Origin of the sequence: Pedobacter psychroterrae (genome assembly GCF_004331695.1) — a bacterium.
Taxonomy (GTDB): domain Bacteria; phylum Bacteroidota; class Bacteroidia; order Sphingobacteriales; family Sphingobacteriaceae; genus Pedobacter; species Pedobacter psychroterrae.
In genome coordinates this window covers 1670861-1728531 of sequence record NZ_SJSL01000001.1, presented here as the reverse complement: position 1 = coordinate 1728531, position 57671 = coordinate 1670861, and the positions used below count along the sequence as shown (strand labels likewise).

General features: G+C 40.7%; 56 protein-coding genes, 5 tRNA genes and 1 pseudogene (2 of these 62 running past the window's edge). 18 read left to right on the top strand and 44 right to left on the bottom strand.

The window, feature by feature from the left end; translation table 11 throughout:
- The 18 genes from rpoC to EZ437_RS07585 form a co-directional block, all read right to left on the bottom strand.
- Nucleotides 1–196, bottom strand: partial view of a DNA-directed RNA polymerase subunit beta' gene (gene rpoC, locus EZ437_RS07670; RefSeq protein ID WP_131594789.1) — the 5' portion only. The gene continues 4091 nt to the left of window position 1, outside the view; only the first 196 of its 4287 coding nucleotides appear in the window; the start codon lies at nucleotides 194–196; the stop codon falls past the left edge of the window.
- A 15-nt stretch (nucleotides 197–211) separates the two neighbouring features.
- Entirely contained in the window at nucleotides 212–4015 is a 3804-nt protein-coding gene (rpoB, locus tag EZ437_RS07665; protein WP_131594787.1) for a DNA-directed RNA polymerase subunit beta, read from the bottom strand.
- Between the two features lie 154 nt (nucleotides 4016–4169).
- The gene (gene rplL / locus EZ437_RS07660) at nucleotides 4170–4544 is read right to left on the bottom strand and encodes a 50S ribosomal protein L7/L12 (RefSeq protein ID WP_131594785.1); all 375 of its coding nucleotides are present in this window, start codon (nucleotides 4542–4544) and stop codon (nucleotides 4170–4172) included.
- A 62-nt stretch (nucleotides 4545–4606) separates the two neighbouring features.
- On the bottom strand, nucleotides 4607–5134 hold the full coding sequence (rplJ, locus tag EZ437_RS07655; RefSeq protein WP_131594783.1) for a 50S ribosomal protein L10: 528 nt from the start codon (nucleotides 5132–5134) through the stop codon (nucleotides 4607–4609).
- A 2-nt stretch (nucleotides 5135–5136) separates the two neighbouring features.
- A complete protein-coding gene (rplA, locus tag EZ437_RS07650) occupies nucleotides 5137–5835 on the bottom strand; it encodes a 50S ribosomal protein L1 (protein WP_131594781.1) in 699 nt (232 codons plus the stop codon).
- 23 nt (nucleotides 5836–5858) lie between these two features.
- Complete coding sequence (rplK, locus tag EZ437_RS07645; RefSeq protein ID WP_073232496.1) at nucleotides 5859–6302, bottom strand: 50S ribosomal protein L11; 444 nt, start codon at nucleotides 6300–6302, stop codon at nucleotides 5859–5861.
- A 66-nt stretch (nucleotides 6303–6368) separates the two neighbouring features.
- Entirely contained in the window at nucleotides 6369–6911 is a 543-nt protein-coding gene (nusG, locus tag EZ437_RS07640) for a transcription termination/antitermination protein NusG (protein ID WP_131594779.1), read from the bottom strand.
- Nucleotides 6912–6921: 10 nt separating this feature from the next.
- Nucleotides 6922–7119: a preprotein translocase subunit SecE gene (secE, locus tag EZ437_RS07635; protein ID WP_131594777.1), complete on the bottom strand. Its 198-nt coding sequence runs from the start codon at nucleotides 7117–7119 to the stop codon at nucleotides 6922–6924.
- A gap of 13 nt (nucleotides 7120–7132) precedes the next feature.
- A tRNA-Trp gene (locus EZ437_RS07630) sits at nucleotides 7133–7203 on the bottom strand.
- 142 nt (nucleotides 7204–7345) lie between these two features.
- Nucleotides 7346–8533 carry an elongation factor Tu gene (gene tuf / locus EZ437_RS07625; RefSeq protein WP_131594775.1) on the bottom strand — a complete coding sequence of 396 codons (1188 nt, stop codon included), beginning with the start codon at nucleotides 8531–8533 and terminating at the stop codon, nucleotides 7346–7348.
- Between the two features lie 123 nt (nucleotides 8534–8656).
- Nucleotides 8657–8728, bottom strand: a tRNA-Thr gene (locus EZ437_RS07620).
- 96 nt (nucleotides 8729–8824) lie between these two features.
- Nucleotides 8825–8897, bottom strand: a tRNA-Gly gene (locus tag EZ437_RS07615).
- A gap of 11 nt (nucleotides 8898–8908) precedes the next feature.
- Nucleotides 8909–8991: transfer RNA gene (locus EZ437_RS07610), tRNA-Tyr, on the bottom strand.
- Nucleotides 8992–9000: 9 nt separating this feature from the next.
- Nucleotides 9001–9073, bottom strand: a tRNA-Thr gene (locus tag EZ437_RS07605).
- A gap of 206 nt (nucleotides 9074–9279) precedes the next feature.
- Nucleotides 9280–9627 carry a ribosome hibernation-promoting factor, HPF/YfiA family gene (hpf, locus tag EZ437_RS07600; RefSeq protein ID WP_131594773.1) on the bottom strand — a complete coding sequence of 116 codons (348 nt, stop codon included), beginning with the start codon at nucleotides 9625–9627 and terminating at the stop codon, nucleotides 9280–9282.
- A 16-nt stretch (nucleotides 9628–9643) separates the two neighbouring features.
- The gene (locus EZ437_RS07595; protein ID WP_131594771.1) at nucleotides 9644–10528 is read right to left on the bottom strand and encodes a tyrosine-type recombinase/integrase; all 885 of its coding nucleotides are present in this window, start codon (nucleotides 10526–10528) and stop codon (nucleotides 9644–9646) included.
- Nucleotides 10529–10655: 127 nt separating this feature from the next.
- Nucleotides 10656–10850 (bottom strand): 30S ribosomal protein S21, encoded by a 195-nt coding sequence (gene rpsU, locus EZ437_RS07590; RefSeq protein WP_008243148.1) that lies wholly within the window; start codon nucleotides 10848–10850, stop codon nucleotides 10656–10658.
- Between the two features lie 368 nt (nucleotides 10851–11218).
- Nucleotides 11219–12391, bottom strand: a complete 1173-nt coding sequence (locus EZ437_RS07585) for an acyl-CoA dehydrogenase family protein (RefSeq protein ID WP_131594769.1) — start codon at nucleotides 12389–12391, stop codon at nucleotides 11219–11221.
- Between the two features lie 196 nt (nucleotides 12392–12587).
- Here EZ437_RS07585 and EZ437_RS07580 point away from each other — a divergent pair, with 196 nt between their 5' ends.
- Nucleotides 12588–13628 (top strand): ATP-binding protein, encoded by a 1041-nt coding sequence (locus EZ437_RS07580; RefSeq protein WP_131594767.1) that lies wholly within the window; start codon nucleotides 12588–12590, stop codon nucleotides 13626–13628.
- A gap of 4 nt (nucleotides 13629–13632) precedes the next feature.
- Here the strand turns inward: EZ437_RS07580 and EZ437_RS07575 are convergent, their stop codons facing one another.
- The 3 genes from EZ437_RS07575 to EZ437_RS07565 all read right to left on the bottom strand — a co-directional run bounded on the left by EZ437_RS07575 (nucleotide 13633) and on the right by EZ437_RS07565 (nucleotide 15956).
- Entirely contained in the window at nucleotides 13633–14370 is a 738-nt protein-coding gene (locus EZ437_RS07575; RefSeq protein WP_131594765.1) for a response regulator transcription factor, read from the bottom strand.
- 153 nt (nucleotides 14371–14523) lie between these two features.
- Nucleotides 14524–15051 (bottom strand): adenine phosphoribosyltransferase, encoded by a 528-nt coding sequence (locus EZ437_RS07570; RefSeq protein ID WP_131594763.1) that lies wholly within the window; start codon nucleotides 15049–15051, stop codon nucleotides 14524–14526.
- Complete coding sequence (locus EZ437_RS07565; protein ID WP_131594761.1) at nucleotides 15051–15956, bottom strand: ComEA family DNA-binding protein; 906 nt, start codon at nucleotides 15954–15956, stop codon at nucleotides 15051–15053. The genes EZ437_RS07570 and EZ437_RS07565 overlap by 1 nt, the downstream gene beginning before the upstream one ends.
- A gap of 131 nt (nucleotides 15957–16087) precedes the next feature.
- Between EZ437_RS07565 and EZ437_RS07560 the strand changes: the two genes are divergently transcribed.
- Complete coding sequence (locus EZ437_RS07560; protein ID WP_131594759.1) at nucleotides 16088–17839, top strand: lysophospholipid acyltransferase family protein; 1752 nt, start codon at nucleotides 16088–16090, stop codon at nucleotides 17837–17839.
- 61 nt (nucleotides 17840–17900) lie between these two features.
- On the opposite strand, the gene EZ437_RS07555 is transcribed toward EZ437_RS07560, so the two are convergent.
- Nucleotides 17901–18773 carry an inositol oxygenase family protein gene (locus EZ437_RS07555; protein WP_131594757.1) on the bottom strand — a complete coding sequence of 291 codons (873 nt, stop codon included), beginning with the start codon at nucleotides 18771–18773 and terminating at the stop codon, nucleotides 17901–17903.
- A gap of 33 nt (nucleotides 18774–18806) precedes the next feature.
- Nucleotides 18807–20435 (bottom strand): sodium/sugar symporter, encoded by a 1629-nt coding sequence (locus tag EZ437_RS07550; protein ID WP_131594755.1) that lies wholly within the window; start codon nucleotides 20433–20435, stop codon nucleotides 18807–18809.
- Nucleotides 20436–20642: 207 nt separating this feature from the next.
- Between EZ437_RS07550 and EZ437_RS07545 the strand changes: the two genes are divergently transcribed.
- Nucleotides 20643–21653: a LacI family DNA-binding transcriptional regulator gene (locus EZ437_RS07545; protein ID WP_131594753.1), complete on the top strand. Its 1011-nt coding sequence runs from the start codon at nucleotides 20643–20645 to the stop codon at nucleotides 21651–21653.
- Nucleotides 21654–21727: 74 nt separating this feature from the next.
- Complete coding sequence (locus EZ437_RS07540) at nucleotides 21728–22579, top strand: UDP-2,3-diacylglucosamine diphosphatase (protein ID WP_131594751.1); 852 nt, start codon at nucleotides 21728–21730, stop codon at nucleotides 22577–22579.
- Here EZ437_RS07540 and EZ437_RS07535 read toward each other — a convergent pair.
- The 3 genes from EZ437_RS07535 to EZ437_RS07525 all read right to left on the bottom strand — a co-directional run bounded on the left by EZ437_RS07535 (nucleotide 22576) and on the right by EZ437_RS07525 (nucleotide 25264).
- Nucleotides 22576–23934, bottom strand: coding sequence for a GH1 family beta-glucosidase (locus EZ437_RS07535; RefSeq protein ID WP_131594750.1), 1359 nt, complete (start codon nucleotides 23932–23934; stop codon nucleotides 22576–22578). The two genes, EZ437_RS07540 and EZ437_RS07535, sit on opposite strands and share 4 nt — an antisense overlap.
- Before the next feature lie 179 nt (nucleotides 23935–24113).
- On the bottom strand, nucleotides 24114–24605 hold the full coding sequence (msrA, locus tag EZ437_RS07530; protein ID WP_131594748.1) for a peptide-methionine (S)-S-oxide reductase MsrA: 492 nt from the start codon (nucleotides 24603–24605) through the stop codon (nucleotides 24114–24116).
- 77 nt (nucleotides 24606–24682) lie between these two features.
- A complete protein-coding gene (locus EZ437_RS07525) occupies nucleotides 24683–25264 on the bottom strand; it encodes a PhnA domain-containing protein (RefSeq protein WP_131594746.1) in 582 nt (193 codons plus the stop codon).
- A 130-nt stretch (nucleotides 25265–25394) separates the two neighbouring features.
- On the opposite strand from EZ437_RS07525, the gene EZ437_RS07520 reads away from it, so the two are divergent.
- From EZ437_RS07520 to EZ437_RS07500, 5 genes are all read left to right on the top strand, one after another.
- Complete coding sequence (locus EZ437_RS07520; RefSeq protein WP_131594744.1) at nucleotides 25395–26564, top strand: glycosyltransferase; 1170 nt, start codon at nucleotides 25395–25397, stop codon at nucleotides 26562–26564.
- A 7-nt stretch (nucleotides 26565–26571) separates the two neighbouring features.
- The gene (locus EZ437_RS07515) at nucleotides 26572–27483 is read left to right on the top strand and encodes a lysylphosphatidylglycerol synthase domain-containing protein (RefSeq protein WP_131594742.1); all 912 of its coding nucleotides are present in this window, start codon (nucleotides 26572–26574) and stop codon (nucleotides 27481–27483) included.
- Nucleotide 27484: 1 nt separating this feature from the next.
- The gene (locus tag EZ437_RS07510; protein ID WP_131594740.1) at nucleotides 27485–28642 is read left to right on the top strand and encodes a glycosyltransferase family 4 protein; all 1158 of its coding nucleotides are present in this window, start codon (nucleotides 27485–27487) and stop codon (nucleotides 28640–28642) included.
- Nucleotides 28643–28728: 86 nt separating this feature from the next.
- On the top strand, nucleotides 28729–29106 hold the full coding sequence (locus EZ437_RS07505) for a hypothetical protein (protein ID WP_131594738.1): 378 nt from the start codon (nucleotides 28729–28731) through the stop codon (nucleotides 29104–29106).
- Nucleotides 29107–29348: 242 nt separating this feature from the next.
- Nucleotides 29349–30554: a hypothetical protein gene (locus tag EZ437_RS07500; protein WP_131594736.1), complete on the top strand. Its 1206-nt coding sequence runs from the start codon at nucleotides 29349–29351 to the stop codon at nucleotides 30552–30554.
- Nucleotides 30555–30574: 20 nt separating this feature from the next.
- On the opposite strand, the gene EZ437_RS07495 is transcribed toward EZ437_RS07500, so the two are convergent.
- From EZ437_RS07495 to EZ437_RS22040, 13 genes and pseudogenes are all read right to left on the bottom strand, one after another.
- Complete coding sequence (locus EZ437_RS07495; RefSeq protein ID WP_131594734.1) at nucleotides 30575–31114, bottom strand: hypothetical protein; 540 nt, start codon at nucleotides 31112–31114, stop codon at nucleotides 30575–30577.
- A 154-nt stretch (nucleotides 31115–31268) separates the two neighbouring features.
- Nucleotides 31269–32708, bottom strand: coding sequence for a hypothetical protein (locus EZ437_RS07490; protein ID WP_225869519.1), 1440 nt, complete (start codon nucleotides 32706–32708; stop codon nucleotides 31269–31271).
- Between the two features lie 134 nt (nucleotides 32709–32842).
- The gene (locus tag EZ437_RS07485) at nucleotides 32843–35641 is read right to left on the bottom strand and encodes a TonB-dependent receptor (protein ID WP_131594730.1); all 2799 of its coding nucleotides are present in this window, start codon (nucleotides 35639–35641) and stop codon (nucleotides 32843–32845) included.
- 112 nt (nucleotides 35642–35753) lie between these two features.
- Nucleotides 35754–36278, bottom strand: a complete 525-nt coding sequence (locus EZ437_RS07480) for an Mpo1 family 2-hydroxy fatty acid dioxygenase (protein WP_131594728.1) — start codon at nucleotides 36276–36278, stop codon at nucleotides 35754–35756.
- 119 nt (nucleotides 36279–36397) lie between these two features.
- The gene (gene rny / locus EZ437_RS07475) at nucleotides 36398–37960 is read right to left on the bottom strand and encodes a ribonuclease Y (protein WP_131594726.1); all 1563 of its coding nucleotides are present in this window, start codon (nucleotides 37958–37960) and stop codon (nucleotides 36398–36400) included.
- Nucleotides 37961–38258: 298 nt separating this feature from the next.
- Nucleotides 38259–38549: a cell division protein ZapA gene (locus tag EZ437_RS07470; RefSeq protein WP_131594724.1), complete on the bottom strand. Its 291-nt coding sequence runs from the start codon at nucleotides 38547–38549 to the stop codon at nucleotides 38259–38261.
- Between the two features lie 31 nt (nucleotides 38550–38580).
- Nucleotides 38581–38871 (bottom strand): hypothetical protein, encoded by a 291-nt coding sequence (locus EZ437_RS07465; RefSeq protein WP_131594722.1) that lies wholly within the window; start codon nucleotides 38869–38871, stop codon nucleotides 38581–38583.
- Nucleotides 38872–38904: 33 nt separating this feature from the next.
- Complete coding sequence (pheT, locus tag EZ437_RS07460; protein ID WP_131594720.1) at nucleotides 38905–41304, bottom strand: phenylalanine--tRNA ligase subunit beta; 2400 nt, start codon at nucleotides 41302–41304, stop codon at nucleotides 38905–38907.
- Between the two features lie 55 nt (nucleotides 41305–41359).
- Complete coding sequence (gene radC / locus EZ437_RS07455; RefSeq protein ID WP_131594718.1) at nucleotides 41360–42058, bottom strand: RadC family protein; 699 nt, start codon at nucleotides 42056–42058, stop codon at nucleotides 41360–41362.
- A gap of 81 nt (nucleotides 42059–42139) precedes the next feature.
- Nucleotides 42140–42394, bottom strand: a complete 255-nt coding sequence (rpsT, locus tag EZ437_RS07450; RefSeq protein WP_131594716.1) for a 30S ribosomal protein S20 — start codon at nucleotides 42392–42394, stop codon at nucleotides 42140–42142.
- 135 nt (nucleotides 42395–42529) lie between these two features.
- Nucleotides 42530–43396: a LamG-like jellyroll fold domain-containing protein gene (locus EZ437_RS07445; protein WP_131594714.1), complete on the bottom strand. Its 867-nt coding sequence runs from the start codon at nucleotides 43394–43396 to the stop codon at nucleotides 42530–42532.
- Nucleotides 43397–43732: 336 nt separating this feature from the next.
- Nucleotides 43733–44461: an MBL fold metallo-hydrolase gene (locus EZ437_RS07440; RefSeq protein ID WP_131594712.1), complete on the bottom strand. Its 729-nt coding sequence runs from the start codon at nucleotides 44459–44461 to the stop codon at nucleotides 43733–43735.
- Between the two features lie 11 nt (nucleotides 44462–44472).
- A pseudogene (locus EZ437_RS22040) lies at nucleotides 44473–44574 on the bottom strand (hypothetical protein); the annotation flags it as partial.
- Between the two features lie 113 nt (nucleotides 44575–44687).
- On the opposite strand from EZ437_RS22040, the gene map reads away from it, so the two are divergent.
- Complete coding sequence (gene map / locus EZ437_RS07435; RefSeq protein WP_131595229.1) at nucleotides 44688–45449, top strand: type I methionyl aminopeptidase; 762 nt, start codon at nucleotides 44688–44690, stop codon at nucleotides 45447–45449.
- 4 nt (nucleotides 45450–45453) lie between these two features.
- Here the strand turns inward: map and EZ437_RS07430 are convergent, their stop codons facing one another.
- A complete protein-coding gene (locus tag EZ437_RS07430; protein WP_131594710.1) occupies nucleotides 45454–46152 on the bottom strand; it encodes a DUF2490 domain-containing protein in 699 nt (232 codons plus the stop codon).
- A gap of 142 nt (nucleotides 46153–46294) precedes the next feature.
- On the opposite strand from EZ437_RS07430, the gene purN reads away from it, so the two are divergent.
- The 7 genes from purN (at nucleotide 46295) to rodA (ending at nucleotide 54194) form a co-directional block, all read left to right on the top strand.
- Entirely contained in the window at nucleotides 46295–46873 is a 579-nt protein-coding gene (gene purN, locus EZ437_RS07425) for a phosphoribosylglycinamide formyltransferase (protein ID WP_131594708.1), read from the top strand.
- A 30-nt stretch (nucleotides 46874–46903) separates the two neighbouring features.
- A complete protein-coding gene (gene purH, locus EZ437_RS07420) occupies nucleotides 46904–48430 on the top strand; it encodes a bifunctional phosphoribosylaminoimidazolecarboxamide formyltransferase/IMP cyclohydrolase (RefSeq protein ID WP_131594706.1) in 1527 nt (508 codons plus the stop codon).
- A gap of 87 nt (nucleotides 48431–48517) precedes the next feature.
- Entirely contained in the window at nucleotides 48518–49540 is a 1023-nt protein-coding gene (locus EZ437_RS07415) for a rod shape-determining protein (protein WP_131594704.1), read from the top strand.
- Between the two features lie 101 nt (nucleotides 49541–49641).
- Entirely contained in the window at nucleotides 49642–50481 is an 840-nt protein-coding gene (mreC, locus tag EZ437_RS07410; RefSeq protein WP_131594702.1) for a rod shape-determining protein MreC, read from the top strand.
- Complete coding sequence (locus EZ437_RS07405; protein ID WP_131594700.1) at nucleotides 50471–50983, top strand: rod shape-determining protein MreD; 513 nt, start codon at nucleotides 50471–50473, stop codon at nucleotides 50981–50983. The genes mreC and EZ437_RS07405 overlap by 11 nt, the downstream gene beginning before the upstream one ends.
- Nucleotides 50983–52929, top strand: a complete 1947-nt coding sequence (gene mrdA, locus EZ437_RS07400) for a penicillin-binding protein 2 (RefSeq protein ID WP_131594698.1) — start codon at nucleotides 50983–50985, stop codon at nucleotides 52927–52929. Before EZ437_RS07405 ends, mrdA begins: the two co-directional genes overlap by 1 nt.
- Nucleotides 52929–54194, top strand: a complete 1266-nt coding sequence (gene rodA, locus EZ437_RS07395; RefSeq protein WP_131594696.1) for a rod shape-determining protein RodA — start codon at nucleotides 52929–52931, stop codon at nucleotides 54192–54194. Before mrdA ends, rodA begins: the two co-directional genes overlap by 1 nt.
- On the opposite strand, the gene EZ437_RS07390 is transcribed toward rodA, so the two are convergent.
- A complete protein-coding gene (locus EZ437_RS07390) occupies nucleotides 54191–55072 on the bottom strand; it encodes a hypothetical protein (protein ID WP_131594694.1) in 882 nt (293 codons plus the stop codon). The genes rodA and EZ437_RS07390 overlap by 4 nt on opposite strands.
- Before the next feature lie 98 nt (nucleotides 55073–55170).
- Between EZ437_RS07390 and EZ437_RS07385 the strand changes: the two genes are divergently transcribed.
- The gene (locus EZ437_RS07385) at nucleotides 55171–55743 is read left to right on the top strand and encodes a thymidine kinase (protein WP_131594692.1); all 573 of its coding nucleotides are present in this window, start codon (nucleotides 55171–55173) and stop codon (nucleotides 55741–55743) included.
- Nucleotides 55744–55971: 228 nt separating this feature from the next.
- Here the strand turns inward: EZ437_RS07385 and EZ437_RS07380 are convergent, their stop codons facing one another.
- From EZ437_RS07380 to EZ437_RS07370, 3 genes are all read right to left on the bottom strand, one after another.
- Nucleotides 55972–56499, bottom strand: coding sequence for a ferritin (locus tag EZ437_RS07380; protein WP_131594690.1), 528 nt, complete (start codon nucleotides 56497–56499; stop codon nucleotides 55972–55974).
- A 100-nt stretch (nucleotides 56500–56599) separates the two neighbouring features.
- The gene (locus EZ437_RS07375) at nucleotides 56600–56965 is read right to left on the bottom strand and encodes a hypothetical protein (RefSeq protein WP_131594688.1); all 366 of its coding nucleotides are present in this window, start codon (nucleotides 56963–56965) and stop codon (nucleotides 56600–56602) included.
- A gap of 96 nt (nucleotides 56966–57061) precedes the next feature.
- Nucleotides 57062–57671: the 3' portion of a sensor histidine kinase gene (locus tag EZ437_RS07370; protein ID WP_131594686.1), read on the bottom strand. It continues 506 nt past the right edge of the window; 610 of the gene's 1116 nt are visible here — the last part of the coding sequence; the start codon falls outside the window, past its right edge; the stop codon is at nucleotides 57062–57064.

The following is a 57671-nucleotide window of genomic DNA, read 5'->3' as shown; positions in this document are numbered from 1 at the left end:
ATTCATAATCCTTTACCGGACCGAAAATACGCTCGCAAAATAAACCATCACGCTCAGGTTTATAAGTACGGTAATTAATCGTCTCAGGTTTCAACACCTCACCGCTGGAGCGCTCTAAAATAGCTTCAGGCGACGCCAAACTAATGGTGATCGAGGTGAAATTGCTTTTTAATTTATTATCCTTTTTGTAAGACATAGCTCTTTTTTTGGTTTAGTCTAACGTAATATCCAAACCTAATCCACGTAATTCATGAACCAGTACATTGAATGATTCTGGTACACCCGGGGTAGGAAGGTTCTCGCCTTTTACAATCGCTTCGTAAGTTTTAGCCCTGCCGATCACATCATCTGACTTAACAGTTAATATTTCCTGCAGAATATTGGCAGCACCAAATGCTTCCAATGCCCAAACCTCCATCTCACCAAAACGCTGACCACCAAACTGGGCTTTACCACCCAATGGCTGCTGTGTAATCAATGAGTATGGTCCGATAGAACGTGCGTGCATTTTATCATCAACCATGTGTCCAAGTTTCAGCATGTAAATAATACCTACTGTAGTCGGCTGGTCAAATTTCTCACCTGTTAAACCGTTATTTAAATAAGTTCTGCCAGAAGCAGGCAAACCAGCCTTAGCGATCCAGCCTTCAACCTCATCATGTTTTGCACCATCAAAGATCGGGGTAGCGAATTTCACTCCCAGCTCTTTACCGGCCCATGCCAATACAGTTTCGTAGATCTGACCAAGGTTCATACGTGATGGTACACCCAATGGGTTCAACACAATATCAACAGGCGTTCCGTCTTCAAGGAATGGCATATCTTCATCACGTACAATACGGGCTACAATACCCTTATTACCGTGACGTCCTGCCATTTTATCCCCAACTTTCAACTTGCGTTTCTTAGCCACATAAACTTTAGCCATCTGAACGATACCTGAAGGCAGCTCATCACCCACACTGATTGCAAACTTATCACGTTTATACGCACCCAGTTCTTCGTTTACACGAATACCATAGTTATGCAATAACAATTTGATCTGATCATTCTTGTCGTCATCAGTAGTCCATTTGTATGGATTGATGTGCGCATATTCCAAATCAGATAAACTTTTCTGTGTAAACTTGGCTCCCTTAGGGAACAACAATTCCTTGTATACGTTATACACACCTTGCGATGTCTTGCCGTTTACAATCTGGAACAATTTGTCCACCAATTCATTTTTCAGGTTCATCACCACCAAATCATATCTCTTGTCTAATTTCTCTATTGCTGATTTTTCTTCAGCTTTAGTAGTTTTTTTAGCTCTCGAGAACAATTTAGTATCAATTACCACACCTTTAATAGAAGGAGGAGTTTTCAAGGAAGCATCTTTTACATCACCCGCTTTATCTCCAAATATCGCACGTAGTAATTTTTCTTCCGGCGAAGGATCAGATTCACCTTTAGGGGTGATCTTTCCGATCAAAATATCGCCTTCTTTCACTTCAGCACCGATACGGATGATACCATTTTCGTCCAGGTCTTTAGTAGCCTCTTCAGAAACGTTAGGAATATCCGGTGTTAATTCCTCTTCTCCACGTTTTGTATCACGTACTTCCAGTTCAAACTCTTCAATATGAAGCGAGGTAAAGATATCTTCACGGACAATACGCTCGTTAATTACGATCGCATCCTCAAAGTTATAACCTTGCCAAGGCATGAAAGCAACTTTTAAGTTTCTTCCCAATGCCAGTTCACCATTTTCAGTAGCATAACCTTCACAAAGCACTTGTCCTTTCACAACTTTCTGGCCTTTTTTAACAATCGGCTTCAAATTGATACAAGTATTCTGGTTGGTTTTCTTGAACTTGATTAATTTATAAGTTTTGCTGTCACCTTCGAAAGAAACCAAACGATCGCCGTCGTTTCTAACATATTTAATAGTGATCTCATTTGCATCAACATATTCCACTACACCATCACCTTCCGCATTGATCAAAGTTCTCGAGTCACGGGCTACGCGACCTTCCAAACCTGTACCAACAATCGGAGCCTCAGGACGCAACAATGGTACGGCCTGACGTTGCATGTTAGATCCCATCAAAGCCCTGTTCGCATCATCATGCTCCAGGAACGGAATCAATGAAGCTGCAATCGAGGTAATCTGATTAGGCGCTACGTCCATTAAATCCAGTTTCTCCGGCTCAATGATCGGGAAGTCACCCTCATAACGTGCTTTTACACGTGGCGTATTGAAATTACCCTTATCATCATATTCAGCATTTGCCTGAGCAATGGTTTTACCATCCTCATCCTCAGCCGACAAATAGATAACCGGCTCGTCCATAGCGACAATACCATTCTCTACCTTTTTATAAGGAGTTTCAATAAAACCTAAGTTGTTGATCTTGGCATGAACACAAAGAGAAGAGATCAAACCAATGTTTGGTCCCTCCGGTGTTTCAATTGTACATAAACGACCGTAGTGTGTATAGTGAACGTCACGAACCTCAAAACCGGCACGCTCACGCGACAGACCACCCGGGCCTAAGGCAGACAAACGACGCTTGTGCGTAATCTCTGCCAGCGGATTAGTCTGGTCCATAAACTGCGATAACTGGTTGGTACCAAAGAACGAATTAATAACCGACGATAAAGTACGGGCATTAATCAGGTCAGTCGGTGTAAATACCTCGTTGTCACGAATGTTCATACGCTCACGTATAGTACGTGCCATACGTGCCAGACCAACACCAAACTGGGCGTATAATTGCTCACCTACAGTACGAACACGACGGTTCGACAAGTGATCAATATCATCCACCTCTTCTTTAGAGTTGATCAGTTTGATCAGGTATTTAACAATTGCAATGATGTCTGCTTTTGTCAATACCTTTACATGATCAGGAGTATCCATTTTCAACTTACGGTTGATACGGTACCTGCCCACATCACCTAAGTCATAACGCTTATCCGAGAAGAACAAACGTTCAATGATACCTCTAGCAGTTTCCTCATCAGGTGGTTCTGCGTTACGCAAAGCACGATAGATGTTTTCAACAGCCTCTTTCTCAGAGTTAGACGTATCCTTTTGTAAAGTATTATATATAATTGTATAATCTGCCTGACTTGCACCGTCATCTTTAGATAAGATAATGGTTTTAACGCCAGCATCAATGATCATATCAATATGGTCGTCTTCTAAAACAGTATCCCTGTCCAGGATCACTTCGTTACGGTCTATAGAAACTACCTCACCGGTATCTTCATCTACAAAATCCTCCACCCATTTTCTTAGTACCCTTGCAGCCAGTTTACGTCCGATATACTTCTTCAAACCAGACTTGCTAACCTTAACCTCATCAGCCAGATCAAACAGTTCAAGAATGTCTTTATCAGAATCATAACCTATTGCACGCAGTAGCGTGGTAACCGGGAATTTTTTCTTGCGATCAATGTATGCATACATGACATTGTTCACGTCAGTTGCAAACTCAATCCAGGACCCTTTAAAAGGAATTACACGGGCAGAGTATAACTTGGTACCATTGGTGTGACGGCTTTGACCGAAGAACACTCCTGGTGACCTGTGCAATTGTGATACAATTACACGCTCAGCACCGTTGATTACAAATGTACCTTTAGGGGTCATATATGGTATGGTCCCTAAATACACATCCTGAATGATGGTTTCAAAATCTTCATGTTCAGCATCATTACAGGAAAGCTTAAGCTTAGCCTTTAATGGAACACTATAAGTTAACCCACGGTCAATACACTCAGGTATATCATAACGCGGTGGGTCAATAAAATAATCAAGGAATTCTAAAACAAAGATGTTTCTTGAATCTGTGATTGGGAAATTTTCAGCAAATACTTTAAACAAACCTTCAGTATGACGGTTGTCAGAAGTAGTTTCTATCTGAAAAAATTCTCTGAATGATTGCAACTGCACATCTAGAAAATCTGGGTAATCTATGATATGCTTACTACGTGCAAAATTTACTCTTTGGTCGACTTTATTTGCCAATGGACTAAAGTTAATTTACTTTAAGAATAAACTATTTGTTTGGTTAGCCGTTAAACAATATCACCAACCAAACAAGATGAAATGTTTATAAACAGGTATAGACTCCGACTAAATAGTCGGAGTCTATGGTTAAAGTTTTATTAAAATTAAGTGACTACTTAACTTCAACTACAGCTCCAGCTTCCTCTAATTGAGTTTTCAAAGCATTAGCTTCGTCTTTAGTAACACCAGATTTCAATTCTTTTGGTGCACCGTCAACTAAGTCTTTAGCTTCTTTCAAACCTAAGCCAGTTAGATCTTTTACCAATTTAACAACTGCTAATTTAGAACCACCAGCTTCTTTCAATATTACATCAAAAGTTGTTTTTTCTTCAGCTACAGGAGCAGCATCACCAGCAGGACCTGCAACAGCAACTGCAGCAGCAGCTGGTTCGATACCATACTCGTCTTTTAAGATTTGAGCCAATTCATTAACTTCTTTAACTGTCAAGTTTACCAATTGCTCAGCAAACGCTTTTAAATCTGCCATTTTTATAGATTTTAAAATTTTTACGTAAAATAATTTATTAATATGAACTTATAAGGTGTTCCTTAACCTTCTCTCTCTTGAAGAGTTTTAACAATTCCTGCAATTTTGTTACCGCCAGACTGTAATGCCGAAATAACATTCTTAGCTGGTGACTGTAATAGACCAATGATGTCTCCAATAAGCTCTTCTCTTGATTTAAGGCTCACTAAAGTATCCAACTGGTTGTCACCAATAAATACTGTCGAATCGATATAAGCTGCTTTAAGCACCGGTTTATCAGCTCCTTTTCCTTTTCTCAAGGATTTGATCAGCTTAGCTGGACCATTACCTACTGTTGAGAATAACAATGCTGATTGACCTTTTAGCGCAACAAAGATCTCTGATGCATCGCCTTCCAATCCTTCAATCGCTTTTCTGATCAAGGTATTTTTAGCAACCTGCATTTCAATCCCGCTTTCGAAACATTTGCGGCGGATGTTGTTCACTTTCTCAACAGATAAGCTTGAAGTGTCAGCAATATAAAAATTGCCAAATTCCTGCATCTTCGCTTGAAGAGCTGAAACTAATTCGTGTTTTTCTTCTCTGTTCATAATTAGATCCCCGCTACTGATTTAGTTTCGATTGCAATTCCAGGACTCATAGTAGAAGACACGTGAATGCTCTTAAAATAAGTTCCTTTTGCAGCAGATGGTTTTAGCTTAGAAATTACCTGAAGTACTTCCAATGCATTTTCATATATTTTCTCTGCCGGGAATGATACCTTCCCTACTGAAGCGTGTATAATACCACTTTTGTCAACTTTAAAATCGATCTTCCCGCCTTTAACATCAGTAACCGCTTTACCAACTTCGTTGGTTACAGTTCCTGATTTAGGATTTGGCATTAGGTTACGTGGGCCCAAAACGCGGCCTAGTTTACCTACTTTTGCCATACAGGCAGGAGTTGTGATAATAATGTCAACATCAGTCCATCCACCTTCAATTTTCGACACATATTCGTCTAAACCTACAAAATCTGCTCCAGCTGCTTTAGCCTCTTCTTCCTTATCAGGGGTACAAAGAACTAATACACGTACAGTTTTACCTGTACCGTGTGGTAAAGTTGCTATACCACGTACCATTTGATTGGCTTTACGCGGATCTACACCTAAACTAACATCGATATCAACCGATGCATCAAATTTAGTAGTAGTAATCTCTTTTACCAAAGCAGCCGCATCCTTTAAAGAATACGATTTACCAGATTCTAGTTTAGCATGTGCCTTTTTTTGATTTTTTGTTAATTTAGCCACTGTTGTAAACTGTTTTTTGTTAATTAATTTGTCCAGGGTGCATCACCGCTAACGGTAATTCCCATACTGCGTGCTGTACCGGCAACCATACTCATTGCCGATTCGATAGTGAATGCATTTAAATCAGTCATTTTATCTTCAGCAATTGACTTAACCTGATCCCAAGTCACCGAACCAACTTTCTTACGGTTGGGCTCAGCAGAACCACTCGTTAATTTAGTCGCATCCTTTAACTGGATTGCCACCGGAGGGGTTTTGATGATAAATTCGAAAGACTTGTCAGCATAAACAGTAATTACAACTGGTAATACTTTACCGGGCTTATCTTGGGTACGAGCATTGAATTGCTTGCAAAACTCCATAATGTTCACCCCTTTAGCACCTAACGCAGGCCCTACCGGTGGTGATGGATTTGCAGCTCCACCCTTGATCTGTAATTTAACAAGTGCACTGACTTCTTTTGCCATTTTCTGTTTTTGTTAATTTGTAATACTCAATGTTAAAATGTTGGAAGCATGTAACATTTAAGGTCTTTATTCTTTCTCTACCTGCATATAGTTAAGCTCCAATGGAGTTTTTCTTCCGAAAATCTTAACCATAACTTTTAATTTTTTCTTTTCTTCATTAACCTCTTCGATAACGCCGGTAAATCCATTAAACGGACCATCCATCACTTTAACGTTCTCGCCTACATAGTAAGCAACATTCATGGTTTCGCTCTGTTGGCTCATCTCATCAACCTTGCCTAAAATACGGTTAACCTCTGCCTGACGCATCGGTACGGGATTTCCACCCTTATCTCCTAAAAAGCCAATCACACTATTAACATTCTTAATAATGTGTTCTAACTCTCCGTCTAAAATCGCTTCAATCAAAACATAGCCAGGATAAAAATTGCGTTCCTTAGCAATCTTTTTCCCGTCTTTCATCTGATAGTATTTCTCCATCGGAATCAATACCTGAGGCACTAAATGTGAAAATCCTAACCGGCTAATTTCAGAATCGATATACTGTTTTACTTTCTTCTCTTTCCCACTAACAGCCCTAACCACATACCATTTCAACTGATCGTTCATTTAAGCTATATTAATTAGAAAGTGATTGATAAAAAGCATCTAAAACAAATGTAGAACCCTTATCCATTGCAAAAATAACCAACGCAATGATTAGTGAAGCTACTAAAACCAGCATCGCAGAATTTTGTAAATCACCCCATGTAGGCCAGGTAACCTTCTGGGTCATTTCTTCATACGATTCCTTAATAAATTGAACTACTTTAGCCATAATTAATTTTTTGCACGGGAACAAGGATTCGAACCCTGATCAAAGGTTTTGGAGACCTCTATTCTACCATTGAACTATTCCCGTGTATACTTTATGCTCTTAAAGAGCCAAACTTATTCCCTAACAGAGAATACCGATTTCTTTTAGAAAACAAAGTACTCAAGCTATCAAAGCCCAAGTACTTTGTTTCTTATTTCAATCTATCTTTAAGCTAAGCCTAAAGAAACTATTTCAATATTTCAGTTACCTGACCAGCACCTACAGTTCTACCACCCTCACGGATAGCGAAACGAAGACCTTTTTCCATTGCGATTGCGTTGATCAATTTAACAGTGATCGTAACGTTATCACCTGGCATAACCATTTCAGTTCCTTCAGCCAGTGAAATCTCACCAGTAACGTCTGTAGTACGGAAATAGAATTGAGGACGGTATTTGTTAAAGAATGGAGTGTGACGTCCACCTTCTGCTTTTGACAATACATAGATCTCAGCTTTGAAATCAGTGTGAGGATTTACCGAACCTGGTTTACAGATAACCATACCACGACGGATATCAGTTTTCTCAATACCACGTAACAATAGACCTACGTTATCTCCTGCTTCACCATAATCAAGGATCTTACGGAACATCTCAACACCTGTTACAGTTGATTTAAGATTTTCAGCACCCATACCCAGGATCTCAACAGGATCACCAGAGTTGATTACACCACGCTCAATACGACCAGTTGCAACAGTACCACGACCAGTGATCGAGAATACATCTTCAACAGGCATCAAGAATGGAAGCTCAGTCAAACGTGGAGGAATTGGAATATAGCTATCTACAGCTTCCATTAGCTCAAGAATTTTACCAACCCATTTCGGATCTCCGTTCAAGCCACCAAGAGCTGAACCTTGAATAACAGGGATATCATCACCAGGGAATTCATAGAAAGATAATAGTTCACGAATTTCCATTTCTACCAATTCAAGTAGTTCAGGATCATCAACCATATCCACTTTATTCATGAATACTACTAATGTTGGAACACCTACCTGGCGAGCCAATAGAATGTGCTCACGTGTTTGTGGCATCGGACCATCTGTAGCAGCTACAACGATGATAGCTCCATCCATTTGCGCAGCACCAGTAACCATGTTCTTCACATAATCCGCGTGACCAGGACAGTCAACGTGTGCATAGTGACGGTTAGCAGTTGAATACTCAACGTGTGCTGTGTTAATAGTGATACCTCTTTCCTTTTCTTCAGGAGCCGAGTCAATCGAATCAAATGAACGCGCCTCAGAGAAACCAGCATCAGCTAACACCTTAGTGATTGCTGCTGTTAAGGTTGTTTTACCGTGGTCAACGTGACCGATTGTGCCGATGTTTAAGTGCGGCTTGCTGCGGTCAAACTTTTCTTTTGCCATGTTTTTATACTTATTAGTAGGTTAACTTTTTATTTTATTTATTGTTTTGATACAATTCAATACAAAAAACCTTGTTCTCCCTGCTTTTAGACAGATTTAACAAAGTATCCTTTATTCTTTTTGAGCCAAAGATGGGACTTGAACCCACGACCTCTTCCTTACCAAGGAAGTGCTCTACCGCTGAGCTACTTCGGCTATTAATCTCAGCTTGCAATCTTTAATCCAATGCTGCAATGCAGTATCGAATGATTTTTTCAAATCCTGCCGACTGCCCACCTTTTTCCATTTTTGAGCGGAAGACGAGGTTCGAACTCGCGACCTATAGCTTGGAAGGCTATCGCTCTACCAACTGAGCTACTTCCGCTTCTTTAATTGTGGGGGGAGAAGGATTCGAACCTTCGAAGTCTTGCGACAACAGAGTTACAGTCTGTCCCATTTGGCCACTCTGGTATCCCCCCAAAAAAAAGAGCCTCCTATCGGGATCGAACCAATGACCTACTGATTACAAGTCAGTTGCTCTACCAGCTGAGCTAAGGAGGCTTATATCACAAATCACTTCAATTGAAGCAACAAATTCTATAATATTAATCTTTCACAGAACATCCCACTTCTTTACCGGGCCAACGCCCTCTCTGAAATGGAATGCAAATCTACAAGAATTTAAGTACTACACAAAATTATTTTCAAAAAAAAATTGGCGGAAGTATTGCCGCCAATTTTTTATCAAAAACCTAGAAAATATCTGCTTAATAATCAGACACTTCATCAGCATTTAAAATTGCTTTGTGTTCACTAAGCTTTACTCTTGTCTTATCTTTATGTTTCGTAATTTGCTTTCTTAAGGATTCTATCGCCAAATCTGTAGCCTCTTCAAATGATTTGCACTGCTCTTTTGCAAACAATGTTCCACCTGGAACGATCAGTTTAATCTCACTGATCTTATTGGCTTCATCATCTACATTCTCCAATTTTAAATAAACTACCCCACTGATGATCTGGTCAAAAAACTGATCTAACTTATCTACTTTCTTCTGGACGAAATCTAACAACTTCTTGTCTGCATTGAAATGGATCGATTGAACTGTAATTTTCATATTTACCTCCTCTTTTTTATGCCTTTGGATGGGCTTGTTTATATATTGATTTTATTCTTTCTATTGAATTGTGTGTGTAAACCTGTGTCGCAGCCAAACTGGAATGTCCCAGCAGCTCCTTTATTGCATTTAAATCTGCTCCCCTGTTTAATAATGAAGTCGCATAGGAATGCCGCAGTACATGCGGGCTCCTCTTTTCCTGTGTTGAAATATAAGTCAAATAACGGTGCACTATTTTATAAATTAAGGTACGATAAGCCACAGCTCCTGTATTGGTAACGAATAACACCCCTGTTTTGTTATTAAAATTCTGCAATGATTTTAAGTCAATGTATGCTTTTATCTGACTCATAAGGGATTTGCTTACAGGCACCACTCTTTCTTTATTCCTTTTCCCCAGAATCCTGATACTTGTTTCATAAAAATCAATATCTGACTCCTTAATTGAAAGCAGTTCTGCCAGCCTGATCCCGGTTCCAAATAGCGTCTCAATCACCAGTTTGTCCCTCACTGAAGGAAAACTCTCGTCAAAAAATTCTTTCGAATCCAGCAACTGGTCCAGCTTCTGATCGTCAACAAATACCGGGAGGCGCTTAGGCACCTTTGGCGCCTTGGCAAAAGACATCGGGTTGACCCTTACAACTTGCTCCCTTATCAGATATTTATAAAAACTTCTCAGCGTTGAAAGCTTCCTTCCGACAGAATTTTCTGAATTTCCATGATCCATCAGCCAAACCATAAAATCCCTCACATGGATGTATGCAGCATCTTTGAGCTCAAGCTCAAATGTTGTCAGTAGAAAATCGCTAAATTGAAGCAAATCTATCCTGTAAGCTTGTATGGTATGCGGAGAATAGCGTTTCTCGTGCTGGAGATAGGTTAGAAAATGGTCAACAGTCATAGAAACTATTTGTATTGCTCGATAAGTGAATATACAAAACATTATCTAACAAATCCATTTTTATCTAAATAAAAAAGCGTCGTCAAAATTTGACGACGCTTCAATACTATATAATAGACTGCGAGGATTAAATAGTTCCTTCCAGTTGCATATTCTGTTTGTAAATTGCGTGCTTTACTAGCGTACGACGAGCTACAGATTTTTTCTCGTATGCCTGACGGCTACGTAGTTCTCTCAAAACTCCCGTTTTCTCAAATTTCTTCTTGAAACGTTTTAGGGCTTTATCTAGTGATTCGCCGTCTTTAATATTAATAATGATCATAACGTAAAAATACCTCCTCTCGCTGTTTTTAGGACTGCAAAGATACGCGTTTTATTTGATTACCAAAATATTAATCTAATTTTATTCACACTGCTGCCGTAAAAAATCCATCATATTCAAAAGTTTAGGGGTAGTAAGTCTTGGATAAGGGTTGGCATACCCCCTAGCCCTTCCAACCCTTACTCAATGCCCTCGTAAGGCTTAACCAAGCAACCGCTAAGCGAACGGATACAAAGCGGATGTAAAAGGCTATTGAGGCTAAGCAATACAAAAAAATCCGGCATTCATACGAATGCCGGATCCTGGTAATGTTTGGTTTAGAATAAATTTTTAAAAATTGATTAACCCCTTTATTATGAGATATAAATTTAACCTTTTAAAACTTCTCTTGCAATAACTATTTTCTGTATTTCGGAAGTTCCCTCTCCTATTGTACATAATTTGCTATCCCTGTAAAACTTCTCTACGGGAAAGTCCTTGGTATATCCATAACCTCCAAAAATCTGGACGGCTTCTGTCGCGCACCTTACCGCTACTTCCGAAGCGAAATACTTGGCCATCGCTGATTCCTTGGTCATAGGCAGTCCGCGGTTTTTCAAATCGGCGGCCTGTCTGATCAGCAGTTCAGCACCTTCAATCTCAGTAGCCATATCGGCCAGTTTAAAGCTAATGCCCTGAAAATTTGCTATAGGCTGTCCAAACTGATGTCTTTCTTTTGCATAGGCCAGCGCTGCTTCATAGGCTCCTTTAGCGATCCCCAATGACAATGCAGCAATTGAAATCCTGCCCCCGTCCAAAATTTTCATAGCCTGCTTAAATCCATCCCCAATATTTCCAAGAATATTTTCCTTCGGCACCCGGCAATTGTCAAAAACCATTTCCGTAGTTTCCGAAGCACGCATGCCCAGTTTATTCTCTTTTTTGCCAGCGGCAAACCCCGGGGTGCCTCTTTCTACCACAATTGCAGAGATCCCTCTTGAGCTTCCCTGTTCGCCTGTCCTCACCATCACCACCGCTACATCTCCGGTTTTTCCATGGGTAATCCAGTTCTTAGCCCCATTCAGCACATATTCATCCCCATCCAATACTGCCGTAGTCATCATTCTCAGGGCATCTGATCCGGTGTTGGCCTCCGTTAACCCCCATGCTCCTATCCATTCGGCCGTAGCCAGCTTAGGCAGCCATTTTTGCTTCTGTTCTTCATTTGCAAATGCCAGAATATGTCCGGTACATAGTGAATTATGTGCTGCCAGCGACAAGCCTATCGATCCGCAAACTCTGGACACACCTACTATTACGTCTACATATTCCTGGTAACCAAGACCTGAGCCGCCATATGTTTCCGGCACCAACACTCCCATCAATCCCAGTTCTCCCAGTTTTTTAAAAACTTCTACCGGAAAATATTGGGCTTCGTCCCATTCCATCACATTCGGACGGATATTTTTTTCAGTAAAATCCTTAACCATTTCCCTGATCATTAATTGGTTTTCTGAGATACTGAAGTTGTAGCCTACAGAATTATCCATTGTTTCTATCATATTTTTTTGATTGAATTCCAGCAATAATAATAAATTTAACCACAGCTCCCTAAGTTTAAAATTTGCAAATTAATAGAACGAAATGGTATTCAGTTCATTAACCTTACTTCTTCTTTTTAAGTTAAATTAAATACTCCATAAAAAAAATTATTTTTTTTAGCTTTAGCATCTAAATTATCTTAATTCTTCCGCACTCATGGGTTATATCAATAGACAGGCAATCATCGCGCAACTAAAAAAAGACCTGATCGGAAAAGATTCTTATCGTGGGGTCACGCTCACTTATTCCTGGTTAGCCAATCAGTTTGGTCATTTTTCACTGGGGTTCATTCCTACCATCATTATTTATAGTTTTCTCAAATCAAAACCAGGCATACAGCATCCGGAACTTTGGGCTGCATTTGGGGTATGGTCGGCATGGATCCTGTTTGAAACCTACAACTTTCTTGGGCCGCTGTTACTTAAAGTACCTACCAAGCGAACAGCACTCAATAAGGGCAATTATACGTTCAGTCCGGCATGGATGAACGTTGCTTTTGACACACTGACGGATCTTATTTATTTTGGCATGGGTGCTTTTGCTGCCAGCCTGGTATGCCATTACCATCCGGGCATGCTGGCCGCTTTGCTGATCTTGCTGCTTCTGGTTGCTTATCCTGCCTATTACTGGTATACTACAAAAATGTATGTGCAAAATGCAGAATATCCTTTTCAATTGCGCCTTAGCCAATGGAACCAGCAGATAGATGATAAAAATAAAGCAGCCATACAGGAATTTCTGGACAATAAAGAACAGGGCAAGCATATGCTGATCTTTGGATCCCGCGGAAGCGGAAAAACCACACTATCTATAGGAATTGCTACGGAAGCTTCTATTAAAAACAATTGTTGCAGCTATGTCACAGCGGTAAAACTATTAAGCCTGTTCTTTGAGAAAACGGCAAACCCCCGGCACCTGGACAAATTGTGGTACTGGCGCAACTGCAACCTTCTGGTAATTGACGACATCAATCCGGGCCAACCGGTGAAAGGTGACATCATTACTACCAGGCTATTCTATGATCTGCTGAACAATGTGGACTGCGGGCCGGACAACATCAGGCATATCAGGGATAAAAATATCATCTGGGTAATGGGCACAGATGACCCTACAAGCCTGCTGGAACAGAAATGGGAAACCCTGCTGCAGCAGATCGGGGTTCAAAAATCAAATATTGTAACTGTAAACCTGGATTAGGCCTTTAAGGAAGGATATTGTTATCATAAGCAAAACTGACCAGATGGGTCAGGCTTTTAAGATCAAACCTTTTATAGAGCGGCAAGATCCTTTTCTCAATAGCTGAATGTGAAACACTCAGTTCATGGGCTATTTCTTTAAATGAATATCCCTTTGCTACCAATGCCAGGGCTTCTTTTTCTTTGTTTGAAATAGCGAAATGATAAAACAGCGCTTTATTTAATTCTTCTTCAAACTTCTCTTTTTCGGGGCCGTATGCAGCATACCGCATTACCTTACCAAATATCAGGCTCCTGTTGACCTGGAACCTCCCGATGATAGAAGTTATCTTTCCTTCTTCTGAACTATACACGCCCACACGCGCCATAATAGGCACCTCATGACCTTCTTTATGGATTTTCTTTAGCTCTATTGTAAAGCTATATTTCTCCAGGTCTTTTGTTTTGCCATGGATAAATTTTAAGGCTTTGTCATTAAGATCATGCGAAAACGGCGCAAAGTCGGGCGCTGACATATTCACAATGGCCAGCATATTGATCTCATCGTCCCTATATCCCAATACCTCTTCCCATCCTGCGGCAAAGATCATTTTATTCAGTTTAAAAGAATAGATATACACGGCTTCTTCCGGAAATTTTGGAATGGTCTGTTTAAAATACAAGGCTTCCTCGCTTGCTGTATTTGCGGGAACATCACTGATGTGTGTCCGCGAGTAATCGCCAAAATTCTTCTTCGATATCATGATAATAACTTTGCCAGCATTCAAAAAACTCCGTGAGACTGTGCATTTTCTCAGTTGACAGCCTTAACCAGCAATACTAACTTTGCACAATTTAGAAAAAATACTTTTTATTCAGGCAACACTATCAAAATTCTGTATAAAAACTTCTTAACTTTAGTAGGAAACTAATGAAAATACCTTTTGGGTATAGGGTGTTAACCGTTCTCTTCCGTTCAGAAAATCAAGTGAAATGATAAAAGAATAAGCAACTACAGTGGCTTCAAGCTGGGATATCAATTTAGAAGCCGCCACTACGGTTCCTCCTGTAGCCAGCAGGTCGTCGTGGATCAAAACCCGCTGACCTGACAGCAAAGCATCCTGATGGCATTCTATCACTGCGCTCCCATACTCCAGGTCGTATGATTGCTGTATGGTTTTGTAGGGTAGCTTGCCGGCCTTACGGACAGGCACAAAAGGAACGTTTAATAGCTGGGCCAACGAGGGACCAAACAAGAAACCCCTGCTTTCAATCCCGGCTACTACATCGATCTCAATTCCCTTTAGCTGATCGGCCAGGGCTTTACTGATCTCAATGCACAATGCCGGATCTTTTAATATTGGGGTAATGTCTTTAAAGACAATTCCAGGTTTTGGAAAATCGTTTACATCACGGACGGCCTGTTTTATTCTTGCTGAGATCATTACTTAAAATTAAGATAAGGTGCTAAACGGTTTATCGTTTCGGCATCCAATATAAGGACTTTACTTAAGTCTGCAATATTTCTATAATCGCCATGTTGCTTCCGGTATTGGACCAGGGCATTGGCCTGCTTATACTTTATATATGGATGATTTTTAAAGTCCCCCGCCAAAACAGCATTGATATAGATCTTTTTAAGGCCTGCTGTATCAAGACTAACCTGACTGTTGATCTCTTTAAATTTAAGAGAATCCAAACCAAAAACTTCCATCAACTGCTCTTTTTTGTGAAACCCGCCTATCCTTTCGCGGTATTTGATGATGCGGCTGGCAAATCCCGGGCCAATACCCTTTATTTCTACCAGTGCGGTACTGTCTGCATGGTTTACCTCTATGATATTCAAGACATGTTTTTTATGCTCAGGCTTTACTGCATCGCCTCTTTTTACATAAAAAGCAGCATTCCCTGGCTTTGGTTCAATGCTCACATAAGGAAATAACCGCTTGTACATTTCATCACTGATGGTATACATCTTTTGCAGGTCTTCCGCTTTTCTAAACTTCCCACCCTTTTTTCTGTAGTTGATGATGGCGGCCGACTGCCGGGCAGATAAGCCCAGGCTTTGCCATTCTTCAATCCCTATGGTATTGGGATCGAAAACAAACAATTCTTGTCTGATCTTAATATGGTCTTCCACTACCTTACGCGGGTAGTGCCTTTTTTCCCTGCTATTTGCGGGCATTTTAATAGCTACAGGTATGTCATGATCTTTGGTTTTGCGCGCAGGCACCATAATTTCATACACCTTCGGAATTGCCGCAATCCCTGCAATCAGCAGCACCAGTGCCAGCATTCCGTTATACTCGCTCCTGCTGATCCCAAAATAGGTATTTAGTAATTTTCTCACAGGCTAAATTACTATAGAAATCTAAGGTCCATCTATCATATTCATATATTTTTTTTTGAATTGTTCATGAATGCTTCACAGTTTTATCTAAGTTTGAGGTTGGATTAATAATTCACTAACCTGCATTTTAAATGAAGATCATCACAACCCAGGAGTTTGCAAAAGCTACCAAGATTGATAAGCTTGGTGTACCAGGCCTTGCGGCTTTACTAATGGAAGTAATGAAACTGAATGACATCAACAAGGTTTTTTCACAGAATAAACATTTTAACGGACTGGAATTCGTCGACAAAATATTAGAGACCATTGGTGTAACGATTGATTTTGACGACGATGACCTGAAGAACATTCCCAAAACAGGGGGATTTATAGCCATTGCCAATCACCCTTATGGTGGCGTTGAAGGACTGGCCCTGGTAAAACTGCTTTGCATGGTAAGGCCTGAAGCAAAGGTAATGGTAAACTTTATCCTTAAAAAAATTCCCAACCTAAGCGAGTTCTTTGTGGCAGTAAACCCTTTTGAAAATGTACAGCATTCTTCCAGCATCAGCGGATTAAAAGCAACTTTCGACCTGTTACAAAATGACATTCCCATCGGCATATTTCCGGCAGGTGAGGTTTCTACTTTCAGCATTGACAAGCAGGAAATCACCGACAGGCTATGGCATCCGGTAGTAGGCAAGCTGATAGCAAGGGCAAAACTGCCAGTCGTACCTATTTATTTTCATGGCAATAACGGGGTGCTGTTTAATATTTTAAGCTTCATTCACCCTACTTTAAGAACTGCAAAACTGCCCTCCGAATTTTTAAACAAACAAGGGTTAAAAATAAAAGTACGGATTGGTAAGCCAATCCATATTGAAGATATTTCTTACAGAAACAATACCAACAAGCTACTGGACTTTTTAAGGGCACGCACCTATGCGTTGGGGACCGGACTGGAGGAAGAGAAGAAATTGTTTAACCCCATTAATCTGTTTAAAATAAAGAAAAAACCCCAGGAGATCGTTGAGGAAACAGACCGTAATAAAATAGTTGAGGAGGTAAGCCAGCTGGAAAGCTTCCGGGTATGGCAGGAAAAAAATTACGAGGTATACATCACACCGACAGTCGCCATTCCCAATATTTTAAGAGAAATCGGGAGGTTGCGGGAGATTACCTTTAGAGAGGTTGGTGAGGGGAGCAACAAAAAGATAGACCTGGACAATTATGACATCTATTACAGCCATCTTTTTATTTGGGACAAGGACCTGCAGAACATTGTTGGCGCCTACCGCATAGGTAAAGGTGATGAGATCTTAAATACCATGGGCCGCCGTGGTTTTTACCTATCAGAGCTGTTTAAAATCAAAGAGCCCTTTTACCCTATCCTTAGAAACGGCATAGAACTCGGGCGCTCATGGATACGTAAAGAATATCAGCAGAAACCGCTTCCACTGTTCCTGTTATGGAAGGGTATTTTAAAGTACCTTATGGACAATCCTCAATACCGGTATATGTTTGGGCCGGTGAGTATCAGCAATAACTTTTCTAAGTTTTCAAAGTCTTTGATTGTAGATTACATCACTAAAAATCATTTTGACTATGAGCTGGCGCATTATGTAAAGCCTAAGAATAAGTTTAAGGCAGACCTGTCGGCCATCAATAAAGACCTGCTGGTAGAAAGCAGCGACTCGCTAAAGGACCTGGACAGCCTGATTTCTGACATCGAAAACACCCACATTAAAATTCCTGTACTGCTGAGACAGTATTTGAACCTCAATGCAAAGATCATTTGCTTCAATATAGACCCTAAATTTTCAGATTGTCTGGATGGTTTTCTCGTAGTAGATACACAGAATATTCCTGCGGAGATACTGGAAAAGGTGGGAAAGAATTTTTAGGGGGAGATCTTTTATTACCCCCCTAAAAATTACTAGTTTGTATAGCCGGTGTGCCCGCTCTTTAAAGCGATACCGTAGCCGGAAGATACTTCGCTATCAAATCTTCGTAGTAGGGTTTTAACTCGCTGACGACCGGCGCTTTTGGGCTCTTGGAATACAGATCATACGGATTGAATTTATCAACCCATTTAAACATTTCCTGATCATGGGCATTCAAGATGTGGTCGTACGAACGTTCACGGTGCTGTGAATAAAAGGAGTGGTAGCGGATCATGTACAAGGCCTGTTCCGGCAGGTAGTTTTTTGTAATATTGTAGAGGTATTCATCATGCCCCCATGACATGTGTATGTTTTCTAATCCGCACTGATGTGTATATACGCCATATTTTGTATTGAAACGCTCATCCTTACTGTCCGGATTGTCCGCAAAGAATTCAGAGAATACGATGTTTTCAGAAAACCTGCATCCTACCGGAAATGAATCACCCACTACATTCCATTGCGGTTCGCCAAACAGGCACAATACCTTACCCAGATCATGTATAAAACCAGTTAGCACAAACCAGTCCGGATGCCCGTCGGCACGGATAGCCTCAGCAGTCTGCAGCAGGTGCTGCAGCTGATCGAGTGAAGTATCAGGGTCTGAATCATCTACCAATTGGTTTAAGTATTCCATGGCAGACCACCAGGGCATTTCCTTCTTATCAAACTTCAGGAAATTTTCCTTTTTGGCCAATACGTTATCATAGGTCTGGTATTTATGGTTCAGCCTGTAAAACTCCCTTACGGAATCAATTTCGGGGCTGTCATAATTCCTGAACTCTTCCTTGCTTTTGGCCGGAACGCCGGGCTCAGGATATCTTTTCAACACATCGTCTTCCCACTCTTCCAGACTTGACAACGGGTTCTTGTCTTCATTTTCTTGCGCTTTCATCACTTTGTATTTTAATACTTATCAATAATTTACTTACCAGAATACTGTATATAATGCGGTCAATATGCCCATGATAAGGATCGAGCCTATCGCGAAACTGGTACTGACCTTAAACATGGAGGTATCTACTTCAATTGAGTTTTCGGTTGCAGCTTTTTGGGGCCTGCTGAGGCTGATCACGATCATCAGGAGTACTATGACTACAAAATCAATAGCCATCCTGTCGAGGAAGGGATAATCGGGAAAAGCACCATTTGTCCACCCAGGCAGAAACTTTAACACCGTTGAAAGTGGAATGGTGATCAGTGCGCCTGTCATGGCGGCTGCGGTGGTGGTGCGTTTCCAGTAAAAACCCAGCAGGAATATCGCCAGTACTCCAGGCGAAATAAAGCCTACATATTCCTGGATAAACTGGTACGCCTGATCAAGCGATCTTAAGGATGGTGTTACGATCGCGGCAATGGTCATAGAAACAACTACTGCCCATCGCCCTACATTTACCATCTTTTTATCCGAGGCCGATCTGTTAAAGTATTTTTTATAAATGTCAAGCGAGAAAATGGTAGATATACTGTTTGCCTTGCCAGCCAATGAAGCGACAATGGCAGCTGTAAGGGCAGCAAAAGCGATACCTTTTAAGCCTGCCGGCAATAAATTCATCAAGGTGGGATAAGCATGGTCCGGTTTCAACACCCCCGCATCCGACATTTCTGTATGAAACAGGCCCTTATTGTGAAGCACATACATCACAATGCCAGGTAGGACAGCAATGACCGGCACGAGTAGTTTTAAAAATGCTGCGAATAAGATACCCTTACGTGCCGTATTTAAATCAGCGCCCAATGCCCGTTGTACGATGTACTGGTTACAGCCCCAGTAGGCCAGGTTGTTGATCAACATACCACCGATTAATACGGATAAACCGGGAAGCTCTTTATAGTATTTATCAGAAGAATCAAAGATCATGTGAAAATGATCAGGTGCTTCTTTTCTTAAGACAGACAGGCCTTTGAAAATATCTCCGCCAAATCCATATTCGTTTGACAGTAGAGAAAGGGCAAGATAAGTAGTAATCAAACCGCCAAAGATCAGTACCATCACCTGGATCACATCAGTATAGCCAATCACCTTCATCCCCCCCAAAGTCACGACCATTGAAAAGATACTGAGCCCTACAATGCACCATTCAAAACTGATGGGTGATATCGAAGAAATGGCCAGGGCCCCCAGGTAGATGATAGAGGTAAGGTTCACAAAAACATACACCAGCAACCAGAATACCGCCATAATGGTACTAACTTTATCATTATACCGCTTCGATAAAAACTGCGGCATGGTAAAGATCTTGTTCTTCAGGTATACTGGGAGGATAAAAATAGCCACAATAATCAATGTGGCAGCAGCCATCCATTCGTAAGAAGCAATGGCAAGTCCCAAAGCAAAACCAGAGCCCGACATTCCAATGAAATGTTCGGCAGATATATTTGAGGCAATCAGAGATGCGCCAATAGCCCACCAGGTGAGTGAACCTTCTGCCAGAAAAAAGTCTTTAGCGCTATTGGAGGTAGTTTTTTTCTTATGATAAATGTAATACCCATATCCGGCTATAGTAATGAAGTAGATAAAGAAAACTACATAATCTAAAATATCCAGATGGTTCATATTTGGTACAGGCTAATCAGAATCATTACTGAATCTGAGTTCAGATAAATTGTATTACATTTGGTTAGTACAAAACCAAATAATAATCTTGTATATCAAAGCTGTATATAAAAAAATTAAATCTTAGTTTTAAACGACATTATTTTTACGAATACGTTTAAGTTGATTCGGCACCTATTTAAATTAACCTCAAAATTTCCAGTATACATGAAAGGCAACGTTACAGTAAAGACATTAGCGCAGGAACTGAATATCTCAATTGCGACTGTCTCTAAGGCCCTGAACGACAGCCATGAGATTAGTCAGGAGACCAAGCAAAAAGTGTGGGACCTGGCAAAAAAACTCAAATATGAACGCAACCCTTCTGCCAGTAACCTGCGCAGCAATAAAACAAAGACGATTGCGGTGATCGTTCCGGAAATAGCCAATAATTTCTTTTCCCTGGCAATCAACGGAATAGAAGAGATCGCAAGAAAGCGGGATTATCATGTACTGATCTACCAGACACATGAAAACAGCGAGATAGAAATTGCCTTTACCGACAGTCTGCTGAGCGGTCGTGTAGACGGAATACTGATTTCTGTAGCCAGCAGCACGGTAAACAGCGAACATTTCAGAGAGCTGGTAAAAAGAATACCCGTTGTCTTCTTTGACCGGACAATAGAGGACATTGATGCGGTAAAGATCACTACCGATGATTATGAAAGTGCCTATAGTGCCACTGAGCATTTAATTGAAAACGGATGCAAAAAGATTGCCTATCTGTGCGCACTCAACAACCTTACTACCGGGAAAAAGCGCCTGTCAGGTTACCAGGATGCATTAAAGGCGCATGATCTGGACTTTCATGACCACCTCATTGTAAACTACGACAATAACATCGACACCAACTACGAAAACATCAGGAACCTGATAACCACACAAAAACCCGATGCCATTATCTCTTCCATAGAGGAGCTGGCTTTGCCTTGTTATTATGTGTGCAGGTCATTGAATTTAACTATTCCAAAAGACCTTAAAATAATCAGTTTTTCCAATTTAGGCACCGCCCCACTGCTGAATCCCTCATTAACCACCATCACACAACCCGCATTTGAAATAGGGAGGGAGGCTGCAGGGTTTTTATTTAAGATACTGGACAACAAACCTATCGATAGGGATGAAATCCCAATATTGAAATCTGTACTGATCAAACGGGAATCCTCAGGCATCTGTTAAATAACTTCACACCTCCTTAACACTGAGTTTAAAACTTTACAGCATCTTTATGGAAATGATTATTTACCACAAAGATGGCCAAAAGAGAAGTTGAGCTGGTAGTCATATCTGATGTACACCTGGGTACTTATGGCTGTCATGCCAAGGAACTGCTCAACTATCTGAAAAGTATAAAGCCTGATACCATCATTCTGAATGGTGACATTATAGACATCTGGCAGTTTAGCAAATCTTACTTTCCTGAATCCCATATGAAGGTGATCCGCAGGATCATGAAATTTATCACAGAAGGGGTCAGGGTGTACTATTTAACAGGTAACCATGATGAGATGCTGCGCAAATTCAGCGATCTTAAGATCGGGAGCTTTCAGCTTACTGATAAACTGGTCTTGCCCCTTGGAAATAAAAAAGCATGGTTTTTTCACGGAGACGTGTTTGACGTGACCATGCAGCATTCCAAATGGCTGGCCAAAATGGGTGCCGTGGGTTATGACACCCTGATCATCATCAACAGCATTGTGAACTGGCTGCTTACCTTGAGCAACCGGGAAAAAATGAGTTTCTCCAAAAAAATCAAAGCCAGGTTTAAGGACGCGGTGAAGTTCATCAACCAGTTTGAAATCACTGCGGCAGAACTGGCGGTAGAAAAAGGGTATGGATATGTCGTATGCGGCCACATACATCAACCAGAGATACGGAATATTGAGACCGAAAACGGAGATGTGTTGTACCTTAACTCTGGCGACTGGGTAGAAAACCTGACCGCTCTGGAGTTTAACAATGACGCATGGAGCATTTATAAATATCTTCCCGAACATTATGCGCAACAGACAGAAGATAACGACCTGCTGGATACAGAAGACCTCAATGAAAAACTGGATGTGAAGTTGATGTTTGAACGTTTCAGGACTGAGTTTCCTGGCTAAACACTAAGAAAATCTGCATACCACAGTCCGGAGGATTTTACAATGCGCTGCTGCGTTTTGAAGTCTACGTAGATCAGTCCAAACCTGGGGTGATAACCTTCTGCCCATTCAAAATTATCTGTCAGTGTCCAGACAAAATAACCATTCACATTTACGCCTTCCTCTTTTGCCTTTAATACCTGCTCAATATTTTCCTGCAGATACTTCAACCGCAGCACATCATTTATTGCTCCTGATTCAGTAACAAAATCTTCAAATGCAGCACCATTTTCGGTAATATAGATTTCTTTGATCTGCTTATATGCTGCAAATTTCTTTAATACATGATAGATGGAGGGAGGATAAACTTCCCATTTCATAGTGGTAACAGGGACATTTCTTTTGTCTGCCCGCACCAGCTGCGCATGCAGGTAAGGTGTGAGCAGCGAATACTTTATTATTTCCCTTGTATAATTTTGCAAACCTATAAAGTCAAAGTCAAAACTCATCTTATCCTCATCGCCTGGATAGAAATATCTATTAAGCTTTTTTAAAACCGGAATTTCCTGCATTGGATAGCCCATACCCAGAAGCGGCTCTATAAACAGCCTGTTGAACAATATATCTGCTCTGGATGCAGCTTCAACATCTCTTTTCCCGGATGAAAAAGGAGTTACATGCGTACAGGAAAAAGTGGTACCGATCCTTGCCTCAGGGCAAATTGCCCTAAGAATCCTTCCTCCTTCGGCAATGCTGAGCACGGCATGGTGCACAGCCGGCAAAAAATTCCTTAATCCCTTACGCCCGGGCGCATGAACTCCCATAAAATAGCCTGCCCCGGTAAACACCATCGGCTCATTCATTACCATCCAGTGCTTTATCCGGTCGCCAAAATGCAAAGCACAAACATTCACATATTCAGAAAACCAGGAAATGACCTCCCTGTTTGTCCAACCACCTTTTTCTTCTAGTGACTGCGGCAGGTCCCAGTGATACAACGTAGGCCAGGGCTCTATTCCCTGTTCCAGACAATGGTCGATCAGCTCGTTATAAAAATCTATTCCCTTTTGATTTACGGTCCCCGTTCCCTCTGGCAGAATGCGCGACCAGGAGATGGAAAACCTGAAATTGGGAATGTTCATTTTTTTCACCAGGGCGATATCAGCTTTATAGCCTTTATAAAAATCGCAGGCTGTTCTTGCATGGTGACCATCCCTGATATTTCCTTTCCGGTTAGAAAACACATCCCATACAGACGCACCCCTTCCATCTACTGCACAACTTCCCTCAATCTGAAATGCAGCAGTAGATACCCCCCAGAGGAAGTCATTTCCGAATAGCTGTTTATTTAACTCAGGCTCATTTTTACCAGGCATTCCTTATTTTAAAAAGGAAGATCTGATCATTGCCATAAAAAACAACTCCTTGAAATAATTGATAAACAACAGTTGGCTTAAATTAAATTTCATAATATACACTGATTGGACAAACAAATTTACCCATCCAACATGTTGTTATTATTTCATTATCATAAAGATTAGGTTAAGAAAGCGGGTTAGCTCAACTTCCAGTCCGGTCTTTCAAAGTGGCAGGTATAGCCATATGGATTTTTTTGCAGATAGTCCTGATGCTCCACTTCGGCGTTCCAAAAATCAGTCTCAGGTACTACTTCGGTTACAATCTTTCCAGGCCATACGCCAGAGGCTTCCATTTCTGCTATCAATGCTTCAGCGGTATCGCGTTGGGTGTCATCACTATAAAAGATCGCCGAGCGATATGAAGTGCCAATGTCATTCCCCTGCCTGTTTCTTGTGGTCGGGTCGTGGATCTGAAAGAAGTATTCGAGCAGCTTACGATAAGATAACTGAGCAGGATCAAATGTAACTGATATCCCTTCGGCATGCGTACCGTGGTTGCGGTAAGTAGCATTTGGCACATCGCCACCTGTATAGCCTACCACCGTTGAAATGACGCCAGGATAATGACGTAACAATTCTTCTACGCCCCAAAAACAACCGCCTGCCAGAATGGCTTTTTCATGATTCATAACAATTTCGTTTTAATATCTAATAAATAAAGGTACGAATGCTTTTGCTTGATACCTCGGCAGAATTTGAATTTTACTTAACTCTGTTTTCTAACGTACTTTGTAAGAATAACTATAAGCTGACTTTCCACACGACCTTCTATCTGTTCTTTATTATCCTCTACAAGCCTGATATTCTTTACTACAGTGCCCAATTTGGCACTAATGCTTGAACCTTTTACATCAAGGGTTTTTATGATTATAACAGTGTCTCCGTTTTCCAGTATGTTATTGTTAGCGTCTTTATGAAATTCGACTGTCGCATCATTTTCATGATCACCTGTGGCTTTGGCCCATACCAGTGTTGCGTCGTCGAGGTACATCATATCCAGGTTATCTATGGCCCAGCTTTCACTTCTCAACCGGTTGAGCATGCGCCAGCTTAGTACCTGAACACCTGGGATTTCACTCCACATACTGGAAGTCAGACAATGCCAGTGACTGCTGTCAAGCACCTCTTTCTTTTCAATCTGCGCCAGGCACTTACTGCATACCAGCACACATTCTTCCGCTGTATTTTGCGTTTGGGGCGGAACTTCATACACACTCAGATTGTCTTCTGATGCACACAATTCACATTTGTGCTCACTTCTTTTTAGCAGTTGCTCTTCCAGTTTCATAAGTATATTGATAATGGCGGCGAAGATACAAAATATCATAAATTGCTTCACCATAATTTAATGACAGCATAATATAGCCCAACTATCTTTACGCAGTAAGTATCTGGTTAAATACTGAGGCAAAAGCCATATGAAACGTATAAAAATCGCTTTTTTTGCAGAGATTTTAATTGAAGATTTTGATGGCGCATCACGCACCATGTTTCAGTTAATTAATAGGATTGACAAGGATAAGTTTGATTTTTTGTTCATATGTGGGGCAGGACCGACTGCCATAAGAAGGTATGAATGCATAAAAATACCGACGATCCACTTGCCAATAAACACCAATTACACCATGGCACTTCCTTCCCTCGCCAAAAAGGAGCTGAAGAAAAAACTCCATGATTTCGATCCCGATGTAATACACATTGCTACTCCCTCTTTACTGGGAGCCTTTGCACTTAAATATGCAAACAAGCACAACATTCCCGTAATTTCTATCTATCACACACATTTCATTTCCTACATTGATTATTATTTTAAATATGCTCCCTTTTTAGTGGGTAAGGTGAAGCAAGCGATAGCCGGAAGCCAAAAAGCATTTTACAACCATTGCGACAAAGTATATATCCCTGCTGAAAGCATCAGGGAGGAGCTTGAGCACATGGGTGTAGCAGCAGAAAGAATGACGATCTGGAAGCGTGGGATAGATACAAAGCTATTTTCACCCGAAAAATCAGATAAAAAGCTGCTGTATAAACTTACAGGCAATAATTATCCCACCATCCTATTTGCCAGCCGCCTGGTGTGGGAGAAGAACCTCGAAACACTTTTCCGCATCTATGACACCGTTCAAAACTTCGGTTTAAAGATAAACTTCCTGATTGCTGGAGATGGAATAGCACTTAAGGCCTGCAAGGTAAAGATGAAAAATGCTGTTTTCACAGGAAAGGTAGATCATGAAACACTTTCCATTTTATACGCCAGTGCAAGTCTGTTTTTATTTACATCCGTATCAGAAACCTATGGGAATGTCGTCCTCGAAGCAATGGCTTCCGGCTTGCCATGTATCATTGCTGATGGAGGCGGTTCCTCTGACTTTGTAGAACAGGGGATCAATGGCTTTAAGTGTGCTCCCTTTGATGAATATGATTATTATAGAAGAATTGCACAGCTACTGAACAATGAAAGCCTAAAAAAACAGTTCATATCAATGGGGCTCCAGTATAGCCGCAGTATGAGCTGGGACCTGCTTGCTGCAACTTATTTTGAAGACCTGGGTCAAATGGCCGGCAAAATTAAACTCGCCAAGGTATGATCTCAGCATGAAGAAAGGGTTGACTATTTTCCTAACGGTCTGTATTCTGGTCTCACTGTTTTTTTTTCTGCAGGCCACCGATTTGAAGGTAGTGATTAGCTTGATCCAAAAAACCGGCTATAAATTTTTCCTGCTGCTGCTGATTACCTTTATCGCTTATTTTTTTGGGACAATAAGCTGGCAGTTTTCTCTGGGTGAATATTCCAGGTCTGTTTCTACAGGCAGGTTATTTCTAATCCGGCATGTAGGGGAAACCGCAGGCATGCTTAACCCCGCCAGTGTAATTGGAGGAGATGCACTAAAAGCAATCATGCTCAGTAAGTACAATATTCCTGAAAGAAAAATTGTTTGGTCTATGCTTTTCTCACGCGGGATCATGATCATTAGCCAGGTGTTACTTTTAGGGCTGACGGCTTTGATCCTTTTGCTGCCCAATCCTTCAAGCCCTGATAAATTATTTAATGGAAAGCAGTCCGGGTTGTATCCCCTGCTTCTAGTGAGCTGGAAAGCAATACGGGTTAAATTTGCCGGAGTTCTTGAGGAGCTGCCGGTTATGTTGCGCGAGAACAGGAGAATGCTGATGTATGCTTGTTTTTTCGCCTTATTGCACTGGGTTTTCGGCGGACTGGAGTTCTATTTTATACTAAAGTTTTTGGGTGTAAAGGTCAGCATCCTGCATGCCCTGCTTGTTGACCTGGGCGTTGTGCTGTTCAGGGCCGCAGGAGCATTTATTCCAGGGCAGCTGGGTATTGAAGAATATGGAAATAAGATCATGCTGCTGGCCATAGGCCTCCCGGCTGAAGAGATCTGGGTAACCGCGTCTATCCTTAGAAGAGCAAGACAGCTGTTTTGGATAGCCTTTGGCGTAGCAGTCTATTTCCTATTGTTCAAAAGACGGGAAACTAGCGCAATGAACTAAAATGGAAATACTATTTGTAAGTCATAAATACCCGCCGGCTACCGGAGGCATGGAAAGACAAAGCTTTGAGCTGATCAGTCAAATGGCACTGCTAACCAAAGTCCACCATATTATTTATGAAGGTCAGGAAAGCAGGTTTAGATTTTTTAGCCAGCTGGGCAAAAGAATCAGGAGGATTGTTGAAGATAATCCCGGAATTTCCATCATTCACTTTAATGATGGCCTTATGGGGGCTTTCAGTATGTTTCACAGGCGGCACAAGAATCTCAAAATAGCTGTCACCCTTCATGGTCTTGATGTGGTTTTTCCGGGGATCATTTATCAAAAGTTTATCTTTCCCAAATTCAATGATTTTGACCTGATCTTTGCAGTGAGCAGTGCTACTGCTTCAGCATGTAAGGCACGCGGGATAGCAGCTGAAAAAATAGTGGTGGTAAACAATGGTGTTGATGCAGGTATCCGGGCAAATATTAGCAGGACACAGGTTGATGCACTATTGTCCCAAAGGTACCAAGCTGATATTGCCGGAAAGAGCGTTTTGGTTGCCATCGGCAGGCCTGTCAAACGAAAGGGCTTTTCATGGTTTATCAAAAACATCCTGCCTTTGCTGCACAAGGATGTTATCTTATTGCTGATAGGCCCGGTACAGGATAAGGAAAGCGGTCTTAGCCGCCTGCTAAAATTTTTGCCTGCTTTTATAAGCCGAAGGATTGAACTTTTTCTGGGCGCTCCAGGTGATGAAACTGATCTGCGGAAATTACTCAAGAAAACAAATGAAAAGTCCCGCGTTATACGCATGGGTAAACTTCCACAAGATGATATTGATGCCATCTTAGGCATTGCCGATGCTTTCATTATGCCAAACATTGAGGTGCAGGGAGACATGGAGGGATTTGGGTTGGTCTGCCTTGAGGCTTGTATGCGGGGAACTAAGGTATTTGCTTCGGCAAGTGGCGGTATAACTGATGCGATCATTCACGGCAGCAATGGAATACTTTTACCACCCGGTCACATCGCTTCCTGGGTCAATGCCCTGAATCAGACCGTTGGCACTCCGGATTCTCAATTGAGCACTCAGGAGATCATATCATTCACATCGAACCGTTTTGGATGGCAGAAAATGGCGGAAGCGTATTTTCTGCACTTTAAGAATCTTTAATGAGCTGTGCATGTTGCGGTCAGATAATTACTTATAGCTGTAGCGTTTTTCAAACTGCAACCGTATTAGCAAGAAACAAATCATATATGAAAAAGACACTCTTTGCCCTGCTTATCATCACTACAGGTCTTTACCTGTCATGCAAAAAAGACCAGAACGGCCCAACAGAATTTTACGGAACCTGGAAACTCACTGAAACGCTTGCCGATCCGGGCGATGGCAGCGGTAAATATATGAAAGTACAGGGCGCGACCAGATACATCACATTTGATCAATCCGGAAATGTCTCCGGTGAGGCAATGCCGGATATCACCAGCTATAAAGTTCTTGACAGCACGAGGATTGAAATTACCTCGAAAAATTATAGTCAAAAACTAGTTTACTGGTACAAACTGAGCCCAACGACTTTAGAAATCAATCCTCCCTGCATTGAAGGCTGTGGTTTTCGTTTTGTGAGGAAGTAATTACAAAAGGTATTCAAATTATAGAATAAAAGCCACGACATCCATCGTGGCTTTTATTATCAACTAAACCTAAACGTATAAATACTAACCAAATATTTACACTGCAAAAGTAAGGCTAGTGTATTAAGCCGTTGTTAAGTATCAGTTACTATAAAATATTTGTCGCAGAAAACTTAATATACAAGCTATGTTAATAATATGTACATTTAATGTTACCATAATATTAATTAATCTACACAGCTATGGGCCGTTTGCTAAAAATACTCGGAACATTATGTTTCCTTTTGCTAATAGGCAGGCAGTCGTATGGCCAGCAGCAATCATTCAATGCAAGCTTTGAATTTTATAATGACACATTCAACCTGCAGGTAGATTCTTCGATCATTGTGGACCGTTTGAGCGAACTCTCCGAAAAACATATCCAATCTTGCTATAATAAAGTCAACAATGGAAAATACCCGGCTATAGTAGATAGCCTGCTGGCTTATAAAAAGCAACACCAGCTGAATGATTGGCTCTACTATCAGCTGATCAGGAAAACAGCAGAGGCCATTAGTCCTAAAAAAGACAATTATGAACGCTATACTTTCTATAAATGGTTTCTACTGGGCAAATCAGGTTATGATGCAAGACTGACCATTGCCGACAACAGGATCATATTTTATGTTTATAATGATGAGGACATCTCCGACATTCCGTTTTTAATGTTTAAAAATAGAAAGTACATGTGTCTGAACCATCACGATTACGCTTTTGCCGATCTCAATAAGGTACCCCCAAGCAACATGATCAGCATGCCTGATGCCAAAAATGACTTTTCTTATAAAGTGACAAGAATGCCAGATTTTAAAGCTGAAAGCTATCTGGAAAAACTGATCACCTTTAACTATAAGCACAAGGCCTACCATTTCAATGTCAAAACAAACCCTGAAGTGGAAAGCATATTTAAAAATTACCCCGGCGTAGATTTTGAATATTACTTCAATATCCCGCTAAGTAAGGAAACATACGGATCACTCATCCCCCTGCTCAAAAAGAATGTACAGGGCATGAAGCAGAAAAAAGGCATTGATTACCTGATGCGTTTTACCCGTTATGCTTTCTTATATGAAAACGATGATGAGAATTTTGGCAGAGAAAAACGGCTTTCTCCGGAAGGAACTCTCTTCGCTAAATACAGTGACTGTGATGACAGGGCCGCATTGTTCTTCTACCTGGTAAAAGAAATTTATAACCTTCCCATGATTGCAATGTTATATCCAACTCATATCACTATGGCCGTCCAGTTTGACACACCGATAGGGCGTCCTATACTTTACAATGGCAAGGTCTATTCCGTATGCGAGCCTACCCCACAAAAAGAAAATCTTAACATAGGCCAGCTCTCTGCCAGCCTAAAAGACGCGTCATATAAGGTAGTGTATGCCTATGAACCGATAAAACTGTAGTCATCTGAATTCAGATGTTACTAATTGTAGACGAAGTTTGGATAATAATGCTGCTTGATATACAAAGTATCCTTGAAAGGAGATCCCCCGTTTGTATCCTCCAGTATAATTCTGGCTTCAACCAGCCATCTAGCCTGATCTGCCGGCTTCCCCGGATCCAGGTTGATACCTTTTACATAACCATCTTTTATCGGGGTGAGCGGGGCCATCAGGCAAGCAGCACAATTGCGGTACAATAACACCTGGCCTGCTGTAATAGAAGATTTATCCAAATAGAATGAAGTTCCTGTCATAGGTGCTTTAATGTATAGCTTGGAATCCAAACCTTGTTCTGTAAGACCGGCCCAAAAGATCCGGTAATTTCCAGATTTAAAAGTGGGCACTGAACCTTCAACGTCTGAACTTTCGATGTATAAATACTCACAATCGGAATTTGCCGGGCAAGTGGTCAGCATCTTGTCATCAATCCCTAGTCTTTCCATATCGTCTTTTTTGGTACAGGCCAACTGCATTAAGATAATGCCGGACATCAGCGATAGTTTGATAATTGTTCTTTTCATATTCATTAAGATAAGTTTCTAACCAATACGCTCCTGCTCAGCATTTCGCTACAGTACTGATGTTAAATTTACATTAACTTTCTGATTGCTTTCAAACGTAAGAGGCCTTGCTGCAAATGCAGCAAGGCCTCTTACGTTTATTAAAGAATTATGCTTACTTAACAGCTCCAGGAGTTGTGTAAGCCAATACTTGTGGGTTATAACTAGCCCAACCTGAAGTCCAGTCAGTTGTACCAAAAGCTCCTCTATAAGCTACTTTCTCAAAGAAAGTTGCAGAAACTTTTGCGTCAGTAAAGACAGCACCAGATGCTGCAGCAGAACCAGCTACTACAGTAAAATTAGGTGTTCCTTGTTTAGCAGCGGCAACTAGGTCCGGAGCAAACTTGTAAGCATCAGTAAGAACTGAACTTGCATAAGATGCAGGCGTGAATGTATTGTTAAGATTTAGTGCAGTTGTTAGTGCAGCCAATACTCCGGCTCCAGCTTTGATCTGGTTGCTTTTTGCATTGCTTCCCAATACAAGGTTGTTTGCAAAAACAGATCTTCCTGCAGTAAAGTTTGTAGAGGTAGAACCGGCAGTTGTAACCTTAGTATCATCAAAATAAATACCTTCAGAATAACCTGCTAATATTGAATTTAAAATACTGATTGAAGAATTACGACGGATCTGAGCAGCATGCTGATAGTTTGCATTGATGTTACCAGCTCCGGCTACATCATACGGTCCTAATACAGTTACGTTAGAAAATACTGCAGATGTTTGTGGAGCTTTATCAGATCCATCACCATCATTGTCAGACTCAAATCCGTTTGATCCAGAGAAATCGGCTAAAGTAGCAACACGCTGAGCTAAAGCAAACTGAACTTTACCAGAGTATCCGAAATCTGTATCGAAATCATCATCCCACGTTCCAACCGAAATTAGGTGCTTTGCATTTACAGTACCACCGAAGAATTCAAAGGCATCATCACCAGAACGATAAACCTGAACGTAATCAACTGTAGTACCTGAACCAACACTACCGAAAGTAACACCATTAATCTCATTATCCGGACCTAAAGCGATACCTGCAAATTCTACACGGATATACTTTAATGTACCTGAATTATCAGCATCATCTGTTCCACCGTGAAGCGCTTTATCAGTTGCATCAGCTATACCTTCAATTTTAACAGCGGTACCAACATTATTTTTTGCTTTTCCAAGCAATACCAGACCACCCCAATCTCCTTTTTCTCTTGCTCCAACAGGCTGGTTTGATGTGAATACGATTGGTTTATCAACCGTACCAACTGCTTCAATTTTAGCACCACGGGTGATAACTAATGATCCTTTTGTTGCTTTATCACCTTTAATAATGGTTCCTGCCTGGATGGTTAATGTGGCATTGCCTGTCACATAAACATTTCCCTTCAAAAGGTAAATCTTATCTGCAGACCAAGTGGTCGCAGTAGTGATATCACCAGTAACTGTTACCACGTTTTCTGTCGGTGGTGGATTTATAGTTCCTTCATCTGAAGGATCTTTTGAACAACTTGCAAAGAATACAAGTACACTTAACGCTGTTATTAATAATTGGTTTTTCATTTTCATTTTATTTGTTGTTTCAAAGGTTAAACCCCATTTTATTTATTACATCAAAGGTATTAAGCCTGGTTTAATTTAACATTACTACATCTTTAAGTATTCGTTAAGTCTAAACCTCCAGACTTAACGTTTGCTTAACATTAGAACGTGTAAGAGAAGGAAACTGAGTAATTACTTCCTAACTTATATCTGTTTATAGTCTCATCCTGACCGTTCGCCTCGTATTTTTCATTCATATCCATATCATAATAAAATGTAGTGTTGTTATTAAGGATATCCCCCGCATTGAATTTCAATTCTCCTTTTTTGTTGAGAACCTTCATGCCCAACTGCAGATCCACTACATTTCTAGGCGCTTCCCATATACTTGGAAATCTTGAGCCTCCGGCTGCCAATATTCTGCGTCCTACCCTATTGTATAAAACATTGAAATTCATTTTGTCATTTAAGAATGTATGCTGCAATCCTGCGTTAACGGTATAAGGTGCCTGACCTACCATCTGACGGCTGCTTTCAATGAAAGTAACTCCCGTATTTTCCGGGTTTGTCACCTTAGATTTGATCAGCGCCAGGTTAGCATATGCTGTAGTATTCTTCATGAAATCATTCTGAGCAATAAAATCAAGAGTTTTTCTTATTTCAAATTCCAATCCATATACTTCTGCCTTGTTAGAATTGAAATAGGTAATGGTCCTGGTAGAGTTGTAATCCTCATTTAAAGATTCAATTGCATTACTAAACTGTTTATAGAATGCAGAAACTGAGAATATCTGTCCGGCTGATGGATATAGTTCAAAACGCAAATCTGCATTATTAATCTGTGCCCGCTTCAAGTTAGGATTACCTTGCTGAAAAGCCAGCTGCTCATAGTCATAATACTGGAACGGCGCAAGTTCTCTAAATTCAGGACGTGCAAGTGTGCGGTAGTAAGATGCCCTTAAATTGATTTTCTCCGTCAGGCTATAAGTAAAGTTGGCTGATGGAAGAATATCCAGGTAATCTTGTTTTACCGGAGCATTCGCAGGGTCTAAAGTCTCTAGGTTTAGATTAAAGGATTCTGCTCTTACTCCCCAAACCACTCTTGCCTTCTCGCCTAATTTATTGTCTAACATGGCATAAGCTGAATTGGTCAGCGCATCGGCAGTGTAAATATCGCCGGAGTTAGGAATCTCACTTAATTTATAAATGCCTCTGTCAATTAAATCTTTTCCAAACAAAGTACTAAGTGGTCTCTGTCTTATGGCTTCAACATCTTCATTGTTAAATCCTAATTCCAATCCAAGAAACCGCACATCAAAACTACGATCACGATAAGATGAAGCCAGTCCCACTTTTAGTGTAGACTTTTGTTTAAACATATTTACAGGCAAAGAATAGTTTACTGCTCCATTGTAGCCGTTTTCATTGAGTTTAGAGAACAACCTGGTATTTTCTTTACCAATATTAAGTACGTTAGCAGTATATCCTATTTCAGGATTACCTAAATCAGTAACGTTCTTCGTGTAATTGATTTTTCGCTGATCAGGTTGGTCATTTAACACATTACTAAATCCAACTGACCAGTTGATTTTGGAATTAAGTGCTCCTAATTGGTGATTACCTTCAATTGTTGATTTAAACAGTGATTTCTGGATCACATCAAAGGCAAAGAATTTATTATCAGTACCATTGGAGTTGTTAATACCAGTTCTGCTCGTGTACATATCTTCATAGATCCTGTTGTAGATATTTTTAAAGGTAATTTTATTCTTACCTGCGGTATATGCAAAGTTTGCAAGTGCTCCTACGTTGGTAGAAAACTTATAAGTATCGTCGCTGTAGTCGTATTCGTAAAAGTCCCTTAAGGCATCACCATTTATGCTTTGAGAGTTGCGGTAAGTTAAAGACAATATCGCTCCAAGTTTCTTATCGCTTTCCTTGAATTCCTTAATTCTGCCTATGGTAAATTGGTAGTTTTGCGTTGGCAATGCAGAAGAATTGTATATAGACCAGTCCTGAGGAAGGGTCCTGATTGCCCTGATATTTTGTTCAGGAGTTAATCCTGCAGACAACCTGGTAGTTGAAGGGAAAGTCGACTTAAGTTTTCTATTCCCATTATCAAAGCCAAAATAATCGGTAGCATTTCTTGGTCCGCTGTAAAAGTCTTTGAAAGTAGAAACTGTATTATAACCTACACCTCCTCCAATTGAAATAAAGTTTTGTTCCGGAACATCTTTAGTCGTGATCTGAATAGCACCACCTGTAAAGTCACCTGGAAGGTCCGGAGTTGCTGTCTTGCTGATGATCAGGTTGTCTACCAAATTAGATGGAACAATATCAAAGGAGAATGCCTTACGGTTAGGCTCTGTACTTGGTAATGCAGAATTGTCAAGCATCGCGGTATTATACCTATCGCCTAAACCGCGGATCACCACAAATTTGTTATCCTGAATAGTTGCCCCGCTTACTCTTTTCAAAACATCTGAAGTGTTTCTGTCTGGCGAACGTTTAATTGCTTCAGAAGAGATACCATCAGAGATAGATGCACTATTTTTTTGCGTAGCATATAAGGCATTAACACTTTCCTTTTTAAAACTACCCTGTATAACTACCTCGCTCAGGCTTTGACCGCCGGCCTCATCCAATATGATATCGAATATAGTACTTTTTCCGTTGGTAACCTCTACATCGCTGATCTCCTTACCATTATATCCTACGTATTGAAAAATCAGCGTGTACTTACCTGCAGCTAATCCGGTCAATGAATATTTTCCGTCCACATCAGTGGCCATACCTCTGTTCGTATCTTTTATCTTAACCGTAACCCCGATCAGTGTTTCTCCTGATTTCTTATCAGATACCTTACCAGAAATTTTTCCTGTTTGTGCAAATAATGCTGTACCAATAATTACAAATAATGCGGTAATTAATGCCTTTTTAATGTTTAGTTGTGATTTCAATTTGCCGTGTATTAATTTCCAGCAAAGCTATTACCACAATGTTAATTACATGTTAGATGTGAATTACCATTTGTTTACCTCAATGTTAACTAAATGTTAAGTGGTGCTTAGATTAATATTTCAACCCGATTCTTTTACAGATGAAGTGCAATAACCAGATCGGGCCTATTAACAGGAACTTAATATCATCTAAAAATGAAGGCTTCTTTTTTTCTATCTTATGACCTATAAACTGCCCTATCCAGGCTATCACAAAGATAACCAGGCAAACAAGCCAGAATGCCGGACCGCCCGCAGCCTGCCAGTATTCCAACTGGACAATAAAATAACTCATCAAACTCACTACCCACAGCATCAAAAAGGACAATACAGGTGATAATGTAAAATAATAATACAGTGAAAAGGCAATCAGAAAGGATGCCCAGTTTAAAAAGCCATTATACCTGCCCAGGAAATCCATGTGTGGAAAAGGAATGGCCCAAACCAAACCCAATAAGCTAAATACGATCAGCGGAACACAGATCCAGTGAATAATTTCATTGGTATGATTTTGATGACTTTCTGCGTATTTGTCAAATAGCACATCCACTGGTCTTTTTGGTTCAGCTGGCTGTACATTCTTTTGCTGCTTCTTCATATTGGTTTTTTTACTACTGTAAAAGTATAAAAAAAAGCGATGGGTAATCCCACCGCTCTCTTTATTTTAAGCTTTAAAAGCCCTCATGCTACATGTTCCTGGTAGTCCAAAATGGAACACTATTTCGCAAAAGCAACAGACCTTGTTTCACGAATAACCGTTACTTTAATCTGTCCCGGATAGGTCATCTCTGTTTGTATCCTGTTTGAGATATCTGCAGCCAGCAATTCAGCCTGCTGATCAGTTACCCTTTCACTTTCTACTACCACCCTCAGTTCCCTACCAGCCTGTATCGCAAATGTTTTCTCTACACCAGGGTAAGAAAGCGCCAGTTCTTCCAGTTCCTTCAAACGCTTGATATAACTTTCTACCACTTCACGTCTTGCACCTGGGCGTGCGCCTGATATCGCATCACATGCCTGAATAATAGGCGAGATCATCGAGGTCATCTCAATCTCGTCATGGTGGGCACCAATGGCATTACAAATTTCTGGATGCTCTTTATACTTTTCAGCCAGCTGCATACCTAAAATTGCGTGTGGCAATTCCGGATTGTCATCAGGCACCTTACCTATGTCATGCAATAGTCCCGCACGTTTGGCCATCTTTGCATTTAAACCCAGTTCTGCAGCCATCGTAGCACAGAAATTCGCTACCTCACGCGAGTGATGTAATAAATTCTGTCCGTATGACGATCTGTAACGCATACGTCCTACCATCCTGATCAGTTCAGGGTGAAGTCCATGAATACCCAGATCTATCACAGTACGTTCACCGATCTCTACAATCTCGTCTTCTATCTGCTTCTTTGTCTTAGCTACCACCTCTTCAATACGCGCCGGGTGAATCCGTCCGTCTGTTACCAAACGGTGCAGGGCCAGACGGGCAATTTCTCTTCTTACCGGATCAAAGCCGGATAAAATGATTGCTTCAGGGGTATCATCTACGATGATCTCTATACCGGTAGCTGCTTCCAGGGCACGTATATTACGCCCTTCCCTACCAATTACACGGCCTTTGATCTCGTCACTCTCAATATGAAAAACAGATACTGTATTTTCTATGGCTGCCTCAACAGCAGTACGCTGTATCGTTTGGATCACCACCTTTTTTGCTTCTTTTGTGGCTGTAAGCCTGGCTTCGTCTACAATGTCCTTTACCTGGATCATCGCCTGCGTACGCGCTTCCTGTTTCATTGTTTCTACCAGCTGGCTTTTAGCTTCTTCAGCGCTAAGGCCTGCAATAGTCTCCAGCTGCTTTACGTGCTGGTTCTTTAACAAATCTACCTCTTCCTGCTTTTTTAAGGCAATTTCAGTTTGCTTTTCAAGATTTTTCTTTTGGTTTTCTACTTCCTGATCACGCCTGCTTGCATTTTCCATCTTCTGGTTTAAGGATTGCTCCTTTTGCTTCAGTGTGTTTTCTCTTTGGTTGATCTGATTGGTTTTGGTATTTACCTCTTGTTCATGCTCTGACTTCAGCTGCAAAAATTTCTCCTTTGCTTCCAGCATCCTGTCCTTTTTAAGGATTTCAGCATTGGTCTCTGCATCTTTAAGTATTTTCTTGGCTTTACTCTGAACTGCCATCTCCTGCTTTTTAAGCAGGCCGCGCAGCAGGTACCTGCCGACTACTAAACCGATAACCAGACCGGCTAATACATATCCTATTATTCCTAATATTCCCATTCTATTTATATATAAAAATTTGCACGAACCTATCGTTTCCAATGATGGATAAGCTCATGCATGCTATATCAACCATTTCAAAAAAAAACCGCAACTAACTTTATTAAGTCCCATGTTTCAAAACCTCAACGAGTTATAATTAGGATTTAAGTCATTTTCAGGTGCAAATAAATGCAGATGAAATACACCCTCTCAATCCTATAAATATTGAAGTGTTAAGTTTTAAAAAATCTGAAACTCAAAAACCTAGCTGCGGCTAATATCTTTGTTATTTTAAACTAAATTATAAAGAACGCTCCTATTTGGAGAAAAAATCATTTAATAAACTATCCAACTCTTCCACCTTCCCGGCTACTGCAGTATCCTGATTCTGGGCCTTATTCTCTACCCTCAAAACAGCTGTTGCGTAATGCAACACTGCCATAGAGAGCAGATCCTGTTTATCCCTGACCGCATAATTTTCCTGGTAGTCCTTTATGCGTTCATTAATAATCTTGGCTGCACGCCTTACAATTTCTTCTTCCTCAGTATTTACCTTTAAAGGGTAGATCCGGTCGGAAATAGTTATTTTTATCGAGATTTCTCCCATTTTTAGCTTTGTTTCACTTTATCTGTACCCCTTATTTCTTAAGTAATACAACACACTTATCTATTTCACGCACAAAATCGTTAATTTTTTGCTTTATATCAAGAGTCTTTTCACTAGTACCTTCAATACTTTTCGCAAGCTTCAAAACCCTCATCTTTTCTTCAAGGTCTGTGTTCTTGCTTTTTGATGCATCCAGCGCTACTTTTACTGATTCATTCTCAAGCTTTAACAGATCATTTTCTTCCTGTAAGGCGTTACATAACTCTATCAAACGAGCTGTTTTTTGCAATACTAAATTCAATTGATCGGCTACCGCAGACATTTTATATTTTTTACAATTTTAATTATTACTATACTATTTTCTAATCTCCGCCTTCGCTGTTTGTGCTAAGTTATGTATAATCTTTTGCATAACGGAATCAATTTGTTTATCCGTTAATGTTTGTTCATCATCCTGCAAGGTAAAGTTCAATGCATAAGACTTTTTACCTTCCGGCAATTTGTCTCCAATGTATACGTCAAACACCTGGACATTCCTGATCAGCTTCTTTTCTGACTTGAATGCAATGGTCTTCAGGTCATCAAAAGTGATGTTAGTATCTACCAGCATAGACAAATCTCTTCTTACTGAAGGATACTTTGGCACCTCTTTATTGATGATCTTGTTCTTTCTCACAATATCCAAAAGTAAGGCCCAGTCAAAATCTGCATAATAAACATCTTTGTCTATATCTGCCTTCTTTTTATCGGCCGCTGTTGCCGCTCCAAAAGTGACAATCGCTTTATCTCCTCTAAAATACTTAAGCCCGAATGCGAAATTCTCATCTTTCACTTCTTCAGACTGGTAATTGGTAATACCAAGACGGCCTATCACAGCATCAACTGCAGCTTTCAGATTGTAAAAGCTCACCTGGTTTGCCTTATGGTTCCATTGCTCTGACTGGCTGGCACCTGAAAACAAGATCAATAAACGCTGACGTTCTACATATTTTTCATTGATCAGGTGATATGTTTTACCAAATTCATAAAATTTGATATCGGCTGCCTTTCTGTTCAGGTTATAAGCCACGCTTTCCAGTGCGGGCGCCAACAGGTCCTGGCGCATTACATTCAGATCAGAACTAAGCGGGTTCAGGATCTGCACAGCTTCTTCCTGCTTTTTTGAATAAGTCCCTTTGGTCAGTGAATTGCACCAGATCTCCAGAAAGCCATTGGCAGTCAGCATATCCGCTATCACATGCTGCGTTTGTTCAGCATTCGGTTTGTTACTATAAGAAAGCGATGCATTGATCTTACTTGGGATGACGATGTTATTGTATCCATAGATCCTCAATACTTCTTCTGTTATATCACACTCGCGCGTTACATCAACTCTATAAGCCGGCACTTTTAAGTCCAGCGTTTCAGCTGTTTCCCCTACCACTTCTATGTCCAGCGCAGTGATGATCGATTTAATCTCCGCAGCCGGAATATCAGCCCCGATAAGATTGTTGATCCCCTTATAGCCTACCTTCACATCAAAAGGCGCAATGGGATTGGGATAAATATCAGAAACTGAAGAAGAAACCAGCCCTCCGGCAAGCTCCCTGATCAGCAATGCAGCACGTTTCAGTGCGATCACTGGCATTTCAGGATCTGTACCTCGCTCAAACCTGAACGAAGCATCCGTCTTCAAGCCATGTCTTTTAGACGTTTTACGTACCGAAACTGAGTTAAAATACGCACTTTCTAAAAAGATATTGGTAGTGGTTTCGGTGACACCAGAATTTTTTCCTCCAAATACGCCTGCTATACACATAGGTTTCTCTACATCACATATCATCAGGTCTTCCGAAGAAAGCTTTCTTTCCAGCCCATCAAGGGTTACAAATGGGGTTCCTTCCACACATTTCTTAACCAATACTTTTCCGCCGGCTATCTGATCTGCATCAAAAGCATGAAGGGGCTGGCCCAGGTCATGCAATACATAATTCGTAATGTCAACTATATTGTTGATTGGCTTGATGCCAATTACCTTTAATTTATCCTGCAACCAATCCGGAGATGCTTTTACTGTAACGCCGGTAATGGTCAGGCTGCTATATCTTGCACATGCATCAGTATCTTGCAGGGACACAGCTATTTTCAGGCTTTCATTGTCTATATTAAAACCGCTCAGGTCAGGCATCTCAATCCCTGTACGGAAATAAGCAGCCAGATCTCTCGCTACACCTAAATGTGAAGCCGCATCTGCCCTGTTTGGTGTCAAACCGATCTCAAATAGATAATCATCTTCCAGGTTAAAATATGTTTTGGCAGCGATGCCTGTAGCCGTATCTTCCGGCAATACCATGATCCCGTCATGCGACACACCCAGTCCGATCTCATCTTCTGCACAGATCATTCCTTCCGATACCTCTCCCCTTATTTTAGATTTACTGATCTTAAAAGGTTCACCTGCATTAGGGTATACTGTTGTACCTACTATAGCTACCACAACCTTTTGTCCCTGTGCCACATTGGGAGCACCACAAACGATCTGTAAAGCTTCAGCGCCCCCCACATCCACTGTAGTAACCCGTAACCTGTCGGCATTGGGGTGTTGAATGCAGGTTAAAACATGTCCGGTCATCAAGCCTTCCAATCCACCTGCTACCGCCTGTACCGTTTCCAGACTTTCTACTTCCAGTCCGATATTGGTAAGAATCAGTGAGAGTTCCTGCGGAGTTTTATCGGTTTGAATAAATTGCTTAAGCCAACTATAAGATATCTTCATGTGCTAATCGTCGTATAAAACGCAAAGATATAAAATAAAGCTATCTCAGTAAATGTTAAATTAAGCCTTCATCCCCAAAACTGAAGTACAGCCTGTTGGCAAAGATCAGGTGGTCCAGCACATTCAGGTCCAGTATCTTCCCGGCTTCAACCAGTCTTTTGGTAAGATTGATGTCTTCGTGACTGGGCTTCAAATTTCCAGAAGGGTGGTTGTGGGCAAGTATAACATATGCCGAATTGTGCTCCAGTGCCGTCTTAAAAATCACCTTCGGATCAGCTACTGTCCCTGCCAGTCCTCCTTTACTGATTAAATGTTTGCCAATAATGATATTGGCCCTGTTCAACATCAGTATCCAGAATTCCTCATGGTTCAAGTCTGCGAAAACAGGATACAAGGCATCAAAGGCATCTTTGGAGGCGGCAATTTTCACTGCCTTCTTGCTTTCTCCCTCTTTCCTTCGCCTGCCCAGCTCCAGTGCTGCTACAATAGAAATTGCTTTTGCTTCTCCTATGCCCCTGAATTTTGAAAGGTCCTGTACAGAAACTTTGCCCAGCAGATCCAGGTCATTATCGCACGAAGCCAGAATCCTTTTACTCAGGTCTACCGCAGTTTCGTCCCTGCTGCCTGATCCTATCAGGATGGCTATCAGTTCTGCATCGGTGAGATGCCTCCTCCCATTTAGCAACAATTTTTCACGGGGTCTGTCTGCTTCGGCCCAAAGTTTTATTCCCAGTTTTTGTTCGTATGGATTCATAAATATTCAGCAAAGTTTATCACAAAAAAAAACGGGATATGCTAATGCATATCCCGTTTTTAATGTTTTGTAAAGCTATACTTATTTTAAGCTATTAACAAACTTAGTTAATTTAGATTTGTTGTTAGCTGCTTTATTCTTATGAATAACACTCTTTTTGGCCAAACGATCCAGCATAGAAACTACTTTAGGAAGCAATTCTAATCCTGTTTTTTTATCTTCTGCAGCACGCAATCTTTTGATAAACGTACGAGTTGTTTTTGCCTGATACCTGTTACGTAAGCGTTTAGTTGCGTTAGCTCTAATTCTTTTTATTGAAGATTTATGATTTGCCATTTTTTATTGTTAAATATTTTTTGTTTTAGAGCACTGCTCTTTTTTTCTTCTATTTTTCGGACTGCAAATATATGACTAATGTTTTTAATTTACAAAATGATACGTGAAATATTTTTTTCTTTAGTAATCAGTCCATTATTTTTCAGGCACACCATAAAATGACATCAGCTGTTTAGCAGATTTTATCATCTCCTGATCAGTGAGCGGGCGATCGTAAATTAAAAACCTGGCCATTTCCCCTACAAAAGACTCTCTTCCCGGATGCTCTCTCGCATCTCTTTCCTGGCCAATAGCCATACGGGATGAATTTACTTTGGTGTTTACCGGGAAAGGATGCGTTGCAATAGGCGCAGCTCCATCATTTAGATATAATGACAGCATTACAGTATCTGTACCTTTCCCCATCCTACCCATAATAAGGTAATACTGGTCTTGTTTAAGTATTTTATTGGAGGTCACGTACGGATTGTTTTTATCCCATCTGCCAAAGGTAACTGCGTTTCTACTGCTCATCCAAAAGCTGTTGTCGTCTGCAAATCCACCCCAAAACCCCTCATTATTAGGCTGATTGCGCAGGTTGCCAAAAAAGCAGTTCACATCTTTTAATTCGCCTGGCTGCTTTCCCGGCTTCAGCACACAGAACCAGGTATAGCCACCACCCGTAATCAGGTGATCAAATGCATCCTCATCCATATTCAACAGCTCCTGTTGTTTAAACGCAATTGTATTGTGCCCTTTTAACGCGGCTACATTCTTTACCAGTTTCGGTCTGCCAGACCCCGGCACCTTGCGGCCCTCATCTCGGCGGGAAAAATCCTTAGCAACAAATGAGCTTACCTGGTTCTGCCATGTTTCTACCAGATCGCCTTCGCTTACAATGACTCCCTTATCTGGATTTAAGTCAAGAATTAACATTTTCTTATTAATATTTTGAGCATAAGCTGTGCTGATTAGCAGGCAACAAACTAATGCGAATAAATATCTGAGATTTATATTTTTCATGCTTTTAGGTATATTTGGTACAATAAGCTAGCAAACTATTACACTAGTATCTGCTTTTAAGCTAAAGATAACAAAAATCTGGGATTAATCACGTCGTCAGGCTTCGCTGTAGTAATACAATTTTAACAATTCTTCGTAAAATATCACGGCAACAATTTTATCAGACTGGTGTATGACAAAATACTGAGTCCAAGTTAAGTCCAGGTTAAGTCCAAGTCTAGTCCAACTATACCCGCAAAAAGTTGGACTAAAGGTGTATTGATACTATTTTACCATTGCATTCACTACGAATCCTTTTCGTACAATGTCCGAAGAATAATAGTAGGAAAATAGTGATCAGATAGAGATTTCTAAACCGTCTGTAGCACATGTGACATTAAGGTCAGCCAGTCGCTGTAGCATCTCCGTATCGAAGTGGGTCAATAATATTTTTCTGCAATTAAATTGCAGCAGTTTCGGTTCCAGTTCCATATAACTCATGTGTCCTTTTACTACTGTATCATAAAAATTGCACTCACAAATAAAGAGGTCAGCATCCACACTCAATGGAAATAGCACGTCGGTCCATGAGGTATCGCCAGAATAACAAATAATCTTGTCATTTAATTTTATTCTCAGTCCATGCGGAAGGGCTGCTTCTGAATGGATGACCGGATACGCCATAAGGCTAAGACCATCCACGTTCAGATCTTCAGCGGAAGTATATTCGATAAACGCTACATCCAATTTCGGCAGCACTACTGTGCCAGGGTAAAGGAGGTCAAGCAGTGCGCTGATGCGTTCTTTACCTCCCGGCGGACTAATAATATTAATTCGTTTTTTACGTCCTTTACTCATCGCGTCCAGCAAAAGGAAAGGGACACCTCCATAATGATCTCCATGAAAATGGCTAAGCACTATCGTGTCTATATGTTCGACTTCTATACCCCGCAGCTTTAAACCGGGCAAGCTGGTAGCTCCGCAATCAATTAGCAAACCGGTTTTTTCAGTTTTAATATAAAAGCAGGTATTGAGCCTGCCGCCACTGCCAAATGCATCACCGCATCCTATAACTGTTAACTTCATACCTGTAAAAATTAAATTCTTTCTATCAGTAACACCCAGTCATTCAAATCTGGTGCCTCAAAACTGCGCTTATCGTTTGAAACAGCACTACCGGCTTTAAAAATTCCAGACCTCGGATTGAACCATTAGCTAGGGCTAAAGCTAAGATACTAAAATCTATTATCAGATTTTGAGATCTGGACACCGATTTTTTCACACTAAAAAGTTAATTTTGCAAGAAAAAACTATGTCTATCACGTCAGAAGATGAACTTATAGGGATGCAACAGATCAGTCGGGTGGTCGCAGATACCTTACGACAGATGCGTGCGCATGTAAAACCGGGAATGTCGGCCAGGGAACTGGATGATTTTGGCGGTTCACTATTAGAAAGTCAGGGGGCAAAGTCGGCACCGAAGTTAACTTATGGCTTTCCGGGATGGACATGTATTAGTGTAAATCATGAAGTAGCGCACGGGATACCGAGCAGCACAAAAATATTTGAAGAAGGCGACTTGATCAACATCGATGTTTCTGCAGAGCTAAATGGTTTTTGGGCGGACAATGGTGGTTCATTTATTCTGGGAAGAGATCTACAAAACCTGCAACCGCTGGTAGAGGCCTCAAAAAGCATACTACGGAAGGCAATAGCACAGATAAAGGGTGGTGTAAAGATCTCTGAGATCGGCAAATTTATAGAGACAGAGGCCCGAAAATCTGGCTATAGGGTAATTAAAAACCTTGCCGGACATGGAGTGGGCCGTAGTTTGCATGAGGAGCCGCATGATATCCTAAACTGTTATGACAGATCCAACAATCAGCGTTTTAGAAAGAATACTACTGTTGCCATCGAAACTTTTATAGCTACGGACTCCATGTATGCAGACCAGCAGGCCGACGGCTGGACGCTTTTGGGAAACCGTGGCGGTTATGTAGCACAACATGAGCACACCATTATGATCACCGACGGTAAGCCGATGATCTTAACTGAAGCAAACGAAATTTATTAATAAGCTAAAACCGGGTATATAATGCCAGTTGTATAGCATGATTCATGGTGTACCGGCTGGCACCAGCAGATGTTTGGTTGAGGTACCCAGCTTCGAGATCCAGTTGTTTGCCAAAGCGGTATCCGGCAGCAATATAGGCACGGTTCTGATCGAATACTTTTGCTGCGTCTTCATTGTGAAGGTGTATAAAGGCTTCGTTTTGCAGGGCCAGAAAAGCGCCCTGGTCAAATTGTGCCTGTCCTTTCTTTAACGGTACAATGGCCCTGATGAAATACCTAAAACGCTGCGCAAAGAGGTCGTCCTGATTTCTTTCGATAAAACGCTGTTCGGTACGGAACCTGTGGCTGACACTGGCTTTACCTATTTTATGTTTATGAATGTATTGTTGCCAGATCCTGTGTTCCTTAATCTTATTATCGGCAGCACCATCATTTTGATTGAACGTTTCGTTTAAAAGGTAACCGAGTGTTACCTCATTTTTATTATTGAGATAATAGGTTACCCCCGGCCTGAACATGAAATTACGCAGGTAATCCCATTCATCGGCCGACCTGAACTGTACATCGAGGTGGGTACCCCATTTCTCGTTTATTTTAGTGGTATTCATCAGAAAAAGCCAGCCGCTGTTCTGATTTAAAGTTTGGGCAAGACCTGCTGTATTGAAGAGACAAAATAAGGTGAGTAGTGCAAATAAAATACGCATCGGATAAAGTTTTGTTTATGTGTGTCCGCTAAAATAAAAAAAAATTGAAAATTATTTTTAAAAGTAAAACCAGGAGCAGGTATGCTGATCATGAATTGGTATAATTTTTTGTTACTTTTGGGGGTATATATTCTGCCTTTTTATGAAAAAACGTATTGCCATATTTGCCTCAGGATCGGGATCTAATGCCCAGAAATTAATGGAACATTTTAAACGCAGCAACGATGTGGAAATTGCATTGGTGCTGACCAATAATCCTGATGCTTATGTATTGCAGCGCGCAGATAATTTTGAGATCCCTTCGCATATTTTTGACAGGCATGAGTTTTATCAGACGGACAATATCATTGACCTGTTAAAGAACCTGGAAGTAGACCTGATTGTACTGGCCGGCTTTTTATGGCTGATTCCTAAAAACCTGATTACTGAATATCCGGGACGTATAGTAAACATCCATCCTGCTATTTTGCCGAAATACGGTGGCAAGGGAATGTACGGGGATTTTGTACACCATGCTGTACTGGAGGCCGGGGAACCGGAAGGTGGAATTACCATACACTATGTCGATGAAAACTATGATGAAGGAGAGTACATTTATCAGGCTAAATACCGGATCGATAAAGGTGACAGCCTGGAAATGATCAAATTTAAAGGCCAGCAATTAGAACACCAGCATTACCCCCGAATTGTAGAAACTCTTATAAAAAAAATAAAAAAATAGTGTACTTTTGCGGCTCAAAATTTTTCTCTGATGAGTCAATCTATAAAGATCAAAAACGCCTTAATTTCAGTTTATTACAAGGATGGTTTAGCCCCTTTGGTGAGCCTGCTGGCAAAACAAGGGGTCCAATTGTTTTCTACCGGAGGTACGGAACAGTTTATTAAAGATTTAAATTTGCCGGTGACGGCAGTTGAAGACCTTACCGGTTACCCTTCAATTTTGGGAGGCAGGGTTAAAACTTTACATCCAAAAGTATTTGGTGGTATTCTGAACCGCAGGACCTTAGGTTCTGACCAGGAACAAATAGCCCAATATGAGATTCCCGAAATTGACCTGGTAATTGTAGACCTCTACCCTTTTGAAGAAACACTGAAAGCCGGTGGTACTGAAGAAGAGATCATTGAGAAAATAGACATTGGTGGTATCTCGCTAATAAGAGCTGCCGCTAAAAACTTTAATGATGTGGTAATCCTGGCATCTAAAGATGACTACGCCGCATTGCAGCAGCAACTGGAAGAACAAAATGGCGAAACTACACTGGCACAGCGTAAGGCTTATGCCAAACAGGCATTCCATACTTCTTCAAACTATGATACCGCAATATTCAATTATTTCAATACTGAAGAACCGATTGCTGTTTTTAAACAGAGCATTGGCAAGTCGCAAACACTAAGATACGGTGAAAACCCGCACCAGCAGGGTGTCTATTACGGGGACCTGGATGCTATGTTTACCAAACTTAACGGCAAAGAGCTTTCTTATAACAACCTGGTGGATGTAGATGCTGCAGTTGCCCTTATTGATGAATTTGAAGACCCTACTTTTGCTATATTAAAACATACAAACGCTTGTGGCGTAGCCAGTAAAAGCACCATTCTGGAAGCCTGGAATGTAGCCCTGGCCTGCGATCCGGTTTCGGCATTTGGCGGAGTGCTGATTGCCAACCGTGAGATTGACCTTGCTACCGCAACGGAGATCAACAAGCTATTTTTTGAAGTATTGATCGCTCCTTCTTACCAGCCTGAAGCGGTCGAATTGTTCAAGGCCAAGAAAAATAGGGTAATCCTACAGAGAAATGAGGTGGAGCTTAGCAAAAAGCAGTTTAAAACCTTGCTGAACGGTGTAATTGAGCAGGATAAAGACCTAATAATCGAAGGGCCGGACCAAATGAAACCTGTGACTGATAAAGCACCGACTGATCAGGAATTAAAAGACCTGCATTTTGCCAATAAAATTGTAAAACATACCAAATCAAATACGATTGTTTTTGTTAAAGACGATCAATTATTGTCGAGCGGTGTAGGCCAGACCTCAAGAGTAGATGCTTTGAAGCAGGCAATTGTGAAAGCAGAAGCGTTTAATTTTGATCTGAAGGGTTCTGTGATGGCTTCGGATGCATTTTTTCCTTTCCCGGATTGTGTGGAAATAGCGGCTGAAGCAGGTATTACGGCAGTTTTACAGCCGGGTGGTTCTATCAAAGATGCAGATTCTATAAACATGGCCAATGAAAAGGGAATTGCGATGGTTACTACAGGCATCAGGCATTTTAAACACTAATTTATTTGTCAGCGAATACAATAAAAAGACGTAGTTTTACATTACTATTAGTACACAGAATTATTAATACTTAACTAACACCTATAGATGGGTCTATTTAATTGGTTTACACAAGAGGTTGCAATCGATTTAGGTACTGCAAACACCTTGATTATACATAATGACAAAGTAGTAGTTGATGAACCGTCGATTGTTGCTTTTGACAGGCAGACAAACAAAATCATAGCAATAGGCAGGCAGGCCATGCAAATGGAAGGGAAGACGCATGACAATATCCGAACGGTAAGACCACTTAAAGACGGTGTTATCGCCGACTTTAATGCAGCTGAAGCCATGATAAAAGGCATGATCAGAATGCTGAACGGTGGCAAGGGATGGATGTTCCCTTCATTAAGAATGGTGATCTGCATTCCTTCCGGAATTACTGAAGTAGAAAAACGTGCAGTTCGTGACTCTGCAGAAATAGCCGGAGCAAAGGAAGTTTACCTGATCCATGAGCCAATGGCTGCTGCGGTGGGTATTGGGATTGATGTGGAAGAGCCAATGGGAAACATGATCATCGATATAGGTGGCGGTACTACCGAGATTGCTGTTATTGCATTGTCAGGTATTGTTTGCGACCAAAGTATCCGCGTGGCCGGAGATAATTTCGATTCTGATATAGTAAACTACATCCGCCGCCAGCACAACATCATGATTGGCGACCGTACTGCTGAAAAGATCAAAATTGAAGTGGGTGCGGCTTTACCGGAATTAAGTGATCCACCTCCAGACTTTGCCGTTCAGGGACGTGACCTGATGACAGGTGTGCCTAAACAGATTACGGTATCTTATACAGAAATTGCGCATTGCCTGGATAAATCTATTTCTAAGATAGAAGAGGCCATATTAAAAGCGCTGGAGATCACTCCACCAGAGCTTTCTGCAGATATCTACCAGACTGGCATATACCTGACAGGTGGTGGTGCTCTGTTACGTGGTCTAGACAAACGTGTGGCTGCTAAGACTAAATTACCTGTTCACGTGGCTGAGGACCCACTTCGTGCAGTAGTACGTGGTACAGGTATCGCTCTGAAAAATATTGGAGGTTTTAAATTTTTAATGCAATAAAAGAGTTTTAGGTTTTAAGTAATAAGTTTTAAGTACCTGGTGGTTAATCCAGGATTTCAAAAACCTATCACTTAAAACTTTTCACTTAAAACTTAAAATATATGCGTAACCTTTGGATTTTCATAAGCAGATATAACGCATTTTTTTTCTTTATCATTTTTTTTACTGCCGGTATTATCCTTACTGTAAGGAACAATATTTACCAACGGAGTGTCACCTTTAATTCTACCAATCAGGTAGTGGGCGATGTTTATAAAAACCTGAATGTATTGAAAAAGTACATCAATCTGGGGGCTGTAAATGATAGCCTTGCAGCAGAAAACGCAAAACTTAAGACTGAGATACTCTCTATCAAAAACATTGACACCACTAAAGAGACCGTAGTAAAGGACAGCGCAGGCATTCCTCAGTACACCTACCTGCCTGCGAGGGTAATTAAAAATTCAATTACTAACCGCAATAACTTTATTACGATCAACAAAGGTAAGGCTGACGGACTTTCCGCAGGGATGCCGGTTATTTCTCCGATAAAAGGTGTGGTGGGATATATACAGGATGTTTCTGAACATTTGGCGACCATCAGGTCATTACTGCACAAAGAAACTTACATCAGTGTGAGCATCAAAAAAAACAATGCTGTCGGATCACTCATTTGGGGGGAAGGAAATTTTGACTACAGAAAAGCCCAGATAAAAGATATACCCAATCATTTTAAACTGTCGCTTAAAGATACCGTAATCACCTCCGGATTTTCGTCATTTCCACAGGGCGTGTTGGTGGGTACAGTGAGTAATACAGGAATTTCAGCCGGAGAGAATTTTAAAACGATAGAAATTAACCTTTTTAACGATTTCAGTACTTTGCAGTATGTTTACGTGATTAAAGATAAATATGCACAGGAACAAAAGGAGCTAGAAGCAAAATTGACAAATGAACAGTAGGTTAATCATAGCAAATATAATCAGGTGGTTAATACTGCTGTTGTTTCAGATCCTTATTTTGAGAAATATGAGTTTTTACAATATGGCGACCCCATTTGTGTATGTATTGTTTCTGCTGCTACTGCCTTTTGGTATACCCAACATATTGCTTTATCTGATCGCCTTCGGCACGGGACTGACACTGGATTCATTTTATGACACATTAGGAGTTCATACCTCAGCCTGCGTTGCACTGGCATTTGTGAGGATACTGTTTATATCGGTAACCGTAAGGGACGGATCTGATGAGCCTGAACCTACGCTTGGCAATATGGGGTTCAAATGGTTTCTTTTATATGCTGTTTTATGTATCTTTTCTCATCATATTACCTTGTTCTTTTTAGAGACTTTCCGGCTGACGGAAATAAATTACACGCTTTTAAGATGCGCACTGAGTAGTATATTGACTTTATTTGTCGTTATATTGATAGAGTTTGTATTTTACAACAGGAAAGTGCGCTAATGGACAATCTGTTTAACCGAAAATATATTGTACAGGGATTATTTATACTGATCTCCCTTATTTTATTAGGGACGCTGTTTTACATACAGGTATTTAGTGACAAGTATTTCCTTTCAGCCAAATTCAACGTACTTAGAAGAATCTATACTTTTCCGGCCAGAGGGGTTATTTTGGACAGGAATGAAAAGATACTGGTTCAAAATGAGCCTGTGTATGACCTGATGGTCATCCCAAATGAGGTGAAACCATTTGACACGATAGCACTTTGCGACATCATTGGGATTGATACTGTCAGATTTCACAAAAATTTCAGGAAGGCTGTCAATCAGTCGAGGTTTCAGCCTAACATTTTAGAGAAGCAACTTTCAGTTAATATCTATCAGACTTTATCAGAGCAACTTTCGCGCTTTCCAGGTTTCTTTGTTCAAAGCAGGACAATTAGACAATATCCGGACAGTATAGCCGGGCATTTCGTGGGCTACATAAAGGAAGTTACGAAAAAGGACATTGAACGCTCGGAAGGGTATTACCGTTCAGGTGATTACAAAGGTAAGTCCGGAGTTGAACTTGCTTACGAAAAGGAACTGCGGGGCGAACGGGGTGTGGTCAATATGATGTATGATGCCAAGAACGTTCCAAAGGGTAGTTATGCTGAAGGAAAATTTGATACGGCTGCTGTTTCAGGAGAGCAGCTGATTTCTTCCCTTGACATTAGGATCCAGAAAATGGGTGAAGAACTAATGAAGAACAAGATTGGAAGTATCGTAGCGATTGAACCTGCTACAGGGGAGATTCTTGCGTTTGTGAGCAGTCCTGGTTACGACCCCAATTTAATGGTTGGAAGGCAACAGGGAAATAACTATATGGAACTCCTCAAAAACCCCAACAGGGTTTTTAATATCCGGCCTATCATGGGTTACTATTCACCCGGATCTGCCTTTAAGCCTTTGGATGCATTGATTGGATTACAGGAAGGTGTGATAGACCCAAACACTACTTTCTTTTGTCCTCATTACTATAAGGCCGGGAACCTGAAGGTGAAATGTGAGCATTATGATGGAGACATTGCTTTGAGACTGGGGCTTGCCAGGTCGTGCAACACCTATGCCTGTTATGTTTTTCAGAAACTAATCACACAACGAAAATATAAAAACCAGAGAATAGCCTACGACGCATGGCAAAAGAAAGTGAAGCTTTGGGGTCTGGGAGACACACTGGGGGTGGACTTGCCGGGCGAACGGACCGGCCGGTTGTATGACGCTGCCTGGTATTCTGAAAAATACAAACAAAGAAAATGGGGTTATACTAATGTGATCTCTTTGGCTATAGGACAAGGGGAAATGGATGCTACGCCGCTGCAAATGGCAAATATAATGGCCGCAATTGCTAACCGGGGCTATTATATCAAACCCCACCTTGTAAAGTCTATTGGCAAGAACCATGTGATCAGTAAAGAATATGTTAAAAAGAATTATGTAGGGGTAGATACCCGTCATTTTAACCCGGTCATAGATGGTATGCAGGATGCCGTAAATGCACCATGGGGAACTGCAATAGAATCAAGAATAGACGGCATAGTCATGTGCGGTAAGACTGGTACGGTACAGAATCCCAGAGGAAAAAACCACTCCGTATTTATCGGCTTTGCGCCAAGGGACAATCCGAAAATAGCGATAGCCGTAATTGTGGAAAATGCAGGATATGGGGGCTCATACGCAGCTCCAATTGCCAGTTACCTCACCGAGAAATACCTGAAAGACAGTATTACATCGAAAGCAAGATTGGCCCAGGTAGAATGGATGAAAAACCAGGTGATACTACCCCTTCCTCCAAAACCAAAGATAAAAGCAAAGGTTATATCCGGTGATTCAACCGCTAAAGATTCTACTGAGAAAAAGGTTTTGCCCAGACCAAATAATATTAGACAAACGATCAGCACCAAATAATGATTAACCAGCAAAGTAACAGGTTCTTTTTTAATGTAGACTGGATCACCATCCTGGTATATGTTGCATTGTGTATTGTTGGCTTTGTAAACATTTATGCTTCTGTGTTTAATGTGTCGGACACCTCGTTCAATTTCTCAAGCAATTATGGGAAACAACTGATCTATATAGTCGCTGGTCTGGTATTGGGATTTTCTATATTATTACTGGAAGCCAAATTCTTTAGCGTATTTTCTCCAATTGTATATGGAGTTACGATAATTTTGCTGATAGTGGTACTGATCGTAGGAAGAAACGTAGGTGGTAATCAGGCCTGGATCTCATTGGGAGGGGGATTTAGGTTGCAACCCTCTGAATTTGCAAAATTTGGCACTGCCCTTTTACTGGCCAGATATATTGGCAATTTCAACCCCAAATTCAGAGATTTTAAATCAATCGCCATAGCCGGTCTGATCATGCTGATTCCACTGACATTGATCATGCTTCAGCCAGATGCCGGTTCTGCCCTGGTTTTCCTGTCATTCATGTTTCCTATGTACAGAGAAGGATTGTCGGGCTATTTCCTGCTCATCTTTTTAGGGATGATCGTCTTGTTTATAGCAGATTTCCTGGTTCCTATCCAAATTCTGATCCCCATAATACTCAGCATAGGGGGCTTTTTTGTTTATCAGAACCGAAGAAAGCAAAAGCTGATGTTTTCAGCTGTTTTAGTTACGGCTGTAGCCATAGCCTACCTTTTTTTAGTGAAAGTAGCCTATGAAAAAGTCTTGAAGCCGCATCAGCGCACTAGGATAGAGTTGATATTGGGTTTAAAAATGGACCCTAAAGGAGTTGGCTATAATGTAATCCAATCTAAAATAGCAATAGGATCAGGCCAACTAACAGGTCGTGGCTTCCTGGAAGGTACGCAAACGAAATATGGGTATGTACCCGCACAAAGTACCGATTTTATATTCTCTACAATAGGCGAAGAATGGGGCTTTGCTGGCTGTACAATAGTAATAGGCCTCTACCTCTTTCTGCTACTGAGATTGATTAACCTGGCTGAACGGCAACGTTCAACATTTTCAAGAGTATACGGATACTGTGTAGCCTGCATCCTCTTTTTCCACGTGTTCATTAACATCGGTATGGCCATAGGAATTGTACCTGTCATTGGCATACCATTACCCTTTATTAGTTATGGCGGGTCATCATTATGGAGCTTTACCATATTGCTGTTTATATTCCTGAAATTGGATTCAAACAGGATGGGATTTATTTAGTCTTCCGGAAAACGTTGTTTTAGCAATTCATAAAACTGGCTAACGGTAGACTGCTTCACTTCCCAATTATTTTTTATAGCATAGTTATTCTTCAGAAATGTATCAGCTGTTTGCAAATCAGGCATCTTGTTGATCAGGTCTATTGCTTCAGAATAAGCGAGGTTATACCCATTGAACAAATCCTTAATGTAAAGCAGTTTTTCATTGAGCGTAATGGCTCTTTTAAGATCTGTAATAGGAGGTTTGGCATTTTCTTCAGCCAGATTATTGGAATTGTTCTTTCCGGCAAGCAAATCATTTAAAGTAGGCCGCTGTGGAGAAGTAAATGTATTTGCAGCTGTTGGGGTAAATACAGGCTCAGGAGCCTCAGTTAATCTCTGCTTTTCTGCAATAATGAGTTCTTCCTCTTTGCTCAGGGTTCTGTCAAACATATCCACTACTGATTTCTCTTCGAAATCAAATCTATCGGTGGGAGGGTTTTCATTAATTACGAACTCAAAGGCAGGTGGTAAATCATCCTGGTGTAGTTCTTCCCGCTCTATCTCTTCGATCAGCAAATTATCGTTGCTTTGTAACGCTTGCAAGGGTTGTTCCAGCTGTAGGGGTTGTTCCTGATGTATAATTTCTTCCTGCTGTATTGGTTGTATAATATCGTCTTTTGATATTTCAACATGCTGAGGAAGTTCTTTTGTCGTTTTACTGTTATTAAGCTTTCTTACAATCTCCACATGATCGGAAAGAAAGTTTGCGTTCGCAAGAAAAAGTTCCAGCTCCAGTTCACTAAGTTGTTCAGGATTTTCAGACAAAAATTGATACTGATCCTGAAGCTCATTTAAAATGTATCCTATTTTTTTGAAGATATTGCTTTGATTGATCATAGCTTAATAACGAAAGAATTAAGGTTTTATGTTGGTAACTTGAAACCCAAAAGTACTACAAAATTCTGATATTAGCAGTCTACAAGTACTCAATACACATGTTATTTAGCGAACAGAACTATAGAAGGGAAGAATTTGGCGGAAGCATCGAGGTAATTTGCGGCTCGATGTTTTCAGGCAAAACAGAAGAATTATTAAGGAGATTAAGAAGGGCGCAGATTGCTAAATTAACTGTGGAGATCTTTAAGCCAAAAACAGATACCAGGTATGATGAAATGCTCATTGTATCTCATGATCTGAATTCTATACAATCCACTCCTGTTGAAACCTCTTCGTCGATTTTGCTTTTAAGCCCTGACACACAGGTAGTGGGAATAGATGAAGCCCAGTTTTTTGATGAAGATCTGCCTGAGGTATGCAATAAGCTGGCACAAAAAGGGATTAGGGTGATCGTGGCCGGCCTGGATATGGACTTTATGGGTAAGCCATTCGGACCGGTTCCCGCATTGATGGCAATTGCCGAACTGGTAACAAAGGTAAATGCAGTTTGTGTAAGATGTGGATGTCCGGCGATGTATTCATTTCGTACAGCTACCAGTGAGGCCAAAATTTTATTGGGCGAAAAGGACAGTTATGAACCCCGGTGCAGACGCTGTTTTCACCTACCCTAAAGGGCAGTTACTACAACGCTTCCCTCTCAGGTATTTTTCACAGCACTCTTTTTTAAGTTTATCCTTTTTGTGCTTTTTTGGATTTTTTTTATGCTTTTCCTTTTTATCTTTCTTAGACATAATTCCTCCCAACATTTAATAGAACAAAAAAGGTACATATTGTTTGCTTTTGCACCAACATGTACCTTTTAAAATATTAACCGGCTAACTCAGCAGGCTGTCAGAGAATCATCCCTCAGTGTACTCGATACTGCCAACATGTTTATCAATCTGCCATCTGCCTGTTCCTTCTTCTCCTATCACTTCGAATAATTCCAGCGCACGGCGGGCTTTATATTCTTCTTCTCTTTGCTCTTTAAAGAACCAGTTTAAGAATTCGATAGTAACGAAGTCTTGTTCTTTATAGCAGCGCGCAGCGATATTCTTGATAGACTGCGTAACGCTGATTTCCTGGTCCAAAGCCTCTTCAAATACTTCACGAAATGAATTATATTCTCCTTTTACGTTAGTGATTTCAGGAGAAACAGCATTCCCCCCCATATCCAGCAGATATTTAAAGAATTTAAGCTGGTGTAGTCTTTCTTCTTCGGCCTGTTTGAAAAAATAATCAGCTGAAAAATCATACCCATTGCGGTTGCACCACGATGCCATCGAGAGATAGATTGCTGATGAATGGGCTTCTTTTTTTATTTGTTGATTTATAAGTGTCTCTACATCTGAGGAGAGTAAGCACTTTATGCGCATGATATCTTTCATATTTCCTATAGATTAATGGTATTATAACATCAAAAATAATGCAATTAATACACAAAGAGGAATATAAAGGCAATATGGAAAGATTCTAATTCTAAGTAAATCAGACTACTATCCTATAAAGTCGATCAAATAGGATATGATTCAGTTCGAGCATAACAAAAGTTCCCTGTAACAGTTCCTTTAATGCTATGATCTGTAATAAGGACAGTACATAGCAATGGTCGCAAGCACAGATAAAAATAATCTCAAGATCTGGAGCCTTAGTACTGTTTAGCAGCAGTGCTTCTATGTCAATCTGATAAACTGCCTTTTTCAGTTTCAAGAGATTGCGGTAGTCAAACCGGGCCAGCTTGCCTGCAAAATCAATATACCAGCAACATTCATCATCAGATTGATAGATAGCACCTTTGACAGTACTAAACACTTCTTGAAAATGTACGGTAGGTAGTGAAGTTATCTCTTGCATGTTTGGCATCGAATATCGTTGATACGCAAAGATTGTTATTATTTAGAATTAATCCAAATCGATTGCCTATATTTTTTAAAAATGATAAGTTAAGACCTATTTCTCAGACCGGAATGTAATGGTAAATGTAGTCCCCTCATCAACTTTGCTTTGCACAGCAATGTGTCCACCGAGTGAAGTCACATGAGTATATACCAGATGAAGTCCGATACCCTTACTGTCAGAATTGCCATGAAATGTTTGATAAAGACCAAATACACTATCCTTTAATTTTTCTGAATCAAAGCCTGAGCCATTATCTGATATGATTAATTGGTTTACGGCACCATCCTTTTTTGTGTGAATATTAATCAATGAAGGTCTATTAGCACCCCCATACTTTATGGCATTAGTAATTAGATTTAAAAATATACTATCCATATAAATCCTATTAAACTTAACAAAGTCAAAGGCTGAAAAGTCTGAGTTAATCACTGCACCTGAATCGGCAATCAGCGTGCTAATAGAATTTTTAACCGTTTCTAATGATTCGGTCAGACTCAATTGCTCAACCAGTGCATTTAATCTGTCGTTGTTAATCATTACATCCAGAAAGTTATTGACAATATCATTAAGATTCTTACTCGTATTTTTAAGCAGACGTAAAAGTTCTGTAGTGTCCGGATCAGTAATCTTTGTACTATCAAAAAGGTTAAAAATGCTGAGC

Coding starts and splice junctions, on each gene's coding strand:
- rplL (WP_131594785.1), bottom strand. CDS start 4,544: ATGGCAGATTTAAAAGCGTTTGCTGAGCAATTGGTAAACTTGACAGTT.
- rplJ (WP_131594783.1), bottom strand. CDS start 5,134: ATGAACAGAGAAGAAAAACACGAATTAGTTTCAGCTCTTCAAGCGAAG.
- rplK (WP_073232496.1), bottom strand. CDS start 6,302: ATGGCAAAAGAAGTCAGTGCACTTGTTAAATTACAGATCAAGGGTGGA.
- nusG (WP_131594779.1), bottom strand. CDS start 6,911: ATGAACGATCAGTTGAAATGGTATGTGGTTAGGGCTGTTAGTGGGAAA.
- secE (WP_131594777.1), bottom strand. CDS start 7,119: ATGGCTAAAGTAGTTCAATTTATTAAGGAATCGTATGAAGAAATGACC.
- tuf (WP_131594775.1), bottom strand. CDS start 8,533: ATGGCAAAAGAAAAGTTTGACCGCAGCAAGCCGCACTTAAACATCGGC.
- hpf (WP_131594773.1), bottom strand. CDS start 9,627: ATGAAAATTACAGTTCAATCGATCCATTTCAATGCAGACAAGAAGTTG.
- EZ437_RS07595 (WP_131594771.1), bottom strand. CDS start 10,528: ATGACTGTTGACCATTTTCTAACCTATCTCCAGCACGAGAAACGCTAT.
- rpsU (WP_008243148.1), bottom strand. CDS start 10,850: ATGATCATTATTAATATTAAAGACGGCGAATCACTAGATAAAGCCCTA.
- EZ437_RS07585 (WP_131594769.1), bottom strand. CDS start 12,391: ATGATAGAAACAATGGATAATTCTGTAGGCTACAACTTCAGTATCTCA.
- EZ437_RS07580 (WP_131594767.1), top strand. CDS start 12,588: ATGGGTTATATCAATAGACAGGCAATCATCGCGCAACTAAAAAAAGAC.
- EZ437_RS07575 (WP_131594765.1), bottom strand. CDS start 14,370: ATGATATCGAAGAAGAATTTTGGCGATTACTCGCGGACACACATCAGT.
- EZ437_RS07570 (WP_131594763.1), bottom strand. CDS start 15,051: ATGATCTCAGCAAGAATAAAACAGGCCGTCCGTGATGTAAACGATTTT.
- EZ437_RS07560 (WP_131594759.1), top strand. CDS start 16,088: ATGAAGATCATCACAACCCAGGAGTTTGCAAAAGCTACCAAGATTGAT.
- EZ437_RS07555 (WP_131594757.1), bottom strand. CDS start 18,773: ATGAAAGCGCAAGAAAATGAAGACAAGAACCCGTTGTCAAGTCTGGAA.
- EZ437_RS07550 (WP_131594755.1), bottom strand. CDS start 20,435: ATGAACCATCTGGATATTTTAGATTATGTAGTTTTCTTTATCTACTTC.
- EZ437_RS07545 (WP_131594753.1), top strand. CDS start 20,643: ATGAAAGGCAACGTTACAGTAAAGACATTAGCGCAGGAACTGAATATC.
- EZ437_RS07540 (WP_131594751.1), top strand. CDS start 21,728: ATGGCCAAAAGAGAAGTTGAGCTGGTAGTCATATCTGATGTACACCTG.
- EZ437_RS07535 (WP_131594750.1), bottom strand. CDS start 23,934: ATGCCTGGTAAAAATGAGCCTGAGTTAAATAAACAGCTATTCGGAAAT.
- msrA (WP_131594748.1), bottom strand. CDS start 24,605: ATGAATCATGAAAAAGCCATTCTGGCAGGCGGTTGTTTTTGGGGCGTA.
- EZ437_RS07525 (WP_131594746.1), bottom strand. CDS start 25,264: ATGAAACTGGAAGAGCAACTGCTAAAAAGAAGTGAGCACAAATGTGAA.
- EZ437_RS07520 (WP_131594744.1), top strand. CDS start 25,395: ATGAAACGTATAAAAATCGCTTTTTTTGCAGAGATTTTAATTGAAGAT.
- EZ437_RS07515 (WP_131594742.1), top strand. CDS start 26,572: ATGAAGAAAGGGTTGACTATTTTCCTAACGGTCTGTATTCTGGTCTCA.
- EZ437_RS07510 (WP_131594740.1), top strand. CDS start 27,485: ATGGAAATACTATTTGTAAGTCATAAATACCCGCCGGCTACCGGAGGC.
- EZ437_RS07505 (WP_131594738.1), top strand. CDS start 28,729: ATGAAAAAGACACTCTTTGCCCTGCTTATCATCACTACAGGTCTTTAC.
- EZ437_RS07500 (WP_131594736.1), top strand. CDS start 29,349: ATGGGCCGTTTGCTAAAAATACTCGGAACATTATGTTTCCTTTTGCTA.
- EZ437_RS07495 (WP_131594734.1), bottom strand. CDS start 31,114: ATGAAAAGAACAATTATCAAACTATCGCTGATGTCCGGCATTATCTTA.
- EZ437_RS07490 (WP_225869519.1), bottom strand. CDS start 32,708: ATGAAAATGAAAAACCAATTATTAATAACAGCGTTAAGTGTACTTGTA.
- EZ437_RS07480 (WP_131594728.1), bottom strand. CDS start 36,278: ATGAAGAAGCAGCAAAAGAATGTACAGCCAGCTGAACCAAAAAGACCA.
- rny (WP_131594726.1), bottom strand. CDS start 37,960: ATGGGAATATTAGGAATAATAGGATATGTATTAGCCGGTCTGGTTATC.
- EZ437_RS07470 (WP_131594724.1), bottom strand. CDS start 38,549: ATGGGAGAAATCTCGATAAAAATAACTATTTCCGACCGGATCTACCCT.
- EZ437_RS07465 (WP_131594722.1), bottom strand. CDS start 38,871: ATGTCTGCGGTAGCCGATCAATTGAATTTAGTATTGCAAAAAACAGCT.
- pheT (WP_131594720.1), bottom strand. CDS start 41,304: ATGAAGATATCTTATAGTTGGCTTAAGCAATTTATTCAAACCGATAAA.
- radC (WP_131594718.1), bottom strand. CDS start 42,058: ATGAATCCATACGAACAAAAACTGGGAATAAAACTTTGGGCCGAAGCA.
- rpsT (WP_131594716.1), bottom strand. CDS start 42,394: ATGGCAAATCATAAATCTTCAATAAAAAGAATTAGAGCTAACGCAACT.
- EZ437_RS07445 (WP_131594714.1), bottom strand. CDS start 43,396: ATGAAAAATATAAATCTCAGATATTTATTCGCATTAGTTTGTTGCCTG.
- EZ437_RS07440 (WP_131594712.1), bottom strand. CDS start 44,461: ATGAAGTTAACAGTTATAGGATGCGGTGATGCATTTGGCAGTGGCGGC.
- map (WP_131595229.1), top strand. CDS start 44,688: ATGTCTATCACGTCAGAAGATGAACTTATAGGGATGCAACAGATCAGT.
- EZ437_RS07430 (WP_131594710.1), bottom strand. CDS start 46,152: ATGCGTATTTTATTTGCACTACTCACCTTATTTTGTCTCTTCAATACA.
- purN (WP_131594708.1), top strand. CDS start 46,295: ATGAAAAAACGTATTGCCATATTTGCCTCAGGATCGGGATCTAATGCC.
- purH (WP_131594706.1), top strand. CDS start 46,904: ATGAGTCAATCTATAAAGATCAAAAACGCCTTAATTTCAGTTTATTAC.
- EZ437_RS07415 (WP_131594704.1), top strand. CDS start 48,518: ATGGGTCTATTTAATTGGTTTACACAAGAGGTTGCAATCGATTTAGGT.
- mreC (WP_131594702.1), top strand. CDS start 49,642: ATGCGTAACCTTTGGATTTTCATAAGCAGATATAACGCATTTTTTTTC.
- EZ437_RS07405 (WP_131594700.1), top strand. CDS start 50,471: ATGAACAGTAGGTTAATCATAGCAAATATAATCAGGTGGTTAATACTG.
- mrdA (WP_131594698.1), top strand. CDS start 50,983: ATGGACAATCTGTTTAACCGAAAATATATTGTACAGGGATTATTTATA.
- rodA (WP_131594696.1), top strand. CDS start 52,929: ATGATTAACCAGCAAAGTAACAGGTTCTTTTTTAATGTAGACTGGATC.
- EZ437_RS07390 (WP_131594694.1), bottom strand. CDS start 55,072: ATGATCAATCAAAGCAATATCTTCAAAAAAATAGGATACATTTTAAAT.
- EZ437_RS07385 (WP_131594692.1), top strand. CDS start 55,171: ATGTTATTTAGCGAACAGAACTATAGAAGGGAAGAATTTGGCGGAAGC.
- EZ437_RS07380 (WP_131594690.1), bottom strand. CDS start 56,499: ATGAAAGATATCATGCGCATAAAGTGCTTACTCTCCTCAGATGTAGAG.
- EZ437_RS07375 (WP_131594688.1), bottom strand. CDS start 56,965: ATGCAAGAGATAACTTCACTACCTACCGTACATTTTCAAGAAGTGTTT.